General features: G+C 61.0%; 52 protein-coding genes and 1 tRNA gene (1 of these 53 only partly in view). 19 read left to right on the top strand and 34 right to left on the bottom strand.

Annotation, left to right across the window (positions count from 1 at the left end):
* The 3 genes from ACN0Q0_RS09455 to ACN0Q0_RS09445 form a co-directional block, all read left to right on the top strand.
* Positions 1-408: the 3' portion of a pyrimidine 5'-nucleotidase gene (locus tag ACN0Q0_RS09455; protein ID WP_417243135.1), read on the top strand. The gene continues 246 nt to the left of window position 1, outside the view; the window shows 408 of its 654 coding nt (coding positions 247-654); the start codon falls outside the window, past its left edge; the stop codon is at positions 406-408.
* A 163-nt stretch (positions 409-571) separates the two neighbouring features.
* Positions 572-796 (top strand): hypothetical protein, encoded by a 225-nt coding sequence (locus ACN0Q0_RS09450; protein ID WP_417243134.1) that lies wholly within the window; start codon positions 572-574, stop codon positions 794-796.
* Positions 797-919: 123 nt separating this feature from the next.
* Entirely contained in the window at positions 920-2182 is a 1263-nt protein-coding gene (locus ACN0Q0_RS09445) for an FAD-dependent monooxygenase (RefSeq protein ID WP_417243133.1), read from the top strand.
* Positions 2183-2264: 82 nt separating this feature from the next.
* Here the strand turns inward: ACN0Q0_RS09445 and ACN0Q0_RS09440 are convergent, their stop codons facing one another.
* Together ACN0Q0_RS09440 and ACN0Q0_RS09435 are read right to left on the bottom strand one after the other, a co-directional pair.
* Positions 2265-3392: an aminotransferase class V-fold PLP-dependent enzyme gene (locus ACN0Q0_RS09440; RefSeq protein WP_417243132.1), complete on the bottom strand. Its 1128-nt coding sequence runs from the start codon at positions 3390-3392 to the stop codon at positions 2265-2267.
* A 67-nt stretch (positions 3393-3459) separates the two neighbouring features.
* Positions 3460-4182, bottom strand: coding sequence for a lytic transglycosylase (locus ACN0Q0_RS09435; RefSeq protein WP_417243131.1), 723 nt, complete (start codon positions 4180-4182; stop codon positions 3460-3462).
* 137 nt (positions 4183-4319) lie between these two features.
* On the opposite strand from ACN0Q0_RS09435, the gene gatB reads away from it, so the two are divergent.
* The 3 genes from gatB to ACN0Q0_RS09420 all read left to right on the top strand — a co-directional run bounded on the left by gatB (position 4320) and on the right by ACN0Q0_RS09420 (position 6810).
* Entirely contained in the window at positions 4320-5837 is a 1518-nt protein-coding gene (gene gatB, locus ACN0Q0_RS09430) for an Asp-tRNA(Asn)/Glu-tRNA(Gln) amidotransferase subunit GatB (protein WP_417243130.1), read from the top strand.
* Between the two features lie 145 nt (positions 5838-5982).
* Positions 5983-6255 (top strand): hypothetical protein, encoded by a 273-nt coding sequence (locus ACN0Q0_RS09425; RefSeq protein WP_417243129.1) that lies wholly within the window; start codon positions 5983-5985, stop codon positions 6253-6255.
* A gap of 150 nt (positions 6256-6405) precedes the next feature.
* The gene (locus ACN0Q0_RS09420; RefSeq protein WP_417243128.1) at positions 6406-6810 is read left to right on the top strand and encodes a DUF4177 domain-containing protein; all 405 of its coding nucleotides are present in this window, start codon (positions 6406-6408) and stop codon (positions 6808-6810) included.
* Here ACN0Q0_RS09420 and ACN0Q0_RS09415 read toward each other — a convergent pair whose 3' ends face one another.
* Positions 6811-7068 carry a BolA family protein gene (locus ACN0Q0_RS09415; protein ID WP_417243127.1) on the bottom strand — a complete coding sequence of 86 codons (258 nt, stop codon included), beginning with the start codon at positions 7066-7068 and terminating at the stop codon, positions 6811-6813.
* Positions 7069-7138: 70 nt separating this feature from the next.
* On the opposite strand from ACN0Q0_RS09415, the gene ACN0Q0_RS09410 reads away from it, so the two are divergent.
* The 3 genes from ACN0Q0_RS09410 (at position 7139) to ACN0Q0_RS09400 (ending at position 8705) form a co-directional block, all read left to right on the top strand.
* The gene (locus ACN0Q0_RS09410) at positions 7139-7774 is read left to right on the top strand and encodes a J domain-containing protein (RefSeq protein WP_417243126.1); all 636 of its coding nucleotides are present in this window, start codon (positions 7139-7141) and stop codon (positions 7772-7774) included.
* A 128-nt stretch (positions 7775-7902) separates the two neighbouring features.
* Positions 7903-8175 carry a hypothetical protein gene (locus ACN0Q0_RS09405; RefSeq protein ID WP_417243125.1) on the top strand — a complete coding sequence of 91 codons (273 nt, stop codon included), beginning with the start codon at positions 7903-7905 and terminating at the stop codon, positions 8173-8175.
* Entirely contained in the window at positions 8172-8705 is a 534-nt protein-coding gene (locus ACN0Q0_RS09400; RefSeq protein WP_417243124.1) for a hypothetical protein, read from the top strand. The genes ACN0Q0_RS09405 and ACN0Q0_RS09400 overlap by 4 nt, the downstream gene beginning before the upstream one ends.
* 44 nt (positions 8706-8749) lie before the next feature.
* Here the strand turns inward: ACN0Q0_RS09400 and ACN0Q0_RS09395 are convergent, their stop codons facing one another.
* Positions 8750-9721 (bottom strand): DUF808 domain-containing protein, encoded by a 972-nt coding sequence (locus ACN0Q0_RS09395; protein ID WP_417243123.1) that lies wholly within the window; start codon positions 9719-9721, stop codon positions 8750-8752.
* A gap of 139 nt (positions 9722-9860) precedes the next feature.
* The gene (locus ACN0Q0_RS09390) at positions 9861-10418 is read right to left on the bottom strand and encodes a fasciclin domain-containing protein (RefSeq protein ID WP_417243122.1); all 558 of its coding nucleotides are present in this window, start codon (positions 10416-10418) and stop codon (positions 9861-9863) included.
* A 254-nt stretch (positions 10419-10672) separates the two neighbouring features.
* Between ACN0Q0_RS09390 and cobS the strand changes: the two genes are divergently transcribed.
* The 4 genes from cobS to ACN0Q0_RS09370 all read left to right on the top strand — a co-directional run bounded on the left by cobS (position 10673) and on the right by ACN0Q0_RS09370 (position 15976).
* Entirely contained in the window at positions 10673-11641 is a 969-nt protein-coding gene (cobS, locus tag ACN0Q0_RS09385) for a cobaltochelatase subunit CobS (RefSeq protein WP_417243121.1), read from the top strand.
* A gap of 201 nt (positions 11642-11842) precedes the next feature.
* Positions 11843-13720, top strand: coding sequence for a cobaltochelatase subunit CobT (cobT, locus tag ACN0Q0_RS09380; protein ID WP_417243120.1), 1878 nt, complete (start codon positions 11843-11845; stop codon positions 13718-13720).
* Positions 13721-13777: 57 nt separating this feature from the next.
* Positions 13778-15568 (top strand): aminopeptidase P family protein, encoded by a 1791-nt coding sequence (locus tag ACN0Q0_RS09375; RefSeq protein WP_417243119.1) that lies wholly within the window; start codon positions 13778-13780, stop codon positions 15566-15568.
* Positions 15569-15631: 63 nt separating this feature from the next.
* A complete protein-coding gene (locus tag ACN0Q0_RS09370; protein ID WP_417243118.1) occupies positions 15632-15976 on the top strand; it encodes a DUF427 domain-containing protein in 345 nt (114 codons plus the stop codon).
* A gap of 78 nt (positions 15977-16054) precedes the next feature.
* On the opposite strand, the gene ACN0Q0_RS09365 is transcribed toward ACN0Q0_RS09370, so the two are convergent.
* A complete protein-coding gene (locus ACN0Q0_RS09365; RefSeq protein ID WP_417243117.1) occupies positions 16055-17740 on the bottom strand; it encodes a chloride channel protein in 1686 nt (561 codons plus the stop codon).
* Positions 17741-17844: 104 nt separating this feature from the next.
* Between ACN0Q0_RS09365 and ACN0Q0_RS09360 the strand changes: the two genes are divergently transcribed.
* Positions 17845-19212, top strand: coding sequence for an FAD-binding oxidoreductase (locus ACN0Q0_RS09360; protein ID WP_417243116.1), 1368 nt, complete (start codon positions 17845-17847; stop codon positions 19210-19212).
* Positions 19213-19249: 37 nt separating this feature from the next.
* Here ACN0Q0_RS09360 and recN read toward each other — a convergent pair whose 3' ends face one another.
* The 25 genes from recN to ACN0Q0_RS09235 form a co-directional block, all read right to left on the bottom strand.
* Positions 19250-20902, bottom strand: a complete 1653-nt coding sequence (recN, locus tag ACN0Q0_RS09355) for a DNA repair protein RecN (RefSeq protein ID WP_417243115.1) — start codon at positions 20900-20902, stop codon at positions 19250-19252.
* A 19-nt stretch (positions 20903-20921) separates the two neighbouring features.
* Positions 20922-21773 carry an outer membrane protein assembly factor BamD gene (locus ACN0Q0_RS09350; protein ID WP_417243114.1) on the bottom strand — a complete coding sequence of 284 codons (852 nt, stop codon included), beginning with the start codon at positions 21771-21773 and terminating at the stop codon, positions 20922-20924.
* Between the two features lie 175 nt (positions 21774-21948).
* Complete coding sequence (gene lpxC, locus ACN0Q0_RS09345) at positions 21949-22884, bottom strand: UDP-3-O-acyl-N-acetylglucosamine deacetylase (RefSeq protein WP_417243113.1); 936 nt, start codon at positions 22882-22884, stop codon at positions 21949-21951.
* A 346-nt stretch (positions 22885-23230) separates the two neighbouring features.
* Positions 23231-24874: a cell division protein FtsZ gene (gene ftsZ, locus ACN0Q0_RS09340; RefSeq protein WP_417243112.1), complete on the bottom strand. Its 1644-nt coding sequence runs from the start codon at positions 24872-24874 to the stop codon at positions 23231-23233.
* Between the two features lie 508 nt (positions 24875-25382).
* Positions 25383-26714 (bottom strand): cell division protein FtsA, encoded by a 1332-nt coding sequence (ftsA, locus tag ACN0Q0_RS09335; protein WP_417243111.1) that lies wholly within the window; start codon positions 26712-26714, stop codon positions 25383-25385.
* A complete protein-coding gene (locus tag ACN0Q0_RS09330) occupies positions 26711-27712 on the bottom strand; it encodes a cell division protein FtsQ/DivIB (protein ID WP_417243110.1) in 1002 nt (333 codons plus the stop codon). The genes ftsA and ACN0Q0_RS09330 overlap by 4 nt, the downstream gene beginning before the upstream one ends.
* Positions 27700-28611, bottom strand: a complete 912-nt coding sequence (locus tag ACN0Q0_RS09325; RefSeq protein ID WP_417243280.1) for a D-alanine--D-alanine ligase — start codon at positions 28609-28611, stop codon at positions 27700-27702. Before ACN0Q0_RS09325 ends, ACN0Q0_RS09330 begins: the two co-directional genes overlap by 13 nt.
* 166 nt (positions 28612-28777) lie before the next feature.
* Positions 28778-29731 carry a UDP-N-acetylmuramate dehydrogenase gene (murB, locus tag ACN0Q0_RS09320; RefSeq protein WP_417243279.1) on the bottom strand — a complete coding sequence of 318 codons (954 nt, stop codon included), beginning with the start codon at positions 29729-29731 and terminating at the stop codon, positions 28778-28780.
* Positions 29732-29805: 74 nt separating this feature from the next.
* Entirely contained in the window at positions 29806-30066 is a 261-nt protein-coding gene (locus ACN0Q0_RS09315; protein ID WP_417243109.1) for a DUF2484 family protein, read from the bottom strand.
* Positions 30067-30079: 13 nt separating this feature from the next.
* Complete coding sequence (locus tag ACN0Q0_RS09310) at positions 30080-30307, bottom strand: DUF2484 family protein (RefSeq protein ID WP_417243278.1); 228 nt, start codon at positions 30305-30307, stop codon at positions 30080-30082.
* 14 nt (positions 30308-30321) lie between these two features.
* Positions 30322-31515, bottom strand: coding sequence for an APC family permease (locus tag ACN0Q0_RS09305; protein WP_417243108.1), 1194 nt, complete (start codon positions 31513-31515; stop codon positions 30322-30324).
* Positions 31508-31825 (bottom strand): hypothetical protein, encoded by a 318-nt coding sequence (locus ACN0Q0_RS09300; protein ID WP_417243107.1) that lies wholly within the window; start codon positions 31823-31825, stop codon positions 31508-31510. Before ACN0Q0_RS09300 ends, ACN0Q0_RS09305 begins: the two co-directional genes overlap by 8 nt.
* A gap of 60 nt (positions 31826-31885) precedes the next feature.
* Positions 31886-33295 carry a UDP-N-acetylmuramate--L-alanine ligase gene (gene murC / locus ACN0Q0_RS09295; protein ID WP_417243106.1) on the bottom strand — a complete coding sequence of 470 codons (1410 nt, stop codon included), beginning with the start codon at positions 33293-33295 and terminating at the stop codon, positions 31886-31888.
* Positions 33296-33330: 35 nt separating this feature from the next.
* Positions 33331-34422 carry an undecaprenyldiphospho-muramoylpentapeptide beta-N-acetylglucosaminyltransferase gene (murG, locus tag ACN0Q0_RS09290; protein ID WP_417243105.1) on the bottom strand — a complete coding sequence of 364 codons (1092 nt, stop codon included), beginning with the start codon at positions 34420-34422 and terminating at the stop codon, positions 33331-33333.
* A 16-nt stretch (positions 34423-34438) separates the two neighbouring features.
* Positions 34439-35605, bottom strand: a complete 1167-nt coding sequence (ftsW, locus tag ACN0Q0_RS09285) for a putative lipid II flippase FtsW (RefSeq protein WP_417243104.1) — start codon at positions 35603-35605, stop codon at positions 34439-34441.
* 163 nt (positions 35606-35768) lie between these two features.
* On the bottom strand, positions 35769-37163 hold the full coding sequence (gene murD, locus ACN0Q0_RS09280) for a UDP-N-acetylmuramoyl-L-alanine--D-glutamate ligase (protein ID WP_417243103.1): 1395 nt from the start codon (positions 37161-37163) through the stop codon (positions 35769-35771).
* Between the two features lie 9 nt (positions 37164-37172).
* Positions 37173-37811 carry a hypothetical protein gene (locus tag ACN0Q0_RS09275; protein ID WP_417243102.1) on the bottom strand — a complete coding sequence of 213 codons (639 nt, stop codon included), beginning with the start codon at positions 37809-37811 and terminating at the stop codon, positions 37173-37175.
* A gap of 9 nt (positions 37812-37820) precedes the next feature.
* Positions 37821-38903 carry a phospho-N-acetylmuramoyl-pentapeptide-transferase gene (mraY, locus tag ACN0Q0_RS09270; protein WP_417243101.1) on the bottom strand — a complete coding sequence of 361 codons (1083 nt, stop codon included), beginning with the start codon at positions 38901-38903 and terminating at the stop codon, positions 37821-37823.
* 7 nt (positions 38904-38910) lie between these two features.
* Complete coding sequence (locus ACN0Q0_RS09265; protein WP_417243100.1) at positions 38911-40347, bottom strand: UDP-N-acetylmuramoyl-tripeptide--D-alanyl-D-alanine ligase; 1437 nt, start codon at positions 40345-40347, stop codon at positions 38911-38913.
* A complete protein-coding gene (locus ACN0Q0_RS09260; RefSeq protein WP_417243099.1) occupies positions 40344-41816 on the bottom strand; it encodes a UDP-N-acetylmuramoyl-L-alanyl-D-glutamate--2,6-diaminopimelate ligase in 1473 nt (490 codons plus the stop codon). Before ACN0Q0_RS09260 ends, ACN0Q0_RS09265 begins: the two co-directional genes overlap by 4 nt.
* A 34-nt stretch (positions 41817-41850) precedes the next feature.
* Positions 41851-43656, bottom strand: coding sequence for a peptidoglycan D,D-transpeptidase FtsI family protein (locus tag ACN0Q0_RS09255; protein WP_417243098.1), 1806 nt, complete (start codon positions 43654-43656; stop codon positions 41851-41853).
* Positions 43656-44009 carry a cell division protein FtsL gene (gene ftsL / locus ACN0Q0_RS09250; protein WP_417243097.1) on the bottom strand — a complete coding sequence of 118 codons (354 nt, stop codon included), beginning with the start codon at positions 44007-44009 and terminating at the stop codon, positions 43656-43658. Before ftsL ends, ACN0Q0_RS09255 begins: the two co-directional genes overlap by 1 nt.
* Positions 44009-45007: a 16S rRNA (cytosine(1402)-N(4))-methyltransferase RsmH gene (rsmH, locus tag ACN0Q0_RS09245; RefSeq protein WP_417243096.1), complete on the bottom strand. Its 999-nt coding sequence runs from the start codon at positions 45005-45007 to the stop codon at positions 44009-44011. The genes ftsL and rsmH overlap by 1 nt, the downstream gene beginning before the upstream one ends.
* Positions 45008-45010: 3 nt before the next feature.
* Positions 45011-45502 (bottom strand): division/cell wall cluster transcriptional repressor MraZ, encoded by a 492-nt coding sequence (mraZ, locus tag ACN0Q0_RS09240; RefSeq protein WP_417243277.1) that lies wholly within the window; start codon positions 45500-45502, stop codon positions 45011-45013.
* Positions 45503-46326: 824 nt separating this feature from the next.
* On the bottom strand, positions 46327-47436 hold the full coding sequence (locus ACN0Q0_RS09235) for an Mrp/NBP35 family ATP-binding protein (RefSeq protein WP_417243276.1): 1110 nt from the start codon (positions 47434-47436) through the stop codon (positions 46327-46329).
* 317 nt (positions 47437-47753) lie between these two features.
* On the opposite strand from ACN0Q0_RS09235, the gene ACN0Q0_RS09230 reads away from it, so the two are divergent.
* Complete coding sequence (locus tag ACN0Q0_RS09230; protein ID WP_417243095.1) at positions 47754-47966, top strand: DUF1127 domain-containing protein; 213 nt, start codon at positions 47754-47756, stop codon at positions 47964-47966.
* A gap of 631 nt (positions 47967-48597) precedes the next feature.
* On the opposite strand, the gene ACN0Q0_RS09225 is transcribed toward ACN0Q0_RS09230, so the two are convergent.
* The 3 genes from ACN0Q0_RS09225 to ACN0Q0_RS09215 form a co-directional block, all read right to left on the bottom strand.
* Positions 48598-49752 (bottom strand): Hint domain-containing protein, encoded by a 1155-nt coding sequence (locus tag ACN0Q0_RS09225; RefSeq protein WP_417243094.1) that lies wholly within the window; start codon positions 49750-49752, stop codon positions 48598-48600.
* 87 nt (positions 49753-49839) lie between these two features.
* Positions 49840-52320, bottom strand: coding sequence for an ATP-dependent helicase (locus ACN0Q0_RS09220; RefSeq protein WP_417243093.1), 2481 nt, complete (start codon positions 52318-52320; stop codon positions 49840-49842).
* Between the two features lie 126 nt (positions 52321-52446).
* Positions 52447-53001 carry a MarR family winged helix-turn-helix transcriptional regulator gene (locus ACN0Q0_RS09215; protein ID WP_417243092.1) on the bottom strand — a complete coding sequence of 185 codons (555 nt, stop codon included), beginning with the start codon at positions 52999-53001 and terminating at the stop codon, positions 52447-52449.
* 50 nt (positions 53002-53051) lie between these two features.
* On the opposite strand from ACN0Q0_RS09215, the gene ACN0Q0_RS09210 reads away from it, so the two are divergent.
* The 4 genes from ACN0Q0_RS09210 to ACN0Q0_RS09195 all read left to right on the top strand — a co-directional run bounded on the left by ACN0Q0_RS09210 (position 53052) and on the right by ACN0Q0_RS09195 (position 57602).
* Positions 53052-53270 carry a hypothetical protein gene (locus ACN0Q0_RS09210; RefSeq protein WP_417243091.1) on the top strand — a complete coding sequence of 73 codons (219 nt, stop codon included), beginning with the start codon at positions 53052-53054 and terminating at the stop codon, positions 53268-53270.
* A 187-nt stretch (positions 53271-53457) separates the two neighbouring features.
* A complete protein-coding gene (locus ACN0Q0_RS09205; protein WP_417243090.1) occupies positions 53458-56901 on the top strand; it encodes a pyruvate carboxylase in 3444 nt (1147 codons plus the stop codon).
* Positions 56902-57058: 157 nt separating this feature from the next.
* Entirely contained in the window at positions 57059-57442 is a 384-nt protein-coding gene (locus ACN0Q0_RS09200) for an MAPEG family protein (RefSeq protein WP_417243089.1), read from the top strand.
* 85 nt (positions 57443-57527) lie between these two features.
* Positions 57528-57602, top strand: a tRNA-Gly gene (locus ACN0Q0_RS09195).
* The last annotated feature ends 69 nt before the right edge of the window (positions 57603-57671 follow it).

Raw genomic sequence — 57671 nt, 5'->3', positions numbered from 1 at the left:
GTCCATGACATCGATTTTTCCACTCTGGCGCAGGATCCGGAATTGCGCGCCCTCATATCGGCCCTGCCGGGGCGTAAAATTGTCTATACCAATGGCTCGGAACCCTATGCCAAACGGGTGCTTGAGGCGCGGGGACTGACAGGTATTTTCGATGCGATCTACGGGATCGAGCACGCGGATTTCAAACCCAAACCGATTGCACAAGCCTTTGACATTATCTTGAAAAAAGACGGGCTTGCCCCCTATAACGCGGCAATGTTCGAGGATGATGCCCGCAACCTCGAAGTCCCCCATGCCCTTGGCATGAAGACTGTGCATATTTCGCCCAAGCCCCTCGACCCACCCGCGCCCTATGTCCAGTTCCACGCCGCGGATCTGACGGGTTTTCTCGCCGGCATTCTCGCATAACGCGCGTTTTCCCCGCGAAAGTTAACATTTACGACACCTCAAGCAGCATAGTTATGTCGTTGCACCAAACCGTCGTGCGACAACCCGTCGCCGTGACATGTATAATGTGCGAAAATATAGAGGCTCCAAATCAAACGCCTCAAAACGCACATGGAGACCACACATGACCGATGCCCCTTTGGATCCGGCCCTATCCACCGACCACCACGCGGAAGAAGATCTGATTTCTCCAAAAGGCGTTGTTCTGACGCTGTTGTTTATCACTGTCGTTCTGGCACTGGTCATCGCGGGGTCGTTCCTGATCGGCCCTTGGGTTCTGGGTCTGACGGCACTCGCGTTTGTTCCCGTGATCTACATCATCATGTTCCTGCTCACGATTGGCGCCTGACGCGCCCTGACGGCCCCCACGCGCGCCGCTTGTGTAAAGGTGAGGCAGGCTGACGCTTGGACAAACCGTTCCTTTGCGCCTATGTCTAGGCCACGCGCCAGACGCCGCGCAAAGGAGATCCCCATGCCGACCAAACCCACAGCGCAAACCCAATCCTCAACCGCAGCCCCTAAGGCAAAGCGCGAAACCGTTGATGTGCTCGTGAGTGGCGGTGGCATTGCGGGGATGATTGCGGCGGCGGCCTTTGGCGCGAGCGGGTTCAAGACCCTGATGGTTGATCCCACCCCGCCCGTCACGGTGGGCGATGATGACGCGTCGGATTTGCGCTCCACCGCCTTTTTGCGCCCGGCGCGTGATCTGTTTCAACGCATCGGCATATGGTCGGCCCTTGAACCGCACGCCACCCCGCTTGAGGCGCTGCGCGTTGTTGATACGGTGGGCGCGGACGGCACCCCGTCCGAGGTCCGCACCGAGCGTCAGTTCGAAGGCACGGAAACGGGCGACGAGCCGTTCGGATGGAATTTTCTCAACTGGCAAATCCGCCGCGAATTGTTCGCCGTTCTGCCCACCATCACCAACACCGAAATGCGCTATGGCACGGGGTTCAAATCCATGCTGACCCGCACGGGTGAGGCGCTTGTCACGCTCACCGACGGCACTCAGGTCGCGGCCCGATTGGTGATCGCCGCCGACGGGCGCCACAGTCCCGTGCGCGAGGCCGCAGGGATCGGGGTCAAAACCACCCGCTACGGCCAGAAATCACTGGCCTTCACCACCTTTCACGAACGGCCCCACCACAATGTCTCGACCGAAATTTACCGCGAGGGTGGCCCGTTCACGATGGTACCACTGGCCGACATCGACGGGCGACATGCCTCGGCGGTTGTGTGGATGAACCGTGGCCCGCGAGCCGTGGAGCTGTTGACTATGGAGGTGGCGGCGTTCAATGCGGCGATGACCGAACGGTCGGCGGGGCTGTTCGGCGCGCTCGAACTGGCCTCCCATCGCGGCATGTTCCCGATCATCACGCAACTGGCCGACAGGCTTGCCGCCGAGCGGGTGGCGGTGATTGCCGAGGCCGCGCATGTGCTGCCCCCCATCGGGGCGCAGGGGTTGAACACCTCGCTCAATGATCTGGCGCAACTGCTTGATCTGGCGACGCAAAACCCCGCCACCTTGGGCGATCAAAAGATGTTGGATGTTTACGCCAAAGCCCGCCACCGCGACATTTCCTCCCGCGCCTTTGTGGTGGATAAATTCAACCGTGTGGTGCGTTCGCAGGACGGTCTTTTGAATGCGATCCGTCACATGGGCCTCAAGGCAGTCCATGACATCAAACCCGTGCGGATGGGCGTGATGAAGGCGGGGCTTGGCCCGCTGACCTGACGCGTTTCAAACCGCAAAGTCAAAACGGCGCGCCCTCCTTTCGGGGACGCGCCGCTTTCAAGTCTCTCATGCGTGTGACGCCTTACAGCACCTGATCGAGCGCCGCCTCAAGACGGGCAACGGAAGCCTTCACGTCATAAAGCTTGTCCAATCCGAACAGGCCGAGACGGAAGGTCGCGTAATCCGGTCCCTCGTCGCATTGCAACGGCACGCCCGCCGCGATCTGCATCCCCAAAGCGGCAAAGGCACGGCCCGACTGCACGTCGGCATCTGACGTATAGGACACGACCACACCGGGGGCCTCGAACCCTTCGGCAGCGACGGATTTGATCCCGCGGGATTTCAACATTGCCCGCACACGGGCGCCCTGCTCCCATTGCGCGTCACGCAGTTTGGCAAAGCCGTAGTCCTTGGTCTCCAACATCGTATCGCGGAACGCACGCAGCGCATCGGTGGGCATGGTGGCGTGATAGGCGTGTGCGCCGCCGGTGTAGGCTTCCATGATGGTCAGCCATTTGCCCAGATCCACCGCGAAGGACGTCGATTGACGCGCCTTGACCACGCCAAGCGCGCGTTCGGACAGCATCACCAGACCTGCCGAGGGTTGTGCCGACCATCCCTTTTGCGGGGCGGAGATCAACACGTCGACGCCTGTGGCGGCCATATCCACCCACGCACAGCCCGACGCGATACAGTCAAGCACCATCAGACCGCCCTCCTCGTGGACCGCATCTGCGAGCGCTTTGATATAGGCGTCGGGCAGGATCATGCCCGATGAGGTTTCCACATGCGGGGCAAAGACCACCTTGGGTTTGATCTCTTTGATCTTGGCCACGGCCTCGTCAATCGGCGCGGGCGCGAACGGCGCGTCGATGGCATTGCCGGTGCGGCGGGCCTTGAGAACGGTCTCGGAGGCGGGAATGGACCCTGCCTCAAAGATTTGCGTCCAACGGTAGGAAAACCACCCGTTGCGGATCACCATCACGTCCTCACCTGTGGCCAGTTGGCGTGCCACGGCCTCCATCGCGTAGGTACCGCCGCCGGGGACGACCACGGCGGTGTGTGCGCAGTAGACCTCGCAAAGCGTGCCGTGGATGTCGCGCATAACCTGTTGAAAAACCGCGGACATATGGTTGAGAGAGCGGTCGGTAAAGACCACCGAATATTCCAAAAGGCCATCGGGATCGATATCGGGGCGCAATGCGGGCATGGGCAGTTCTCCTGTGATTTGTTTCAGGGCTAGCACGGGCGGGGGCGGCGAGGGAAGTGGTCGCGTGCTACCGGATCGACGGGGCGGGCAGCAAGATTGCGTCAGGCACATGAGACACGGCACGGGCATCCAGACGGGCGGGACGCGGCTGTGGAACGGGCGAGCGCTTCATCACCACCTTGCAAAACGGCTGACGTTTCATCCACCGTTTCATATCGTCGCGTTTCTCGCTTGAATGAAACGGCCCCCAATCGGCGGCCACCCCTTTCATCCCTGCGCTCACCACCTGATCGCGTGGCACCGTGGCATTCATAATGCGCACCGCGCACGACAGGTTGGCCACACCGTCCTGCAACTCGGCTGCCGTCCGCGCACGGCATTTGCGCCACTGCGCCGTCGGCGGCGCGATCTGTGTCAGGCCGAACCATAGCCCCCCGCCCCCTGCCGCCGTTTCGCGCCATGTGCTTTCGTGATAGGACAGCGACGACAACAGCCCCGCCCAAAAGGCCGCGCGGCCTTGCCTGTCTTGGTCGGGATACCCCGGGCACCACTCGGCAATATCGCGCGGCACGGTTTTGGTCAGGCGTGTGCCGTGGCTCGTGATGAAGCCCATCGTCGCCTTGGTCCATGTCTTGCCCTTGGGCATCCTATCCCACCGCAAATCAGGCATGAACACCTCATAGGGACGGGGTTGCGGCACGGGGCAGCGCTCCATCGCCAAGGTCGCTGCGCCGCTTGCGGCAAGCAACGCGACCGCAAGGACCACGGGTTTAAAGCAGGTCAATCGCATGTGCGGCAGCACTCACATTGGTCAATTTCGCCCCTACTGTGCGACAAAACCCGCCAAATGCAAAGCGCCTCCCCCTTGCTCCCCGCGCAGGGCTGTCTTAGACAGGCGATTAAACGCCAACTCGAGGGATTTCACCCATGCTCGACCATCTCGAATATACCACACCGAAAGTCAAAACCATCGCCGGTGCGAAGGATGACTGGGAACTTGTGATCGGCATGGAAATCCACGCGCAGGTGGCCTCCAAAGCCAAGCTGTTCTCGGGGGCCTCCACAAAGTTCGGCAACGAGCCGAACTCCAACGTGTCCTTCGTTGACGCCGCCATGCCCGGCATGTTGCCCGTCATCAACGAGTTCTGCGTCGAACAGGCCGTGCGCACGGGGCTCGGCCTCAAGGCCGACATCAACCTGATCTCCGCGTTTGACCGCAAAAACTATTTCTACCCCGACCTGCCACAGGGCTACCAGATCTCGCAGCTCTACCACCCCATCGTGGGCGAGGGCGAAGTGCTCGTGGATATGGAACCCGGTGTGGCGCGTCTGGTGCGCATCGAGCGCATCCACCTTGAACAGGATGCGGGCAAATCGATCCACGATATGGACCCGAACATGTCGTTTGTGGACCTCAACCGCACCGGCGTGGCGTTGATGGAAATCGTGTCGCGCCCCGACATTCGCGGCCCCGAAGAGGCCGCCGCCTATGTCCTTAAAATGCGCCAGATCTTGCGCTACCTCGGCACCTGTGATGGCAACATGCAAAACGGCAACCTGCGGGCCGATGTGAACGTGTCGGTCTGCCGTCCGGGCCAGTACGAAAAATATCAGGAAACACAGGATTTCGGCCACCTTGGCACGCGTTGCGAGATCAAGAACATGAACTCCACGCGCTTTATCCAGATGGCCATTGATTACGAGGCCCGTCGCCAGATCGCCATTCTCGAGGATGGCGGCGAGGTCGATCAGGAAACCCGTCTGTATGACGCGGCCAAGAACGAAACACGCTCCATGCGCTCCAAAGAAGAGGCGCATGACTACCGCTATTTCCCCTGTCCCGACCTTTTGCCGCTTGAGATCGAACAGGCGTGGGTCGACGACATTGCCAAATCCCTGCCCGAGCTGCCCGACGAGAAAAAGGCCCGCTTCGTCAAGGACTTCGGCCTGTCGGAATATGACGCGGGTGTATTGACCGCCGACACGGTGAACGCCGATTACTTCGAAAACGTGGTCGCCACAGGCAAGGACGGCAAGCTATCGGCCAACTGGGTGATCAACGAACTGTTCGGGCGCCTGAAAAAGGACGACAAAGACATCGAAGACTGCCCTGTCACCCCTGCGCAGCTTGGCGGGATCGTGGCGCTGATCACGGCGGGCGACATTTCGGGCAAGATTGCCAAGGACCTGTTCGAAATCGTCTACACCGAGGGCGGTGATCCCGCCGCCATCGTCGAGACGCGCGGCATGAAACAGGTCACGGACATGGGCGCCATCGAGGCCGCCGTGGACGAGGTCATCGCCGCCAACCCCGATCAGGTCGAGAAAGCCAAAGCCAACCCCAAACTGGCGGGATGGTTCGTGGGTCAGGTGATGAAAGCCTCCGGAGGCAAGGCCAACCCCGCCGCCGTCAACAAGCTGATCGCCGAGAAACTCGGCCTGTAAACCGGCCACACGACACAGATCATTCCTGCGAAGGGCGCCCCGACGGGCGCCTTTTGTCCTGTGCGGGGGCGCCTTTGTCCGGCGATATAAAGCACCGGTTAACCCGTCTGCTTTAACGTGGTCCAAACCTCAAGGAGACCTCCGCATGTCCCACTATGAATACAAAGCCGTCCCTGCGCCCACATCAGGCGAGGCCACATCCTCCGCGCAAACCATCGCCGCACGCATCTCAAGCGCCGTCGAGACCCGCCTCAACGCGATGGCCGCCGACGGGTGGTCCTATGTGCGGGCCGATAATTTTTCCACAGACGGGGAAACAGGAACAACATCCGTTCTGATTTTCCGCCGCGCAAGCGATTTCGGGATGTTTACCGAGGACAAGCCCGAGTTCGGCACCTTTGACGACGCTGCCGAATAGGCACGGCACCAGACTGCGCCAGTTCCCGCAAGGCACGCGGATAGGTGCATTTGCTGACATCTTTTCGCGCAAACAGGCGCAACGGATCACAGGTGCTTGACCCCCGCCTCCTGTCGGCTAAACCTTTGGCCAGCACGAGGAGACGCGCAGATGGCCAAATTCGAATACAAATCCATTCCCGCCCCCAAAAAGGGCGAGAAGGCCAAGGGCGTCAAGGGCTCGGACGGGCGCATGGCACAGGCCATGACCTCCGTGCTCAACGACATGGGGGCCCTCGGGTGGGAGTATTTGCGCGCCGACACGCTGCCGCTTGAGGAGCGCGCGGGCCTGACCTCCAAGGCGGTGCACTACTACACCGTTCTGGTTTTTCGCCGCGAGATGGCCGCCGCCGCGCCGGCGCAGTCCGAATCGTCCCTTGATGTCGAGATGACCGATGTGGAACACGCCCATGTAGATGCCCCCGCAGAGGCCCGGGGGGAGGATGGGACCACGGCCGTCGTGGCGCCCGCAGACGGGACCCCGCGCCCGTCGCTTACCGCCACCCGCACGCCCTGATCACACATCCAGATCAAGCGTCAGCGCGTGGATCCGGGCGACCAGATCCCCCAAGGCACTATGCACCGCGCGGTGGCGCGCCACGCGGCTCATACCCGCCATCGCCGGCGCCCGCATCACCACGTGAAAATGGGTCTCGCCATCCCCGCTCGGGTTTCCGGCGTGGCCCGCGTGGCTTGCACTCTCATCCACGACATCCAAGTGGCTCGGAGAAAACGCTTTTTTGAGTGTATCGTGCATTTGATCGGCGATTTTCATCGGTCTTGCCCTTTTCCATTTCCCGTTCTTCATCTATGGTCCTGCGTCCGAGTCGAAAAGGTTGAGGCACATGGATAAGAACGATCCCTTTGGTTTTAATATGTCCGCAGCAAAGGACAAAAAGAAACGCCGTGGCGGTCGCAGAGGCATGTCCGGTGCGTTCGAGACGTCAAAACGCGAGTGTGAGCATGACGGATGCGAAGAGCAAGGCCAATACCGTGCGCCGCGCTCTCCCGATCATCTTGACGAGTACAAATGGTTCTGTAAGGACCACGTACGTGAATACAATTTGAAGTGGAATTTCTTCAACAATGCCACGCCCGAGGAGATGGAAGAGCACATCAAATCCTCTCAGGTTGGCGATCGCCCCACCAAGCCGTTTGGAAAAAAATCGGTGGAGCAACAGGCGTGGGAACGGCTTGGGGTGGATGACCCCCATCAGGTCCTGGGTGAAAATGCGACACAGAACCCCGGGCGCTCTGACCCGTCGGCATCGACGCGCAAACTGCCCCCGACCGAACGCAAGGCCGTGACCATTCTGGAGGCCAAGGACCATTGGACCAAGGCCGAGATCAAGAAACAGTACAAATCCCTGATCAAAGTGCTGCACCCTGACGTCAACGGCGGGGACCGCAGTCAGGAAGAACAGCTTCAGGAAGTTGTTTGGGCATGGGACCAACTCAAAGAAAGCCGTTGGTTCAAATAAACGGATGCGCCGCCTCGCGCGGCGCATGCAACCCTTTGGTAAGGGTATTCAGCTACGCTCACGCCTAACGGATCTCGGGTGGATCCATAAGGGTGAGATCTATGCAATCGAAACAAACGATAGGGGTAATGCGGCGGACCATTGCGGTCTGGGCGATCACATCTATTTATGTCGTCGTCGTCGCGCTTGGCGCGGTGTCGGAGATCGCTTTGGTGGCGCTCGGTGTGACCTTGGCCGTGCTGATTGGCCCCGCCTTTAACCCGTGGCGGGATCGTACCGCGCCCGCATTCCACGTGTCGCGCACAACGCTCGCGCTCACAGGCCTCCCGTTCACAGGCCTCCCGTTTACAGGCCTCCCGCTCACAGGCCTTCCGCGCCCCGTGGCGAGGACCGTCAGATGACCCTTTTGAACTCCACCAAATGGCATTTGGCCATGCGCGTGGTGCTGTTTTTTGGCACGGCAAACGCCACCCGCCTTGCCATTTACGACAGTTTCATTGTGCTGCTTGGCCAACAGACAACAGTCACGATTATTTTTCTGATGAGCGTTCTGGCCGCCCTGTTCGGGCCGATGTTTCGCAAATCATGGCCAGCGTCCGCCATTCATATGTATTGGGCCTCGATGCTCACGGGCCTCGTGGCCGCAACGACATGTTTGGCGTTGCTGACACCGTTCCAAACCGAGGGCATAACAGGCATTGTCGACATTCTCGCGTCGGCCTTTAGCGGCGCCATATCGGGCGCTGTCCTTGTCGTCATCGCCTTGTTGACCAAACCACTTGCCTTGCTGTCATGGGCCATCGGCACCCTGATCATCGGGTACTGTGCGCGGCGGGTCGTGTATTGGTCGGCGAAAGAGCGCGGGGATGACACGTCCGGCCCCTACGGAATGAGCGGCTATAACGCGATTGCGCCCTTTCGGTGGTGGTGAGGCCCCCCCTCCCCGGACAAACGCCTCCGCCACCCCACCAAACATCAATGGGCGCCGGATTTACCGGTCACGGCCCCGATCACGGGGTTAATGACTTTGGTCACAACGGGGATCAACAGCAACCCGACGATCAACCCGAACACCCCGTCGAAAAAGGCGGTCACGGCCCATTCGACAAACCCTTGGGCGCTTTGAACCGCATGGGCTACGGCATAGGCGATGTCGTGGATCCCTGCATAGGGTTGATCAATGCCGAACTCGTGCAGCCCATGGATCAAAATCGAGCCGCCAACCCAAATCATCGCCGCTGTTCCCACCACCATCAGTAGCGTCATCAGATGCGGCATGACCTTGACGATCCCGCGCCCGAACGCCCGTGTGAGGCCCAGACGTCCGACCCGTGCGAGCCACAACCCGACATCATCGGCCTTTACGATCAAGGCCACCGCACCATAGACAACCACGGTGATCAAAATACCCGCAAGCGCCAAGGCCCCCGCCGTCATCCAGATCGACGCGGCAGGATCGAGTGCGGCGAGAATAATCGTCATGATCTCGGCCGAGAGGATAAAGTCGGTCTTTACCGCGCCTGCAATCTTTTGCGCCTCAAGGTGGGCCGGATCCCCCTCCGCATCGGAATGGCCATCGGCATAATGGGCGTGGGGTTTGAACAGGTGATACACCTTTTCGCCGCCCTCGAAACACAGATACGCGCCCCCAAGCATCAACAAAGGCGTGATCAGCCACGGCGCAAAGGCCGACAACAGCAACGCCGCGGGCAGCAGGATCAACAGTTTGTTGCGAATGGAGCCGAGCGCGATTTTGCCCACAATCGGCAATTCACGGGCGGGCTTGAAGCCGTGGACATATTTCGGCGTCACGGCAGCGTCGTCGATCACCGCCCCGGCCGCTTTGGTCGAGGCCTTGATCGCCTGACCCGCGACATCATCCACCGAGGCCGCCGCGATTTTTGCGATGCCTGCCACATCGTCCAACAATGCCAATAGACCGCTCATGCCCAAATCCCCTTTAAAAACTTTCCAATGGTTTACGGGGTGCGCCACGGCAATTCAAACCCCAAACGTGAAAAAGGGAGGGCAACAGCCCTCCCTTTCCGCGACCAGAACAAACGCGGTCGGCTCGACTTAAGTCGAATTACATCGCAGGCAGGAGAACCTTGTCGATCACGTGGATCACGCCGTTGGACTGGTCCACATCGGCGATGGTCACGTTGGCCACATTGCCTTGCTCGTCTTCAATCATGATTGCATCGCCCATGTAGGTCGCCTGCAATGTACACCCGCCGACCGTTGGAACGGGGTGCTTGCCGTTGTCGTCATCGATCATGCCCTTGATCGCGGTCGACATGGCGTCGGCGGACACCACGTGGCAGGTGAGGATTTTGGTCAATTGGTCTTTGTTTTCAGGCATCAACAGCGTCTCGACGGTGCCTTCGGGCAGCGCGGCAAAGGCGTCATTGGTCGGTGCAAACACGGTGAACGGACCTTCGCCCGACAGGGTCTCGACCAGACCTGCGGCCTGTACGGCGGCGACCAGTGTGGTGTGATCGGCGGAGTTTACGGCATTCTCGATGATGTTTTTGTCCGCGAACATGGCGGCGCCACCAACCATCGGGTTTTCGGCGTGGTCATCCGCGAACGCGGCAGTTGCGAGAACGGAAAGAGCGGCGGCTGTGGAAAGAATACGTTTCATTGGGGTGTCTCCCTGAGAGTGGTTTAGCGCCTCGGCCTCATGCCGAAGTTACAAGGGATACGGGGGCCGGATACAAACTGGATCACCAAAAAACACACCTTGATGTTCACATAATTGGGATCTCCCGTGATGGAACCTTTTGCGGTTTTGCGAAGCGGGATGTGGCGATATTGCGCTCCCTCTCCCCTTGCACCCTTTGCGCAGATGTTGCACGAAGGGGGCAACAAATTCCGAAGAGAGACGAGCACACGATTATGGACGCCAACGCAAAACCCACCGAAGTGATTTCTGTCCGCGATGTATTCGGCATCGACACCGATATGACGGTGAAAGGATTTGCCGAGGCCATCGACCGTGTGCCTGATATCGACCCGACGTACAAATTCGACGCCGATACCACGCTCGCCATTCTGGCCGGTTTTTCCCACAACCGCCGCGTGATGATCCAGGGCTACCACGGCACAGGCAAATCGACCCACATCGAACAGGTCGCCGCCCGCCTCAACTGGCCCTCTGTGCGTGTCAACCTTGACAGCCACATTTCCCGCATCGATCTGATCGGCAAAGACGCGATCAAACTGCGTGACGGGATGCAGGTCACCGAATTCCAGGAGGGCATTTTGCCGTGGGCGCTGCGCAACCCCTGTGCCATCGTGTTCGACGAATACGATGCGGGCCGCGCCGATGTGATGTTTGTGATCCAGCGTGTGTTGGAGGCCGACGGCAAACTGACGTTGATGGACCAGAACGAAGTCATCACCCCGCACCCCTCCTTCCGCCTGTTTGCCACCGCCAACACCGTTGGCCTTGGCGACACCACGGGACTGTACCACGGCACACAGCAGATCAACCAGGCGCAGATGGACCGTTGGTCCCTCGTGGCCACCTTGAACTATCTGAGCCATGACGCCGAGGCGAATATCGTGTTGGCCAAATGCCCGCATTACAACACGGAAAAAGGCCGGCGCGACATCAGCCAGATGGTGACCGTTGCCGATCTGACCCGCACCGCCTTCATGAACGGCGAGCTGTCCACGGTGATGAGTCCGCGTACGGTGATTACATGGGCGCAGAACGCGGAGATTTTCCGCAACATCGGCTATGCTTTCCGCCTGACCTTCCTCAACAAATGCGACGAGTTGGAACGTCAAACCGTGGCCGAATTCTATCAACGCTGTTTTGACGAAGAGCTGCCCGAAAGCGCCGTTTCCGTCGCACAGTAACGGGTCGGGCCGCCCGCCCCGTCCCCCACGCCCCTCATACCGCCGCGCACCCCGAATGGATCGCGCGGCGGATTGCGTTTTGCACAACCTGCGCGGCACGCGCACGCCGAGGCCAACTGCGCAAAAGTTTGCGCCCCCTGTGCGCCCCTGCGCCCTCTGCTTTCACTTGCCGCGCCGCCTGAGCGATGATTTAAAAGACCCATGAAAAAGCCAAGCGACAACCCCGCAGACCCGTTTAAAAAGGCGCTCGCCGATGCCACCCGTGTGATGGCCGACGATGCCGAATTGACGGTGACCTTTTCGATGGACCCCGCCGGGTTGACCAACGACACCGTGCGTCTGCCGCAGGTGTCGCGCCGCATGACCAAAGACGAAGTGTTGATCGCGCGAGGCACCGCCGATGCGCTCGCACTGCGTCACAAATACCACGATGGCAAAACCTTTAACCGCTACGCCCCGCAAGGCCAGATGGCCTACGACATCTATGACGCGTTGGAGACCGCGCGTTGTGAGGCCGTGGGCGCGCGCTACATGCCCGGCACGGCGAGCAACATCGACGCCAAGCTCGGCAATGACGCGATGCGCCGTGGCTATGACGGGATCACCAAAACCGAAGACGCACCACTTGCACAGGCTATGGGATATTACCTGCGCCATATGGCGACAGGACGCCCCCTGCCCGGCGGCGCGGGCAACGTCATGGAACTGTGGCGCGATTTTATCGAGCAACAGACACAGGGCGATTTCGACGACCTCGACAGCTTCCTCGAGGATCAGAAAACCTTTGCCAAACTGGCGCGGCGCGTGATCGAGGATCTGGGCTACGGCGACCAATTGGGCGACGATCCCGACGAGGCCGACCCCGACGACGAGCAAAGCGCCGAGGCCGACGATCAGGACGACAGCGACGAGAGCGAGGGCGATCAGGAGCAAGAGCAGGAGGACGAAAACGAGGCCTCCGCCGAGAACGCCCAAGACGAACAACAAGACATGCAAGAGGCCTCGGTCTCTCAGGATGACACAGCCACCGACGCGTTCAACGAAGAGGTGGAAATGCCCGACGACGAGGCCGAGATCGATCCGCCTCAGCCCGCACCGATCTCGGATGCCGATCCCAACTACGTCGTCTATTCAACCCAGAACGACGAGGAGATCCGCGCCGAGGATCTGGCCGAGCCGGCCGAACTGGAACGTCTGCGTGCCTATCTCGATCAACAGTTGGAGCCGCTCAAGGGCGCAGTGTCGCGTCTGGCCAACAAATTGCAACGCCGCCTTCAGGCGCAGCAAAGCCGCTCGTGGGAATTTGACCTCGAAGAGGGCATTCTCGACGCCGGGCGCCTTGCCCGCGTGGTCGCCAATCCCACCACGCCGCTGTCGTTCAAGATCGAAAAAGACACCGAATTTCGCGACACCGTGGTAACGCTGTTGCTCGACAACTCCGGCTCGATGCGCGGTCGCCCGATCTCTATCGCGGCGATCTGTGCCGATGTGTTGGCCCGCACGCTTGAGCGCTGCAACGTCAAGGTCGAGATCCTCGGGTTCACCACCCGCGCATGGAAGGGCGGCACCGCCCGCGAGGCATGGCTCAACGCCGGACGCCCCTCGCAACCCGGTCGCCTCAACGACCTGCGCCACATCATTTATAAGGGCGCGGACGTGCCGATGCGCCGCACCAAACAGAACCTCGGCCTGATGATGAAAGAGGGGCTGCTCAAAGAGAACATCGACGGAGAGGCGCTTGAATGGGCGCACCGCCGCATGACGGCCCGCCCCGAGGTGCGCAAAATCCTCATGGTGATCTCGGATGGCGCCCCCGTGGACGACAGCACACTCAGCGTCAATCCCGCCAACTATCTCGAAAAGCACCTGCGCGATGTGATTGCGATGGTCGAAAAACGCCGTCAGGTTGAACTCCTGGCCATCGGCATCGGCCACGACGTGACCCGCTATTACGACCGTGCCGTGACCATCACCGACGTCGAACAACTGGCGGGGGCCATGACCGAACAACTGGCCGCCCTGTTTGACAGCGACCCGCGCGCGCGCGCCCGTGTCAAAGGGATGCGCCGCGCCTCATAACCCCGCGCGCCCCCGCGCAACACGCTCCCCGAGTTTCCAACAAAAGAAGTGCGCAGGATGTTCCAGACTTTCAACGTGACCTCAACGCCTGAACAGGCCGCTCCGCGCGTCACCAATCTGCGCACGGTGATGACCGATGCGGGGCTTGACGGCTTTCTCGTGCCACGCGCCGATGCCCATCAGGGCGAATATGTCGCCCCCTGCGACGAGCGCCTTGCGTGGCTCACCGGTTTTACCGGATCCGCGGGATCGGCGGCCATTCTGACCGACCGCGCCGCGATGTTCACCGACGGGCGCTACACCGTTCAGGTGCGGACGCAATGCGACACCGAGGTGTTTGAATGTATCGACTGGCCCGCGACGGGTGTGGCCAAATGGCTCGGGCGCACAGATGCGCAAAAGATCGGGTTCGACCCGTGGTTGCACACGGTGGCGGAGGTACGCGACCTGCGCGAGGCGCTCGAGAAACGGGACAAGAATCTGGTCACAACCGCGAACCTTGTCGATAAAATCTGGACCGACCGTCCCGAGCGGCCCACCGCCCCCGCTGTGGCCCAACCGATTGAGCTCACAGGAAAGTCTTCCGCCGACAAGTTTACCGATATCGGCAACGCGGTGGCAAAAACGGGCGCACAGGCAGTGGTGTTGACCCTGCCCGACAGTATCTCGTGGCTGCTGAATATGCGCGGGGCCGACATCGCCCATAACCCCGTGGTTCAGGCCTTTGCCGTGCTGGGAACGAATGGCAAACTCGCCCTGTTTGCCGACCCGTCCAAATTCGCCGCCCTTGATCCCGACGGCCGCGTCACCCTGTCCGAGCGCAGCGCCTTTGCCAAATATCTGCGCGACATGGAGGGTCCGGTTCTGATCGACCCGAAGACCGCGCCCCATGCCGTGCTGACCATGTTGCGCGATGGCGGCAACGTGGAGATTATCGAAGGCGACGATCCCTGCATCCTGCCCAAGGCCCTCAAGACTGACGCCGAAATTGCGGGCTCCCGCGAGGCGCATTTGCGCGATGGCGCGGCGATGGTCGAGTTTCTGGCATGGTTGGATGCGCAGGAGATCGAGACCCTCACCGAGATTGATATCGTCACATCACTGGAGGGCTTTCGCGCCGCCACCAACCAACTCAAAGACATCTCGTTCGACACCATCAGTGGCGCGGGACCGAACGGCGCCATCGTTCATTACCGCGTCACCGAGGACACCAACCGTCCCCTGTCGCAGGGCGAATTGCTCCTGATTGATAGTGGCGGGCAATATGTCGACGGCACCACCGATATTACCCGCACCGTGGCGCTCGGTGATGTGGCCGGAGAGGCCCGCGCGGCCTTTACCGCCGTGTTGCAAGGCATGATTGCCATCTCCACCGCCCGTTTTCCGCGCGGTGTGTCGGGCGGGCATCTGGATGCGCTTGCGCGTGCGCCGTTGTGGCGGATGGGGCGCGATTACGATCACGGCACGGGCCACGGCGTTGGCGCGTATTTGTCGGTCCACGAAGGCCCGCAACGCATTTCGCGCACCTCCACCCTGCCCTTGGCCGAGGGTATGATCCTGTCCAACGAGCCGGGATATTACCGCGAGGGCGCCTTTGGCATTCGCACCGAAAACCTGATCGTGGTCCGCGCCGCACAGATGCCCGAGGGCGCAGATGCCCGCGACATGCTTGATTTCGAAACGCTGACCTTTGTGCCGATTGACCGCACCCTCGTTCTGGCCGATGAACTGGCCCCGTGGGAACGCGATTGGCTCGATGATTATCATCAGGAGGTCTGGGACAAAATCTCGCCCCGTGTGAGTGACGTCGCGAAAGACTGGCTGCGACAAGCGGTAGCCCCCCTCTAACATAGCTTGTTCATACAAACGCTGTTATAGAACGCACAAACGACGTGAACATTGGAGAGACACATGGGCGAAGACCACATCAAGATCCGCAAGGCCATTGGCACTTGGGTCGTCCGCGCCGGTGGGGCCGTTTTGGGCGAAACCACGAACGCGCTTGAACTCAGCGAGGGCGATATGCCCCCTGTAATATATTTTCCGCGTGCCGACCTTGGCATGGCCTTTCTGGAAGCCACCGACACGCGGTCGTCGTGCCCGTACAAAGGCGAGGCCACCTATTATTCGATCCACACCAAATCCGTGGTGATCGCAGACGCAGGGTGGTCCTACGAGGATCCCGAAGCGCGTGTCGCCGCGATCAAGGATTACATTGCATTCTACCCGCAAAAGGCCGCCGTCGAGCAGCTTTAGGCCGCATATACCGCACCGGTTCTGACACGCGCCCCTCCCGTGGGGGGCGCGTTTTTCGTCTGCACCACTTGCGACGGATTACGAATGTTCTTCGGCGGCGGTGGCGGCGAGTGCAGCGTTGAAAATGCGGAGCGCGTCCACCTGGAACACCGCACCGTGCAGGTCCGGCCCAAGCTCCTCGCGCAGCGTCACCACGGGAATAAACACCAGATTGTGCTGATCGTAGAGCGGCATCACCTTTTCCAGGGTGGTGTTGGGCGAGACGTAAATGCCTTGGTTGATCAAGTCCCTGCACGCCTCCTCCGAGGCGGCGCGGGGGGCGTCAGGTTTGCGGTAGCATTGATGGACCCGCACCGTGGCCAACAAATAAGCCTGCGGTCCCGCCGCCAAATGAACGCCACGCCGCTCCAGCAACGTGAGAAAGAACGAGCGATCCACAAGCCGCGAGGCCAAGGCGGTCGACAGCGACACGGCGACCATCACCGCCAGACCCGTTTGCCAATCTCCGGTCAGTTCGAACACGATCAAGGTGGTCGAAATCGGTGCGCCCAAAACGGCCGCCGCCACAGCGCCCATGCCCGCAAGCGCATAGAGCGTCGCGGTGCCGGAAATGTCGGGAAACACGGCCGTGGCAATCAGGCCGAACGACAGTCCCGTGAGCGCCCCGACCATAAGCGCGGGCGAAAACACCCCGCCGCCCATCCGCCCCGCCATCGTGATCGCAACCGCGGCCACCTTGAGCACCGTGAACACAATGGCCTGCCACAGCAACAATTGCCCCGTCAGTGCCAGTGATGTCGTCTCGTAACCGACCCCGATGATATGGGGAAACGCGATGGCCATCAGGCCAAGCATCCCGCCCGCAATGGCGGGGCGGAACAGCGGCGGGATCCCCAATCGCCCCTGCGCCCATGTGCCGAAATCATCGGCCATAAAGATCGCGCGCATCATCAGCACCGCCACCAGACCACAGGTCAGCCCGAGCAACAAAAAGGCAGGCAGTTCGACATAAAAGGTCAACGCGCCGTCCGCCACGAGGGTGAACTCGGTCACATCGCCAAATTCGAGACGGTTGATAACGGTCCCCGCCGCCGCCGCAATGGCAATCGGGGCAAAGGCATGAACGGCGAAGTGGCGCAACACGACCTCAAGGGCAAACAGTGTCCCCGCAATCGGCGCGTTGAACGAGGCCGACACCGCCGCCGCCACCGCACAGCCCAACAGATCGCGCCCCGTGACGCCGTTGACCTGCAAACGATTGGACACCCACGACGAAATCACCGCCGCGAGGTGGACCACAGGCCCCTCGCGCCCCGTCGAGCCCCCTGTCGAAAGCGTCACAAGCGAGGCCGCAGCCGAGGCCAGACCCGCGCGACGCTCCACCCGCCCCTCATTGAGCGCGGCCCCCTCGATCACATCAGCAACAGTCCGCACACGCCCGTCAGGGGTGAACCAGTTCAGGAGCCCCCCCACGACAAGCCCGCCTAAAACCGGCACGATCAGCACCCAATACCACGGCAGGTCACTGGCAAAACTATGTAGATGGGTCAAATCATTAGTGCCATAAATGGCACCCTGTAACCAGTTGATACCTTTGCGGAAAAAGAGCGCAGCAAAGCCCGAGGCAATCCCGATCACCAAGGCGATGAACCAGAACTGGATCTGGCTCGGCCCCTTGGTGCGCACCAGGGCCAAAGCCTCCGACAGGCCATCACGGATGTCGGTGAGCGCCTTATGCGGGTAGGAAGTTTTGTCCTCGGGCATCCGTGTTTACGGCTCTCTTATCCTTTCGTGCCACAACGGCTTTAACCACCGTGGCGCTTCTACTATGGTCACGCAGCCAACGTCCCGTGTTCTCAGAGATAATCATGATCCCAGACACCGCATTCACCGCGCTATCCACCGTTCTAGAAGGTCGCGTGACCCGTTCCAAGTCCGATCTTGAGGTCCATGGCCGATCGGAGACGTGGTTCACCGCCACGCCGCCCGATGCCGTGGCCTACCCCGAGACCACCGACGAAGTCGCGGCCATGATGAAAATCTGCTACACGCATGACATTCCGGTCACCGCGTGGGGGGCGGGGACCTCGCTTGAGGGGCAAACTCTGGCCATCCACGGCGGGCTTGTGGTGGACTTTTCACGCATGAACCGCGTGTTGCGCGTCAATGACGCCGATATGGATTGCCGTGTGCAACCCGGCGTCACGCGCGAACAGCTCAACACCGAATTGCGGGCCACGGGATTGATGTTCCCCGTCGATCCCGGCGCCAACGCAAGCATCGGCGGCATGGCCATGACGCGGGCTTCCGGCACCACGGCCGTGCGGTATGGCACCATGCGCGACAATGTGATTGGCCTGACGGTGGTATTGGCGGATGGCACCATCATCGAGACAGGAACGCGCGCGCGCAAATCCTCCGCCGGCTACGACCTCACAGGGCTGTTTGTCGGCTCCGAGGGGACGTTGGGCCTGATCACCGAGGTATCCTTGCGCTTGCACGGGCAACCCGAAGCCATTTCCGCCGCTGTCTGTGCCTTTGACGATATGGACGCCGCCGTGAATGCCGTGATCGCCACCATCCAGTACGGGCTGCCGATGGCCCGCATCGAATTTCTCGACACCACAAGCGTGCAGGCCGTGAACGCCTATTCGGGTGTCAATTTCCCCCCCCGTCCGCACCTGTTCGTGGAATTTCACGGCTCGGAGGTGGGCGTGGCCGATCAGGTCGCCACCTTTGGCGAGATCGTGCACGATTTTGGCGGCTCGGATTTCGATTGGGCAAGCAAGGCCGAGGACCGTTCGGCCCTCTGGACCATGCGCCACAACGCCTATTACGCCTGTCTGGCGCTCAAACCGGGATGCACGGCCGTGGTCACCGACATCTGCGTGCCGATCTCGAAACTGGCGCAGGCGGTCGAGGACACCGCCGCCGATATCGCCGCATCCCCCCTTGAGGGGCCGATCCTTGGTCATGTTGGTGACGGCAATTTCCATGCCATTTTGCTGATCGAGGATGGCAACGAGGCCGATCTCGCCGAGGCCAAACGCCTTGCCGGTCTGATGGCGGACCGCGCTTTGGCCCTGGGCGGGACGATTACGGGCGAACACGGCATCGGCATGGGTAAAAAGGGGCTGATGGAGGCGGAACACGGTGCGGCATGGGCCGTTATGGGTGCGCTCAAGGCAGCGATGGACCCCCATAATCTGATGAATCCCGGAAAACTTGTTCCCTGACATATCAAAGGTCTGGACGGGGGGCGGATCGCCCCCCCTACCCGACCAAAAGCGACTTGGCGGCTTCGCGGGCGGCCTCGGTGATCGTATCGCCCGACAACATCCGCGCCACTTCCATCACACGGTCGTCGCCGATCATCGGCGTGACCTCGGACAGTGTCACCTCGTTCTCGACCCGTTTGGCCACGCGCCAATGATGCCCGCCAAGGGCGGCCACTTGCGGCGAGTGGGTCACGACCAGAACCTGACCGTCATCGGCCAAGGCCTTGAGACGGCGGCCAACCGCGTCGGCGGTCGCCCCGCCCACACCACGGTCGATCTCGTCGAAAATCATCGTCACGCCGGTTTGGTCGCGCGTCAGACAGACCTTGAGCGCCAACAAGAACCGCGACAACTCACCGCCCGAGGCGATTTTGTTGAGCGGTCCGGCAGGCGCACCGGGGTTGGTGGCCACAGTAAAGGCCACGTTGTCACAGCCATCCGGCCCCGCGTCGGTCGGGGTCACATCGGTGGTGAACACCGCCCGTTCCATTTTCAGCGGTGCCAATTCGTCCCCCATTTGCGCGTCAAGGCGGGCCGCAGCACTCAGGCGCGCCCCCGTCAACTGCGCGGCGGCGGCGTCATAGGCGATCTGCGCCGTGGCGACCTCCCGTTCGAGGCGGGCGATATCCTCGACCCCGCCATCCAGTGCCGCAAGTTTGTCGCGCAACCCGTCGGCAAAGGGGCCAAGCTCGTCGGCGGCCACACCGTGCTTGCGGGCCAGTCCGCGAATGGCAAACAGCCGCTCCTCGACACTTTCCAACTCGTGCGGATTGAACCGGAGCCCTTCAATAGCGTCCTCGACCCCGCCCTGTGCCTCCCCCAATTCGTTGAGCGCACGCCCCAAGGCGTCGATCGCGGCGTCAAGGGCGCCATCGGCCATCTCCGCCGCCCCTTCGAGCCATTTGAGTGCATCGACCAACAGACCCTCGCCGCCGTCATAGGACAGGGCCTGATGGGCTTTGGAGACATCTACGGCGATCTTTTCGGCTTGCTGCATCCGGCGGCGCTCGGCGTCAAGCGTGGCCTCTTCGCCCATTTGCGGATCGAGCGTATCAAGCTCCCCCACAGCATGGCGCAGGAACTCTTCCTCGTCTTTGAGGGCCGCCTGTTTGGCAAGCGCTTGGCGCAGCTCCTTGCGTGCAAGGCTCAGCGTTTTCCATCCGGCGCGGGTCGCGGCAAGGTGGTCAGCGGTGCCGCCGAATTCATCAAGGAGCACACGGTGACCACGCGGGTTGAGCAATCCGCGGTCATCATGTTGACCGTGCAACTCCACCAGAACATTCGACAGGCGGCGCAGCATTTCACCCGACACGCGACGATCATTGACCCACGCGGTTTTACGACCGTCCTGCGCGTTCACACGGCGCAAAATCAACTCGCCATCCTCGGATTCGATGTCCAGTTCCGCCAGAATCTCTTCGGCGTCGTGGCCTTTGGGCAGCTCGAAAACGGCGGTGACTTCGCCCTGTTCGGCCCCTGTGCGCACCAGATCGGCCCGCCCGCGCCATCCCAAAACAAACCCGAGACTATCAAGCAGGATGGATTTGCCTGCGCCCGTCTCCCCCGTCAACACGTTGAGACCCGGCTGAAACGCAAGTTCCAACCGGTCGATAATCAACATGTCACGAATGTCGAGGTGCCTCAGCATGACAAACCCGCGTGCGGTATCAGAGCCATTCGCCGCGGATCATCTGACGATAGACCGCCCCGAGCCAGTTGTTGTCAAAGGCTTTCGCCTCGAGCCCCTTGCCCGAAAGCAATTTGTAGCTGTCCTGATACCATTCGGTGGAGCGGTAGTTATGCCCCAAAATAGCGGCTGCCGTCTGGGCCTCTTGGGTAAAGCCGAGCGACAGGTAGCTTTCCACCAGACGGTGCAACGCTTCGGCGGTGTGCTGTGTGGTCTGGAATTGCTCGACCACCACACGGAAGCGGTTCACCGCAGAGGTGTAATGTTTGCGCTTGAGGTAATAGCGACCGATTTCCATCTCTTTGGCGGCGAGATGGTCAAAGGCGAGGTCGAATTTCAAAATCGCGGAGCGTGCATATTCGCTGTCGGGATAGGTTTCGATCACCACGCGCAGCGCCTTGAGGGCCTGAAATGTCAAACCCTGATCGCGGCCCACATCGTCGATTTGGTCGTAATAGGACAGTGCCAGAAGATATTGCGCGTAGGCGGCATCCTCATCGGCGGGATAGAAATCGATGTAGCGCTGTGCGGCCACACGGGCGTTTTCGTAATCGCGGTCACGATGGTAGGAAAACGCCTGCATGATCAGGGCGCGCTTGGCCCAGTCGGAATAGGGGTAAAGGCGCTCGACCTCGGCAAAATAATGCGCGGCATCGCCAAAATCATTCTGGCTGATCTCGTATTCGGCGCGTTTGTAGATGGCGTCCGCGGGGTACCCCTCAAGGTCACGCTCGGGCGCGTTGTTGCCACACGCTGACACGAGGAGTGCCAATGACACTCCCAACCCCAGTTTGAGTCCAACTTTCAGACTGCGATGCGTCTTTGCCGCCATGAAAGGTCCTACCCTTGCCAATTCACCAGCCCTTTTAACAGGGCGTTGACTTGCTTCCTAGCACAGAAAATTTCCGTGCAAAATGTCTTTGCGCGGAAATTATGTCACATACGCGATAGCGAGCGGTATTTATCGTCTCAAAAACCACAGATCAACGCCACATGTGCCGTGAACCTCAGGCGCAGACCGCCAGATCAAAGCGGGTCACACCCGCGCCGGGCAACCGTGCCGCCGTAGTCGCATCGACAGTCACAAACGCCCACGCGCCCTTGGTGGCAAAGAGTTTGCGCAAAAGCGCGTTGGTCATCGCATGTCCGGATTTCTGCCCGACATAGCGGCCCAGGACCGGCGCCCCCGCGAGATAGAGATCCCCGAGCGCATCGAGCATTTTGTGGCGCACAGGTTCGTCGTCACGGCGCAGCCCGCCGGGGCTCAACACCGCATCGCCATCGACAACCACCGCATTCTCGAACGTACCGCCAAGGGCAAGACCGTTTTTGCGCATCATATCGACATCGGATTTTCGGCAAAATGTGCGGCAATCGGACAACTCGCGTACGAACGCGCCATTGGCCATGCTCAACCGCTTGCCCTGAACACCAATCGCGGCATCGGCAAAATCGATGTGAAAATCAATTTCCATCGTGTCGGCGGGTTCCAGACGCGCAACCGCATCGCCCTGTTCGACCTCAACGGGTTTGAGAACTTTCAGAACGCGGATCGGGCCCTCTTGTTGCGCAAGGCCCGCACGCAGCAATTTATCGACAAACGGTGCCGCAGAACCGTCCAGAATCGGAACCTCGGGGCCATCGACGCTAATCACCGCATTGGTGACGCCGAGCCCCGCCAGAGCGGCCATGATGTGTTCGACCGTCGAGAGGGTCACGCCATCCTCGTTGCGCATCAGGGTACACAGCTGTGACGGGACAACACAGTCCCAACGCGCGGCGATTTCGGCCGCACGGTCATCGGCGGCGTCGGCGGCAATGTCGGAGCGCACAAAGGTGATGCCCGCATTCACACGCGCAGGGGAGACCACCATGCGCACGGGTTTACCGGAGTGAAGCCCTACCCCGTTAAAAACCACTGATGTTGCGAGTGTTGTTTGCACGTTAAGCCTCTGGTCTACGAAGCCCGCTTGCGGGGGATCCGGTTTGCGGGTCTGCGAATGTCTGTTGCCTTCGGAGGATCAACGGCACACAGGCACATCAAAATCCCCCTCTGATTTGTTAACGGCAATTTATGACCCTGTGCCACACACCTCAACACACAGATTGTAACGGTCTGTAACAGTCGGCGCTCCCCTCGCGCGAAAAACGGCCAATGCACATTCTGCGTCATGGCAAGGCATTGAAAGAAAAAAGAAAAGGCCCGCCGCAGCGGACCTTTCCAAATGGTCAAATTTCGTGATTTTGACCCCACGTTCGTGGTGCGGCCTCACCTATTTGTCACGCAGTTCAGTTGGCCTGACGGCGCAGGAAAGCCGGGATTTCGATCTTGTCCTGCTCGGCGTTGGCCTCTTGATCTTCGTCATACCCCTGATGAACCTGCGGCTGACGCTGTGGCGCGGCACCGAAACGGGGCTGCTGTGCAGGCGGTTGGGGCGCGGCGGCGCGGGGCTGCTCCTCGGGGGCGTGCCCTGTCATGCGACCGATCAGGGAATTGATCCCGAAGCGGCCTTGCTTTTGCTCGGGCTCGGGGGCGGCAGGACGCGCTTGCGGTGCGGGCTGACGCGACACGGCGGCCTGCAAACGGGCCAGTGTTTCGGGCGCGGGCGTTCCGGGCTGTGACGGCTGCGGCGCGACATAGGCATCGGGCGCGGCGTCATACATGGACGGGTGCTGCGCGTGTTGGGGCGCCTGTGCCTGTGCGTGGGCCTGTGCGTGGGCGGCGGGCTGTGCCTGTGCGGGCTGATACGCGGGTGGCGGCAGATCATCGGAGGCCTCATGCCCATAGGCGTTGGACTCGTAGGAGGACTGCGGCTCGAACACATCAAGGCTTGGCTGCGCCGGCGCTTGCGCTGCGGCGGCCTCAACCGGCGCGGGTGTGGCGACCGGCGCTTCGACTTCGACGTGCTGCTGCGCCAAAGGCTCCGCCATACGACGGCGCGGCACGGGTGTTTCTGCGTAATTGGTGTTGGCGTCGATCCCTGTGGCCACAACGGAGACGCGCATCGCGCCCTCAAGGTTTGGATCCATGGTGGAGCCAACGATGATGTTGGCGTCCGGATCGACCTCTTCGCGGATACGGTTCGCGGCCTCGTCCAGTTCGAACAAGGTCAGATCGGCACCGCCGGTGATGTTGATGAGAACACCGCGTGCGCCTTTGAGCGAGATTTCGTCCAACAGCGGGTTGGCGATGGCTTTCTCTGCGGCCTGAATTGCGCGGTCTTCGCCCGTGGCCTCGCCTGTGCCCATCATGGCTTTGCCCATCTCGTCCATCACGGCGCGCACGTCCGCAAAGTCGAGGTTGATGAGACCGGGACGCACCATCAGGTCTGTCACACCTTTGACGCCCTGATACAGAACATCGTCGGCCATCGAGAAGGCCTCGGTGAAGGTGGTTTTTTCATTGGCCAGACGGAAAAGGTTCTGGTTGGGGATGATGATCAGGGTATCGACCATCTTTTGCAGCTGCTCTACGCCCTCTTCGGCCTGACGCATGCGTTTTGCGCCTTCGAACTGGAACGGCTTGGTCACAACACCAACGGTCAGAACGCCAAGCTCGCGTGCGGCCTGTGCGATGATCGGTGCGGCGCCGGTCCCCGTGCCACCGCCCATACCGGCCGTGATAAAGCACATGTGAGCGCCGGCGAGGTGGTCGACGATTGTCTCGATGCTTTCTTCGGCGGCGGCGGCACCAACGGAAGCCCGCGCACCGGCACCAAGACCTTCGGTGACTTTCACGCCCATCTGGATTTTGGCGGTCGACTTGGAATGCTGGAGCGCTTGCGCGTCCGTGTTGGCCACCACGAAGTCAACGCCTTCAAGCGCCTTTTCGATCATGTTGTTCACTGCGTTGCCACCGGCACCACCGACACCAAACACTGTGATTTTCGGTTTCAAGTCGTCCCGCTCGGGCATCGTGAGATTCAAAGCCATGATCTACCGCCTGCTTTTGTTGTCGCGCATCGATACTTTCGCCGATGTCACGATATGAATGTCCCCACCCCTGAATCGGGGCAAAATTAACCTTTTCCGTTGTAAACTTAGTGGTTTTCGCTTGCCACGTCACCCGAAAAACACACTTTCAACACAAAATGTGGGGTGCGTATTGCAACCTTAGGCGGGATTTTGCGCATTTAACGAGATTTAGATGTACGTTAGGGCAGCAAACACAAGGGGGCAGCCATAAAAATCACCCCGCACCCCTTGAAGGGCGCGATACATGATGCTGTCCGTAACCGTCGAACCGGTCGCATTTTCGGGGGCACTGCTCGGTGCCGTCTTCTTTGGTCTCAGTCGTTTTTTTATCGTGGTCGTTTTTTTGTCGTGGTCGCGTCGTGCGGTGTCGTTGCACCTGCCTTATCCCACAATAGCACGCATGATGGACGGTGTGAACCATCCATCGCGCACAATGCCATCGCGGCCGGCCCGAACTGCGGGCGCGTTACCAGTTTTCTTTGAACCACCGCACAGCGCGCTTGAGCGACCGCGCGGGATAGCTGTCCACCGGCACCTCGAAATCCCACCATTCGTCTTGTGGGTTGGCCGCAAACAGGCACAGCCCCACGGCGGAGGCGAACGCCGCGCCTGTGGCCGCCTGTGGCAGGCCCTGAACGCGCAACGGACGCCCGATGCGCACCTGTTGGCCGAGAATTTTCGGCGCGAGGGTTTCAAGGCCGGGGATCTGGCTGCCTCCGCCTGTGAGCACAATCTGTTGTGATGGCAGGTGTTCGAACCCTGCGGCGTCAAGGCGCTCGCGCACCCCTTCGAGGATTTCCTCGACCCGCGGGCGCATAATGGCGATGAGGTCGGACCGCGATACGGTGCGGCGGTCCTTGTCCCAATCCCCGCTGTCGCCGCCCACTTCGATCATCTCGCGGTCATCCATTCCCGTGGCATGAACGCCGCCGTAGAACGTCTTGATCCGTTCGGCGGTGGTCGTGGGGATTTGCAGACCCATCGCGATATCGGAGGTGACATGTTCGCCGCCCATCCGCACGCTATCGGCGTAGATCATGTGCTTTTTCATAAAGATCGAGACGTCCGTGGCCCCGCCGCCGAGATCGACACAGGCGGCCCCAAGCTCCTGTTCGTCCTCGACCAGTGCCGAGATGCCCGACACATAGGCCCCCGAGGCAAGGCCCGCCACTTCGAGATCACAGCGTTTGATACAATACAAAAGGTTCTGGATCGTGGCGCTATCGACGGTGAGCATGTGCATATCACAGGCAAGCGTCTGGCCGATCTGGCCACGCGGATCGCCAAGGCCGGAGCGGTGATCGAGCGCAAAGTTCACGGGCTGCGCGTGCAGAACCTCACGGTGGGCGCCGTAATCGGGTTGCTCACAGGCGGCCAGAACGCGGGCCACGTCCTGTTCGGACACGGTATGCCCGTCGACCTCGACCTGACCGTCAAGCCCGTAAGAGCGCGGTGCGCCGCCGGAGAAACAGGCGATAACGTGATCAACGCGGGTCTGGGCCATCTTTTGCGCCGCTTGCACAGCGGTGCGAATGGCGCGTTCGGTTTCGGACATCGCGTCAATCTCGCCAAAACGCACACCGCGCGAGCGGGTGGTGGCCGCCCCGATAACGCGGAACGAGGATTGCCCCGCCATAGAGCCGACGCCCTCGCTGCCTGCAAAGCGCTCGCCATCAAAGCGCAACACAAGACAGGCGATTTTGGAGGTGCCGACATCCAGAATGGCGATCACCCCGCGTTGAATGGCGGCGTTTCGCATGTTCCGCATTGCACGCTGTGCCGCGTAAAGATCAGTCATTGAAAGGACACTCCAAGTTCCAAACCTTTGATCTTGCGCATGTCGTCATGCGCGATCTCGGTCAATCGTAGGGTGGGCCGCAACGGATTGCGCAGGTCCACATGGGTTACATCACGATCCAACAGGTCTTGCGCCTGATCGAGTGCAATCACCTGCGCCAGAGCGCCGGTCGGATTTTGTTCGGGAAGCATAATGGTCTGGCCACGGTCGAGCACGATATCCCAACGGCGTTCGCCAATCCGCATCAGGCCCCGCACGCGCGGCAGGATCGGCCCCGAGACACGCAGAATGGATGTGGCTTCGGCAATGGCGGTATTGGCCCCCTCGCCCGCCACCAATGGCAGGTCGGGGTACTCAAGGCGGCTGTTGATTGCGGCAACGCGGTGGCCCTCGAGGTCGAGCAGCTCAAGCCCGTTGGGACCGCGCCACACCACCGACGGCACACGTTCGGTCACGTCGATTTGCAAGATCCCGCCCGCCCGCACACGCAGACCCACATCCGCCACAGCATCGAGGGCCTCGATCCGCTCCATCATCCCCGCCAGATCAAGCTCGAACGAGGAGATCGGAAAGTCCACATGCGCCACCTCGCGCACGTTTTGCGACAGCCCTTCGGAGGCGCCGTCAACGGCCATCAGTTTGACCATAAATTCAGGACGGTTTTGCACGTCACGTTTGATCGCGGCGACACTTTCGTTAAACCCCTGACGGCGATCGGCATCGGCGAACCACAGCGCCACACAGGCGGCAATAAACAAAACAGGGGCCAAGCGGCGCATGAAAAAGCGGAACGACGGGGTGAGCCACAGACGGTTCATCCGGTAGGCGGTGCGCGACGGCGCGGGATCACGTGGCGCTGCGGGCGCATCGCCCTTGCGTCCCCCCATGACACGGGCCACGGCCTCGGACACCAAGGCCGATCCACCGTCAACGGCGCGGCGCGCCTGTGTGGGCGGCGTGGGGGCGGGGCGGAACTGTCCGTGGTTTACCGGTTGCATGAGGCATCCTCCACCATCCAGGCCACAAACTGTCCATAGGTCAGACCCGCCTGCTGTGCCTGCTCAGGGGACAGCGACGTGGGCGTCATGCCCGGTTGCGTGTTGGTTTCCAACAAGATCAGACCATCGACGCCTCTGGCCTCGTCCCACCGGAAATCGGTGCGCGACACACCACGACACCCGAGTGCGGCATGCGCACGCAGGGCGTAGTCCTGACAGGCGGCGGCAATCTCGGCGGGGATATCGGCGGGACAGACATGGCGCGATCCACCGGGGGCGTATTTGGCCTCGAAATCATACCACCCGTCCACGATGATATCGGTGACGCACAGCGCACGCTCGCCCATCACGGTACAGGTCAGCTCGCGACCGGGGGCGAATTTTTCGACCATCACCACCTCGGGCATATCGGCGGCCATGCGCGGCGCGTTGCTGCCCTCATGCACGATATAGACACCCACGGACGAGCCTTCGTTATAGGGTTTGACCACATAGGGCGGCGCCATCACATGCGCGGCCTCGACCTCGGCACGGGTGGCCAAACGGCTGTCGGCCACGGGAAGGCCCTCGGCGCGGTACACGTCCTTGGTCTTTTCCTTGTCCATCGCCAGAGCCGAGGACAGGACACCGGAATGGGTGTAGGGAATTTTGAGCCATTCGAGCAGCCCCTGAATGCAGCCGTCCTCGCCGTAGCGACCGTGCAGCGCGTTGAACACGACATCGGGACGCACGTCCAGAAGACGCAGCGCGACATCCTCGCCCGCGTCGATCTCGACCACTTCAAATCCTTCGCCCTTCAGTGCGGCGGCGCATCCACGCCCCGATGACAGCGACACCTCGCGCTCGGCGCTCGGTCCACCCATCAATACCGCTACTTTCAGGGATTGCCTGCTCGACATACCCACCAAAGCCTCATTCACGGAGCCACGTGTCTGGCCCTCATTTGCGGAGTCGTGACTCCAATCAAGCGCACTCATTGGTACGCTTTCACTGGCCATTCGGCCTAAAAATTATGGAAGCTGCCCGCCTCCTTTGCACGCCCCCTCTGTGTGGGACTTATGCAGATTACGCTTCGGGTAGGCCCGCGGGAATTGGGTCCCCGTCAAACTCGCCGATGCGCATAATTTCCCACTGTAACCTAAGCCCCGAATTTTGGAACACCTTTTTTCGGACCTCTTCGCCCAAAGTCTCCAGATCACGCGCCGATGCCGCACCGGTGTTGATCATAAAGTTCGAATGTTTCTCACTCATCTGTGCGCCGCCCACCGATGCACCACGCAGTCCGGCGTCATCAATGACCTTCCACGCCTTGAGGTCGTGAACGTCATCGGCCCGCCCCGTTGAGGAAAAGCCCGCAGGGTTGCGAAAGGTCGAGCCCGCCGAGCGGTCCTTGACCGGTTGGGTCGCGTCGCGCTTGGCCAACTGATCGTCCATCCGCGCCTCAAGCGTGGCCGTGTCGCCCTGTTCGGCCGCAAACGTGGCCTCAACGATCACCCACCCGTCGGGCAGGTCGGTTTGGCGGTACCGAGCGTTCAAATCGGCCTTGGTCAGGGTGACAAGGTCGCCCGCACGCGTCACCGCACGCACCGACACGAGATGATCGGCCACATAAGAGCCGTAGCACCCCGCATTCATCCGCACAGCGCCGCCAATCGCCCCCGGAATGGTGCGCAAGAACGTCAGGTCAAGCCCCGCTGTCGCCGCCTTGCGCGCCACGTGCGCATCAAGCGCCGCAGCGCCCGCAACAACGCGCCCGGCCTCTGCGTCCACCTCGATGGCGTTAAACCCGCGCCCCATGCGGATCACCACGGCCCGCAAACCGCCATCGCGCACGATCAGATTGGACCCGACCCCCATCGGGAACACCGCAACATCGGGATCAAGGGCGGCCAGAAAATCGCGCAAATCATCGAGATCCGCGGGGATGAACAATGCATCCGCCGGACCACCCACGCGCAACCATGTCAGGTCCGCAAGAGGGCGCATTTCGGTCAGGGTGCCACGGGTATCGGGATAAATCGTCATGGCTCCGGCTATAGCCGAAGCGGCGGGCCTTGCGAAAGCCCAATTTGCGCCGCGCGCCCGCGTCGGCGTTATTCGGCGGGACCTTTGAGGGCGGTGCGTTTGATCCAACGGCCGAGATAAATCACGGGCCACCGCAAAATGGACACGCCCGCCGCAAACACAATCAAGCCGACCCACGGGCCGTTCTGATAGGTCACAAACCCCAAAATCGGCACGCCAAGCGCGATCAACGCATAGGCCTGACGCCAATGGTTGCTCTTGGACGGAACCATCGCCACGACGTTGGCCAGAATGGCCCACACGCAGGCTAGAATGAGGGACAACGGCACGTATTCTCTCCTGTCATCTCTTGGTAATCTGCCGCCTGAGCGCGTGGAAAAGCGCCGCGAGCGGTTTGCGAAACAAAGACATGGCAGCAACGATACACATCAGAACAGGGACCGCTCCATAGTCCCGTCCGAGCCAGATCAGGAGCACGGGAAGCATCAGCAGTGACACAGGCCCGATCCGTTTCTGGTGGCGCAATGGTAGCGGAGCAAGGGCCATAGTTGCAAGCGCCCATATGCACATCGCCAAAATCGGGCTCATCCCCCCTGCCCCGCCACGCCAAACACGACCAAGGCCAGCACCGACAACACCAACCCTGTATAGGGCACCCAGTCCGGCACGCGGAACGGTGCATCGGGGTGGCGGCGCTTGAGACCTATCAACGCGCCGTTGACCAAAGCAAAGACAATCAACAAGATGAAAGATGTCGCCCCCGCCAGATCGGCCACAGGCAGCGTCAGCGCTGCGGCAATGACACACGCCCCGATCAACACCGTGGCCGCGACAGGCGTGCCAAAGCGGCGGTGCGCATGGTGAAAGGCCCCAAGCGGCCCACCGCGTGCGCCCAATCCGTATAGCACCCGCGCCGCCATGACCATTTGTGCCAACACACCGTTAAGGGCGGCGACCACCGCGACCAGTGACAACAGCCGCCCGTCCCCGCCCCATGCGGCCTCATAGACAAGCGCAAGCGGACGGTCCGATAGCGCCAGAGCCTCAAGCGGCACGGCACGCACGGCCGCCACGGTCACACCCGCATACAGGAGCGTTGTGATCACAAGAGAGGCGATGATGGCAACCGGCAAGGTGCGGGAGGGATCGCGCACCTCCTCGGCCATGTTCACAATGTCCTCGAAGCCGATAAAGGCAAAGAACGCGAGGGTGGCGGCAATCCCGATTCCGGGCAGATAGAGCGATGCGGGCGCGCCCCAGTCTGGCGACACGGGCGCGCTCCATCCGGCCCAGACCACAACGGCCAGACCCGCGATCTCGATTACGGTGAACAGGGCCGCCAACGCAAGGCTTTCCAACACGCCGACAAGCGCGACACAGACCAAGCCACCGCCCAGCACAATGACCACCACATCCCACGGCAGGTCGAACACGCCCGTGAGATACCCCGCGCCGCCGCGCAACACCGCCGCCGCCGACACGGTGCCTGCCGCAACGATGCCAAGCCCGACGATGACGCCGAGCGCGCGCGATCCGAACCCCGCCTCGATATAGGCCGCTTCCCCTGCGGCTTGGGGGATGCGGGTGGACAGTTCGGAATAGGACAGCGCCGACGGGGCCGCGATCAGTCCCGCAAGCAAAAAGGCCAGCGGCGCGTAAATCCCCGCATGGGCGGCGACCGCGCCCACAAGCACGTAAATCCCCGCGCCAACCATCACGCCCACACCGTAGGCGGTCAAAAGCGTTGGCCCGATGCGGCGTTTGAGGTGGTCAGCCATCGGGAAACTCGCGCTCTAAGCCGCTTGCAAAATCGGTTTCGGCTTCCGAGACGCGCCTCCTGTGCGCCATGCCCAAGAGTGCGCCAATCCCGAGAGCGGGTAAGGCGAACGGCACCGCGACGATTAAGGAAAAGGCGAGCATGCCCCGCGTGTCGGGCATCACAAACCCGATGGTCAGCGCCATGGCCGCCAACGCACCGAACGCCATCCAGAGCCATTTTGGCGCAAGTGCCAAAACATAGCCCACAAGACCAAGCGCCAGAAAGCTGCACACCAGCTTGAAGAGAAGAATGCCGTTGAGCTGTTCCATAATGCGCCGAGCCTACTTGATGTGTTGCCTCACGTCATTGAAATAGGACAAACGCAGGGATTATGATCTGGTCAATCGCGCGGGCAACCCGTGCGCCCATGTCGAAATTGTCCCTGCCCCGAGGCACACCACCATATCACCCGAACGCGCCTGTTCGCGCACCAGACGCTCCAGATCATCCTCGGATGTCACGGCGCGGGCGTGGCGGTGGCCGTGGCGAATAAGACCGGCGACAAGATCGTCGCGCGATGCGCCCTCGATCGGGTCTTCGCCCGCCGCATAAATATCGGCGATGCCGACGACATCGGCCTCGTTGAAACAGGTGCAGAAATCCTCGAACAGCGAGGCCAGTCGCGAATAGCGGTGCGGCTGATGCACGGCAATCACGCGCCCGCCGTCATTGCCGATCGCCTGACGCGCCGCTTTAAGCACAGCGGCAATTTCCACGGGGTGGTGGCCGTAATCGTCGATGATGGTCACGCCGTTCACTTCGCCCACGCGGGTAAAGCGGCGATTGACGCCCCCGAAGTTGGCCAAGCCCGTTTTGATCTCTTCGGCTTTCATCCCCAGATGCCGCGCCACGGCCACCGCCGACAAGGCGTTGGAGACGTTATGGTCGCCGGGCATCGGCAGGGTGCAGCCCTCGATGGTGATCCCGTCCGCGGCCAGTACGATGTCGAAATGCGCCACGCCTTTCTTGTAGGTCAGGTTGATCGCGCGCACGTCCGCCTGGGCGTTGAACCCGTAGGTGACAACGCGGCGGTCGGTGATCTTGCCCACGAGGCTTTGCACCTCGGGGTGGTCGGTACAGCACACGGCCAGACCATAGAACGGAATGTTGGACACAAAGTCATAGAAGCCCTTGCGCAGCGTGTCGAAATCACCCCAGTGCTCCATGTGCTCGGGGTCGATGTTGGTCACAATCGCGATGGTCGCGGGCAAACGGTTGAACGTGCCGTCACTCTCGTCGGCCTCCACCACCATCCAGTCGCTCTCGCCCACGCGGGCGTTGGAACCATAGGCATGGATGATGCCGCCGTTGATCACGGTGGGGTCAATGCCGCCTTGGTCCAACAGCGCCGCGACCATGGTTGTGGTCGTGGTTTTGCCGTGGGTGCCGGCAACGGCAATGTTGGATTTGAGGCGCATCAACTCGGCGAGCATTTCGGCGCGGCGCACGACAGGCAGCCCCTTAAGACGCGCCGCGTCCAGTTCGGGATTGCCCGGTTTAATGGCCGAGGAGATTACCACCACTTCGGCATTCGCAAGGTTTTCCGCCTTTTGACCGACAAAAATCTCTGCTCCCAGATCGGCCAGACGATCGGTGATTTTCGACGCTTTGAGGTCGGAGCCCTGCACCGTATAGCCGAAATTCAACAACACTTCGGCAATGCCCGACATGCCAATCCCGCCGATGCCGACAAAATGGATGGGGCCGATTTCGGTGGGAAGCTTTGTGGCTGCGCTCATGGACTCGTCTCTCTTACAGTTTACGTTTTGCCGCATCACGCGGCGAGTGCGGCGACCATATCGGCCAGATCTTCGGCGGCGTGCGGTCTGCCAACAGACAGGGCGGCCTGTGCCATTTGCGCGGCACCGTTCGCGTTGCCCATAACCAATGCGATCTGTTCGGACAAGGTGGCGGCGGTCAATTGGCTCTCGGGGATCATAATTGCCGCCCCGGCATCAACCAGACCACGCGCATTGGCGGTTTGGTGGTCGCCCGTGGCAGCAGCAAACGGCACAAGGATCGCGGGGCGGCCAATGACGGAAATATCCGCCACAGTCGACGCGCCCGCGCGGGCAATCACAAGCTGCGCCTCGCTCATACGTTTGGGAATGTCGTCAAAGAAGGTCTTGATGTCGGCACCAATGCCGTTTTGCGCGTAAAACGCTTCAACGCGCTCGACATCCTCGGGCCGGGCCTGTTGGCTCACCCGCAGGTTGGATTTGATCACATCAGACAGCGCGGCAATGGCGGCAGGCACCACATCCGACGTGATCCGCGCCCCTTGGGAGCCGCCGATGACCAGAATTTCCATAGGGTAATCACCCGGGGCAATATAGGGCGCTGCGGCCTTGTCCAACACCGATGCGCGCACGGGATTTCCGACATGCACCCCCGTCACACCCTCGGGCAGGTCCGTGGGCCATGTGCCACAGGCGACATGATCGACGCGGGTCGCAAAGGCCTTGTTGACGCGGCCAAGCACGCCGTTTTGCTCATGAATCATACGCGGCAGTTTCATCAGCGTTGCCGCGGCCACGGCAGGGATCGCGGGATAGCCGCCAAAGCCCACAACAACGGCGGGACGGTCACGGCGGAACTTGCGCATCGCGGCAACGACACCGCCGGCAATTTTGAACGGCACTTTGAGCTTGGCCACGATCCCGCCCCGCGCAAAGGTCGCGGAGGGCATTTGCTCGATCTCGACCGCCGCCGGAAAGGCACCTGTATAGCGTGCGCCACGGGCATCGGTGGACAGTTTGACCCGCCACCCCCGCGCAAGCATCACTTCGGCGAGGGCCTGTGCGGGGAACATATGACCACCGGTCCCGCCGGCGGCGATGACAAGGAGGGGCGCGTTGTTGGACATGTCTGGACTTTCTCGATTATCGACCGTGACGGATCAGCAAATCACCGATCTCACCTTGGGGGCGGGTGCGCGTAAACGCCAAGAGCGCCCCGAGGGCAATACCCGAGGCAATCACCGACGAGCCGCCATAGGACACAAACGGCAGGGTCATGCCCTTGGCGGGCAACAAGCGTACCGCCACACCCATGTTGATAAAGGCCTGAACCCCGAAGGCACAGGCAAGCCCCGTCCCCGCAAGGCGGATAAACGGGTCGCGTTCGCGCAACAGACGCCAGAGCGCCCGGACGGTGATGGTGGCATAGAGGCCAAGGATCACGAGCACGAGGATCAGCCCGTATTCTTCGGCGGCCACGGCAATGATGAAATCGGTATGCGCATCGGGCAGCGACCATTTCACCGTTCCCTCGCCCACGCCCACGCCAAAGAACCCGCCCTCACGGATCGCATTGGTGGCATAGCCGATCTGGGTGGTGGGATCGATGTCGGGGTTGAGAAAGCCGTCAATGCGTCGCGCAAAGTGTTCGGAATTGTTGTAGGCCACCGTCCCGAACAACACGATCCCGCCCGCAAGCCCGAGCAGCAACACCATCGGCGCACCGGCGACGAAATACATCACACACCAACTGAACATGACCAAAGACGCCTGACCAAAATCGGGCTGAAACGCGAGCAAGACCACAATGGTCGACACCAACATAAACGAATAAAGCCGCCCCGGAGGGCCACCGATCTCGTTTGCGGCGGCCATCAGCCACGCGGCGGTGATGACAAAGGCGGGTTTGAGAAACTCGGAGGGTTGCACAGAGGCAAAGCCGAGCGAGAACCACCGCGTCGCGCCCTTGCCAAAGTCCGTTCCGAAAAACGGCAGCAAAACCAGAGCGATGAATGCAGCCGCAAATCCCAGCACACCCAAACGGCGCACCTTTTGCGGGTCCATCATCGACATCAGAACCATGACCATCAACGCCACAGAGCCAAAGAAGGCCTGACGTTGGACATAGTGAAAATCGGCAAGGTTATTTTTCTGGGCCAAGGGCGGCGAGGCCGCAAGGCCAAGCAACAGCCCGATCCCGAACAACATGAACACGGCCGCCAAGGACCATCTGTCGATGGTACGCCACCAACGCGGGAGAACCGGCTCACCTTCCCGTTGGGGAATCGAGCCATAAACCATTTCTGTCATGGGACCGCCTACTGCCTCAAACTGTAACGCCCGCTTATGCGGATCTATTCGCTCAATGTAGCGGGTTTTGGCATACGAATCCACTATAGATTGCGCCACAAGCAAGAGGCCGCGCATCGCGCACAGGCGGACACACAGGCCGCCTCACAGCCCGGCGGGGGCGTTACAACAGGGCCGTGACCACGCGGGTGAAATCCTCGCCGCGCCGTTCGAAATTGGGGTATTGGTCAAACGAGGCCGCCGCAGGGGCCAACAGAACCGTCTCTCCCGCTTGCGCCTCTGCCGCCGCACGGGCCACAGCCACATCCATCGTTTCGCAAATCTCGTAGGGCGTATCCCCCAGTTGCAGCGCAAAATCACGCGCCGAAAAGCCGATGAGATAGGCCTTTGCCACCGCGCCCAGATGTGGTGCCAGACCGGCAATACCGCCGTCCTTGCCCATGCCGCCCGCAATCCAGCGGATGCGCGGGAACGCTTGCAACGCCTTGGCGGCGGCGTCGACATTGGTGGCCTTGCTGTCGTTGACGAATTTCACCCCGTCCTTTTCACCGATCATTTGCGACCGGTGCGGCAGGCCCATAAAGGTGCCAAGCGCCTTTTCGATGGTCTTGGGTGCGATGTTGATCGACCGGCACGCCGCATAGGCCGCACAGGCGTTCTGGTGATTGTGCGCACCGGGTAGCCCGTCAATCGCGCGCAGATCGATCGAGGTGGTTTGCCGCCCCTTGCGCCATTCGGCCAGGAACCCTTTGCGGGCAAACACCGACCAACCGGAGGTGAGTTTGCGCTCGGCGGAGATGCGGATCAGGCGGGCATCTTCGAGCCCTTCGACCAGTTGGTTGGCCAGATATTGCCCCTCGGCCTCATCGACACCGATCACGGCGCGGTCCGGCCCGCCCTCTGCGAACAAGCGCCGCTTGGCCGCGAAATAGCCGCCCATACCGCCGTGGCGATCAAGGTGGTCGGGCGACAGGTTGGTGAACACCGCCACATCAGGGGTCAGGGCGCGCGCCAAATCGGTCTGGTAGGACGACAGCTCCAACACGATCACCTCACCCTCGATCGGGGCGTCAATGTCCAACACGCCACGCCCGATGTTGCCGGCCAGTTGCGACGGGGTGCCGTTCTCGGTCAGGATATGATGGATCAACGCCGAGGTGGTCGATTTTCCGTTCGACCCCGTCACGGCAATCACGCGTGGCGGCGTGTCGTGCTCCATCCAGTCGCCCTGACCGAGCGAGCGGAAAAACAGCCCGATGTCGTTGTCCACCGGCACGCCCGCATCCCACGCCAGTGCGATCACCTTGTTCGGTTCGGGGTAGAGGTGCGGGATACCGGGACTGACGACAAGACAGGCAACATCATCAAACGCGCCTTGCCGGGTCGGGTCATGGATCGTAAGCCCCTCGGCCTCGGCGCTTGTGCGCGCCTCGATGCTGTCGTCCCAACACAGGGCCTCGGCCCCGCCCGCATTCAGCGACCGCGCGGTGGCAAGGCCCGAACGGCCAAGCCCCAAAACAGCGACCTTGCGGCCTTCGTAACCGAGAACGGGGATCATGGTGACCTCTTAGGAGTTTTGTGCGCCCAAGACCCACGCTTTGATGCGGGCCAGAACACTGGGGGAGGAAGACGGCGAAGACGCTGCGCGCGCAGCGCCAGCGCGTGCGCGGATGGCGTCACGTGCGACGGTTATATCAGCTTTGACTTGGGCCTCATAGGCTCCCATGCCACCCGCAGGCTCGCAGATCAAGGTCACATCACGGCTGTCGTGCAGACCAACTTCGACACCGAACGGAGCGTCCTGCAACCCGCACTCACGTGCCAGCGCGACGATAAACGGTGCAATCACGGTGGCCTCTACGTTCGCGGCGTCGATCACAGGCTGTTCCAACGCATGTTGCGGGGCCTCGGGACCCTCTTCCCAAACGATGAACTGGTCTTCTTCGGCTTGCGATATGAGCGGGGCAAACCCGTCAAATGAAGGATCCGGGCGATCGGTCTTGCCATCGAACCATGCGGACACGGGGAAGGCATAGGACAGCCCGTCGCGGGAAACTTCGATGCGCAAAATGATCGCGCCTTCATGCGCATGCTCGCTCGACGTATCGCGCGTTTCCTCACATGCCCGAGACAGCACCTGCGCGATGGCATCTCGCTGCGCCTCTAGCCGGTGTGCAACCAACTCGCGATAGGCTTCTATGGTCATGCCCGCCCCTTAGCGCAGTTTCAACGTGGCCAAACCGATCAGCGCCAGAATGAGCGAGATAATCCAGAACCGGATCACGATCGTGGGTTCTGCCCATCCCTTTTTCTCGTAGTGGTGATGGATCGGGGCCATAAGGAAGACGCGTTTCCCCGTGCGTTTGAAATACAGCACCTGGATGATCACGGACAGGGCCTCGACCACGAACAGGCCGCCGACAATGCCCAAAACGATCTCGTGTTTGGTGGCCACGGCAATCGCGCCCAAAGCACCGCCAAGCGCCAAAGACCCCGTGTCGCCCATGAACACCGCTGCGGGGGGCGCGTTGTACCACAAGAACCCCAACCCGCCGCCGATGAGCGCCGCCACGAACACCAACAATTCCCCCGTGCCCGGCACATAGTGCAGGCCGAGATACTCGGTAAAGTCGACACGCCCCACCACATAGGCGATGGAGCCAAGCGTGCCGGCCGCGATCATCACGGGCATAATGGCCAACCCGTCAAGCCCGTCGGTGAGGTTCACGGAATTGGCCGCGCCAACGATGACGAACATCGCAAAGGGGATGTAGAAATAGCCGAAATTCAGCAACACGTCCTTGAACACGGGCAGGGCCAGTTGGTTCGACAACTCGTCAGGATGCACATAGGCCGCCCAAACGGATGCGATGAACGCAATGATAAAACCGAGCAAAAGCCGCACCCTGCCCGACACGCCCGCCGTTGTCGCCTTGGACACTTTGGAATAGTCATCGGCAAAACCGATCGCCCCGTAGGCGAAGGTCACGAACAGCACGATCCACACATAGGGGTTATCGAGCCGCGCCCATAGCAAGGTCGAGGTGAGCAAGGCGGTGAGGATCAACAGCCCGCCCATGGTCGGGGTTCCGGCCTTGGCAAAATGGCCCTCGGGGCCGTCTTCGCGAATGGGTTGGCCCTTGCCTTGGCGGCGGCGCAACAGGTTGATGAGGGGACGCCCGAAGATAAACCCGAAAATCAGCGCGGTAAAAAACGCCCCGCCTGCCCGCATTGTGATGTAGCGAAACAGGTTGAACACATCCCCGCCATCCGAAAGTCCGGTTAACCAATACAGCATTTGAACATCATACCCCTTGTTCTTCGTTAGGCAGCGGATGCCCCAAGTTTCGGATCGCGTCAACAAGCAAGCTGACCCGCGACCCTTTCGACCCCTTCACCAAAACCACATCGCCTGCGTCAATCAACCCTTTGAGATCGCGCAACGCATCGGTGGCGTGATCATAGCGGTGACCGCGTTTGTGCGGCGGCAGGGCCGCGAACAGATGCGCCATCAGCGGCCCGACACAGTGGACAACGTCGATGGCCTCAAAAAACGGGAGCGCCGCGAGATCTGCGTGATCGGCCACCTCGGTCTCGCCCAGTTCCAGCATATCGCCCAGAAACGCCACACGCCGCCCCTTGGACACGCGGCCCAAACCGTCGGTGACCTGTGCCGCCGCGAGCACTTCGAGGCTTGCGATCATCGAGGTCGGATTGGCGTTGAACGCATCATCCAACAGCACCATGGTCTGGTCGATTTCAACCGGATCGAGCAAGATGATCTCACGCGCCCCACGCCCCTCGGGGGGCGCCCAAAGCGCCAGATCCCGCGCAGCCATCGTGACATCCCCGTCCAAGGCCAACACCACAGCCAAACAGCCGACCGCGTTGGTGGCAAAATGGCGCCCTGCGGTGGACAGGCGGAACAATTGCACCTCGCCGTCGATCTCGGCCTCGCCCACGGTCACATCATTGGCCAAGCGCACAGAGGTCAGACGTGCATCGTTTTCAGGACGTTCGCCAAAGGAGATCGTCGGGCCGGTCCACGCGGACGCCAAAACAGGCGTCACGGTGAGATCCCCATTGATAACGGCCACGCCGTCCGGCTCAAGCCCCTCAAAAATAGCGGCTTTTTCCACTGCGATGCCCTCAAGGCTCTCGAAGGCCGCCATATGCGCTGCGGCCACCGTGGTGATCATCGCCACATGCGGGCGTGCCATTTTGGCCAGAGGCGCAATCTCGCCCGGGTGGTTCATGCCAATTTCGATCACCGCAAAATCGGTGTCGGCGGGCATACGCGCCAAGGTGAGCGGCACGCCCCAATGGTTGTTGTAGGACGCTTCGGCGGCGTGGACCTTGCCCTGACCGCGCAAAATTGCCCGCAGCATTTCCTTGGTCGAGGTTTTGCCGACCGAACCGGTCACGCCGATGACCTTGCCCGCCACCCGTGCACGGGCGGCCTCGCCCAGACGCTCCAACGCGGGCAGAACCTCATCCACGATAATCAGCGGCGCATCGGCGTCCACCCCCTCGGGCACATGGGTCACAAGCGCGGCGGCTGCCCCGTTGGCCAGTGCGGTGGCCACAAATTCATGGCCATCCCGCGCCGCCTTGAGCGCCACAAACAAATCACCCGTACCGATGGTGCGCGTATCAATCGAAACGCCCGCAATATCGACCTGCGCCGTGGCCCGCCCGCCCGTGGCGGCGGCAATCTCGCCGCTCGTCCACAGCACGCTCATATCGCACCATCCAAAGCCGCCACAATGACGGAGGCCTGCTCCACATCGTCAAACGGATACACCGTGTCGCCCACGGTCTGTCCCGTCTCATGTCCCTTGCCACAAATCAAAAGCGCATCGCCGGGTTGTAGCGCGTCCACGCCGCGCAAAATCGCCTCGGCGCGGTCGCCCACCTCGATGGCCTCCCCCGCACCAAGCATCACCTCGGCTCGGATCGCCGCGGCGTCCTCGGAACGCGGGTTGTCATCGGTGACGATCACCAGATCGGCATGCTCACGCGCGGCCTGCCCCATCAAGGGGCGTTTGGTTTTGTCGCGGTCCCCGCCCGCGCCGATAATGGCAATGACGCGGCCCATGACATGCGGGCGCAGCGCCTTGATCGCGGTGGCGACGGCATCGGGGGTGTGGGCGTAATCGACGAACACCGCAGCCCCGTTGTCGCGCGTGGCCGCGTGCTCCATGCGCCCGCGCACGCCCTTGAGTTCCGCCAGACACGAAAACACCTCGTCGGGGTCGGCGCCACTGGTCATGCACAAACCCGCCGCCGCAATCACATTATCGGCCTGAAATCCGCCGATCAGATCAAGACGGACCTGCGTGATATTGCCGACGAAATCGATGCGCACATCCTGTCCCGTGGCGTCAAACCGCTGACCGACCACCCGCAGGTCGGCGGCGTCCGAGCGTCCCACCCGCATCACATCAATGCCCCGCTCGGCACAGATAGCTTCAAGCTCCATCCCCTTGGGGTCGTCGATGTTGATCACCGCCACGCCATCGTCGGGCAACACGCGGGTGAACAACCCCGCCTTGGCCGCGAAATAGGCCTCGAATGTTTCGTGATAATCAAGGTGGTCCTGGGTGAAATTCGTGAACGCCGCCGAGGTCAGCCGCACCCCGTCAAGGCGGCGCTGCGACAAACCGTGGCTTGAGGCCTCCATTGCACCGTGGGTCACGCCCGCACTGGCGGCCTGTGACAACAGGCGGTGCAACGTGACCGGTTCGGGCGTGGTGTGCGGGCTTGGCGCATTCCAATCGCCCTCGACACCTGTGGTGCCGATGTTGATCGCACGTGCCCCCAAAAGCTGCCAGATCTGTCGGGTGAAATTGGCCACAGAGGTTTTGCCATTGGTGCCTGTAACCGCCACCATCGTGTCGGGTTGGCGACCGAAATACAAAGCTGCAGCATAGGACAAGGCCTGACGCGGATCCTCGACGACCACCAATGCAGGCGCGTAAGAGCCGATCACTTCAGCGGCAATTTTTGCGCCCTCGGGATCGGTCAAAATTGCCCGCGCGCCCATGCGCAATGCATATTCTATAAATTCGCCGCCATGTACGCGCGCGCCCGGCAAGGCGGCAAACAAATGACCGTCAAGGGTATCGCGGCTGTCCACGGACAGGCCCGTGATATGGGCGTCCTTGCCCCCCTGCGCGGTTAATCCTAACTCGGAAAGAGATTTCACCATTGCCGCGCCTGCCTTTGTTGATTGTCGCTGTTCGCTATCGTGTTGCGGTCAGTGTTACCCCACCTTGCGCAGCAGTTTCAATCTCTGGTCGCAACCCGAGAAGGGGCGATGTGCGACGGATGATTTCGGCGGCAACAGGCACGGCCGTCCACCCCGCGGTGCGGCGCGGAATTGGCCCTGTGGTCTCCACCGCTTCGTCCAACGTCACGATCAGGACATACCGTGGATCATCGGCGGGATAGATCGAGGCAAAGGTCGTAATGGTTTTATCTTCGTAATAGCCACGCCCGTTTTCACGCGGTTTGTCGGCGGTGCCGGTTTTGCCGCCAACGCGGTAGCCCGGAACTTCGGCAAAGTTTGCGGTGCCTTCGGGTTCATGCACAACCGCACGCAGCATCTCACGCGCCGCCTGAGACACCTCGGGGCGCACAACGCGCGGGCCTTTGGGGACAAAGCCTTGCGCCTTGAGCAAGGTCGGTGTGACATGGGTGCCACCGTTCAAAAGCGACGCATAAGCGGCGGCCAGATGCAGCGGAGAGGCAGACAGGCCATGGCCGAACGAAATGGTCAGGGTCGACAATTCGGACCAGTTGGGCGGCAAGAGCGGTTTTGCCCCTGCGGCCTCGATCAACTCCACGGGGGTTGGATCGAAAAAGCCGAGCGTTTTGAGGAACTCCTGTTGACGGGTCACGCCGATTTGCTGCGCCACATGGGCGGTCGCCACGTTGGACGATTTTACAATCATATTGCGCAGGCTCAATGACGGCCCGTAGTTGTGGCCTTCGAACTCGCCGATCCGGTGTTTGCCCCAACGGAACGGCGGCGTTGCGGGGATCAAGGTCGAGGGATTGGCGATGCCAAGCTCCATCGCCTGTGCGGCCGCAAAAATCTTGAACGTCGAGCCGAGTTCATAGACGCCCTGCACCGCACGGTTAAAGCGCGGATTGTCGGCGGGATTATTGCCGGTAAAATACTCGGGACGTGAATTGGGATCGAAATCAGGCAGCGACACCATCGAAATGATCTCGCCCGTTTGCGCATCCATCATTACGGCGGCGGCCCCCTTGGCATCGAGCATCCGCATCCCGCCATCAAGCACTTCGCGCACCGTGGTTTGCACCGACAGGTCAAGCGACAGTTGCAACGGCGCATCGCCATTGGCAGGGTCGCGCAGGTAGTCGTCGCGGAACCGCTCGATCCCGGACTGGCCGACGATCTCGGCACTCATCACACCCTCCCGGCCGAATTTGGTCCCGCCAAGAATATGCGCGGCCAGTTTACCGTTGGGATATAGCCGCTCTTCGCGCGGACCGAACAACAGGCCCGGCTCGCCAATGTCATGGACGGCTTGCTGTTGTTCGGGCGCGATCTTTTTCTTGATCCACAGGAATTTACGCTTGCCGGTAAAATCCTTGATCAGGCGGTCCTCGTCGAGGTCCGGAAAAATATGCACCAACTGACGCGCCGCGTTGAGCGGGTCGATCATCTCCTGAGGCTGTGCATAAAGGGAGTGCGTGGTGCGGTTGGTCGCCAGAATACGGCCATTGCGGTCCACAATATCGGCGCGCTGCGCGAGGATCGGCGTCCCCGATGTGACGGCGCGGGGTTCCTCGGGGACCGTTGAGGCCACCTGTCCCATGCGCAAGCCCACGACGAGAAACGCGGAGACAAACCCGAGGCCAAGGATCAACAACCGCCCTTCGGCCCGCAGACGCGATTTGTCGCGCATCTCCTCGTGACGCAGACGCAGGTTCTCGCGCTCGATCGTGTCGGGGTTTTCGCCTTTCTGGCGGGCTTTCAGGATGCGGGCGAGCGGGCGAAGCGGGGTGCGGATCGACATTACGGATAATCCTCCACACGGCCCACGACATCGAAAATGCCCTCGATATCGCCCAGAATATCATTGTCCTGAGGAAAGCTGACCTGATCGACGCGGCCGAATTGTTCGGGCAAAAACGGCAAGAGACCCAAGCGGTCAAAATTGATCGAGGCCAGATCGCGCAACCGTTCAGGACGGTTGAGGTAGGCCCATTCCGCCTTGAGGACGGCCAGTTCTTCGCGTTGGTGTCCGATCTGGCGTTGCAGGCTCGACACTTCGCGCAACACCTGTTGGGTGCGGTAATTTTCGTTGTAGGCCCAAAACGCGAGTCCCATCACGATAAGACCCGAAATGACAATATAGAACGCCCGCATCACTCATATCCTCGGTCCAAAAGCGGCTTGGGCAGGCCCAAAATGGCACGATCCGACGGCAAAGCGGGCGCATCTGTGCGCCGCCCCACGCGCAAACGGGCGGACCGCGCACGCGGGTTCACTTCCAATTCGTCATCATCGGGGCCGATTGCCTTGGACAACTGCTCAAATCCGGGTGTTTTCACCTCTTGGACCGGAGCATAGCGCGAGCCACCGCCGCCTGTCGAGGCACGTTGTTGAAAGAACCGTTTCACAACGCGATCCTCAAGCGAATGAAAGGTCACGACCGCCAGTTGGCCACCCGGTTTGAGCGCCCGCTCGGCCGCCTCAAGCCCCGCGATCAACTCGCCGAATTCGTCGTTGATGTGAATGCGAATGGCCTGGAACGTGCGGGTCGCAGGGTGGCTTTGACCCGGCTTTTTGCGCGGCAACAACCGCTCGATCAGGCTTGCAAGCTGTAGCGTTGTCTCGAACGGGGCCTTTTTTTCGCGATCCATCACAATGGCACTGGCAATTTTGCGCGACTGGCGCTCCTCGCCGTAGTGAAACAGCACATCGGCGATTTCGTCGACCGAGGCCCCGTTGACGAACTCGGCCGCCGTTGGCCCGTCCTGACTCATCCGCATGTCGAGCGGGCCGTCTTTCATAAACGAAAACCCGCGATCCGCGAGGTCGATCTGCATGGAGGACACGCCCAGATCAAGCACAACACCGTCCAGATCCGCAGCGTAGTCGTCAAGGCGCGAAAACGTCCCGAGCGTCAGCGAAATGCGGTCGCCAAAATCCGTGACCCACTCAGCGGCCAATTCATGCGCCAACGGATCGCGATCCACGCCCATGACGTGATCCGCCCCCGCCGCCAACAATCCCCTGGTATAGCCGCCCGCACCGAATGTGCCGTCGAGCCAACGGCCCGAGATAGGCGCACATTCACGCAAGAGCGGACGCAAAAGAACCGGAATGTGCGGCGCGTCGGGGGGAGTGCCAGCCTCGGACATGGCCTACGCTCCTAATTCATCAAGCAAAGAGAGCGGGTCGAAATCGTCGCCCTGTTCGGCCAACCACCCATCGGTGATCTTGGCGTCTTCAATCTCAAAGGTCTCGGGCTTCCAGATTTCAAATGTCTCGCCCATACCCGCGAAATACGCCGTGCCGTCGAGGCCGATTTTATCACGAAGCGGCTGCGGCAGAACCAGACGACCATCCGCGTCCACCTCGGTGGGACGCGCACGGTTGAGGATCATGCGCTGCATGATTTTACGCTTTTCCGACCCACGCGGAAGCGCCGCAATATCGGCCGCGAGGGCTTTGTAGCCCTCATAGGTGTGAACAATGAGTTGTTTTTGGGCGTCGTGGCCGTAGACGATGACCATACGCGGGCGGCCTGTCTGGCTTGACAGAGGATCGCCCTCTTCGAGTTCACGACGAAAATCGGCAGGGATCGACACGCGCCCCTTACCGTCCACCTTAAAGGTGTGTTCGCCTATGAACATGCCAGCCAAATCGTGGCTCCTATTACAATCTTGCGAGCCTCGCGGCTCCACTCATCGGGCGGGCCCGTCGACCCAAAAATACTGTCGACCCAAAGTTTCGTTGGAAATCAGGGCCTGAAATGGAGAACGGCGAACCGAGCTGCTGCCACCGCTCAATTCGCCGCCCTCGTCCCGTTTCCGGGGATGTCCGACTGCGCGCGCCACCTGGGGGGATGTCTGCTCGCTCGCGCGCCGGATCTCTGTGTTCTGGTGAGAGAGGTGCCTGTATGAAGCCTGACTTTTATTTTGTTTTATTCGCGGTCTTGTATGTGCCGCTCATTCCCGTCTCACCGGATACAAACAACATGTCACGGGATTTCATGGTAATCAACGGGTAAATTATGCACAGCCCACCAGATATGGGATTTGACGCACCCCACACCCTAGAACTAGAGACATTAAGTCACGAAATATTTACCATAAATTGACAAAAAAGAGCCAAACAACACCACATATAGTAAGTCATACGGAAGGGCCAGAAATTCCCGCGCCGGTCAAAAAAAATTCAAAATACGCCGGAATTACAGACTCTCCACGAAGTTATCCACAGGCATCTGATTCGAAATTGGGGAAAATCCCCCTATTTCCCGCGAATACCATGGTCGCCCTCCCAAGAAATCCCATCTGTGCCATGAATTCCCGTAACGCGACCCACACGCGGGACACCGCACATAAAACCGCCGCGCAGGACATACCCTACGCGGCGACATTCAGGACCGTCGGCACAGTGTTGCGCCTATTTGAGAGCAAAAGCGCCCCGAAGGGACAACACCCGGATCATCACGTCAGGCAATCCCGCCCGCAATGAGCCGCGCGGCCAGTTCCATATACGGCACACCGAGCGGACTGTCGGTCGCCGCAATCGGCACCCCCGCATCGCCCGCCACACGGGTATCAAGCGCAAGAGGCAGCTGCGCGAGAAACGGCACATCCATTTTCTCGGCTTCATCCTTCACACCGCCATGCCCGAACAGGTGCTCCTCATGTCCGCAATTGGGACATATATATGTGGACATATTTTCGATCAGGCCAAGAACCGGCACGTTCAGCTTTTCAAACATCGAAATGCCGCGCCGCGCATCGATCAAAGCCACATCCTGTGGCGTTGACACCACCAGAGCACCCGTCAGTTCGGTTTTCTGGCACAGGGTCAATTGCACATCACCGGTGCCCGGAGGCATGTCGATCAACAAGACGTCCAATTCACCCCATGCGACCTGACCGAGCATCTGTTGCATCGCACCCATCAACATCGGACCGCGCCAGACCACCGCTTCGCCATCCTTGATCATCAGGCCGATCGACATCATCGTGACGCCATGCGCGTGCAATGGCTCGATGGTTTCGCCATCGGGTGATGCGGGGCGTTTGGTCACGCCCATCATCCGCGGTTGGCTTGGACCGTAGATGTCCGCATCCAACAGACCGACCTTGCGCCCCTGTTTGGCCAGAGCAACGGCGAGATTGGCGGAGACGGTGGATTTGCCCACGCCCCCCTTGCCGGACGCGACCGCAATAATATTTTTGATCCCCGAGGGTTTGGATTTGCCTTGTTGCGGGGTCGGGTGACGTCCGATTTTGAGGCTTGGCGGCTCGCCTTGCGCCCCTGCGGGGGAGGCGGGGGCCGAGGGGGCCGCACTGCCGGAGGGGCCATGCGCAGTCATAACGATGGAAACGGTATCCACACCGTCGAGCGCTTCGATCGCGGCTTTCGCCTGCGCCTGTGCGCCGCCCCACGCGCGGGCAGCAGCGGCATCAGGGGCCTCGATCACAAAACTGACCTTGCCCCCCTGTTCGCTCAATGCGCGAATGCGATTCCCCGAAGCAAGGCTTGTTCCGTCCGGAAGTAAAACCCCGTCAAGAAGCGTCATGATTCTGTCATGTAGTGCGGGCATATTGGTCATCCCCTTTTCCCTATTCCCCTTTCAGATATGCCTTTCGGGCGGGTTTTTCCACCACATACCCACCGCAACCCCCTCATTTATTGTCCATTTGGACAACAATGACCCAAAGCGCCTTCAAATTAGGTCAGTATCGGTCATGCATTTTCTGCATAGCGGCAATGACAAGACGGCGGATTGTGCATCTGCAGCAATTCCCCCATCTTAGGGACAACCAAGGCGAACAGGACATGTCGTTACAACGACAGTTCCAACCGCCACCCGAACCACCGAGAGCAAATCGCTCTCACGCACATTAAGGCAAGAGCACAATGGCTTACGTAAACAACATCCGCGCAGCTGCGCCCGCTTCCGCCGGTCTCTTCGGCTTGTTCGCAAACATCTCCGAGCGCTACGCACGCTACACAGTGTACCGCGAAACGATGAACGAATTGAACGAGTTGAGCGACCGTGACCTGGCTGATCTGGGCCTCGCACGCTCCACGATCCGGTCCATCGCGTACGAAGCGGCTTACGGCAACTAAGACTTTCGAAATCGGACCCTTCTCCTCCTCCCTGGGGTTCTGATCGAAGCGGCAATATCTCTCCTCCTCCCTGATATTGCCGCACCTAACAACCGGAATTCGGGCCTCTTCCTCCTCCCTTAGGGCCCCGAAGACCAGAGCGGCGATGCTCTCCTCCTCCCTGCATCGCCGCACCTAACAACCGGAATTCGGGCTCCTCCCTCCTCCCTTAGGGCCCCGAAGACCAGAGCGGCGATGCTCTCCTCCTCCCTGCATCGCCGCACCTAATCCGGAGCAACACGCTCCACCATAGATCGGTCTTTCTCTCCTCCTCCCTGAGAGATCGTGTGCTAAAAAGCGGTGATGTCTCTCCTCCTCCCTGACATCACCGCTTTTTTATGTCCGGACCTCGGGCGGCACCGGAATATGGGGGAAATCGCACGCATACAGAGCCGCCCCCTGTCCCGCGGGACACGTCACGGGGTATGGCCCCGTCAAATGACCGGCACAGAGCGGGTGGATTGAAACATTGAAACAGGGGGGGGGCGCGCCCGCTTTCCCCACAACATGCAGCGGGGCCTTTGGCATTTGCGCGGCAGGCACCACCCCGAAAGCTTGAGCCTCACGGGGCCGCGTCACGGTTAGCGCATCATCAGGCCGCGCGGGTGACGATTTTCACAAAGGCCGGAAGCCCGAGCAACCCGTCCGCATCCAACCCCTTGGCGGGATTCAACTGATAGGGCCATGCATTCTTTAATCCCGATTTGAGGAACATCACGGGCTTGGACGGCGGCAGGCCCGCAATGTCCGCCATAAGCGTCATGCCCTCGCGCACGGTCAAAAACGGCCGCGCGGGTTCCTGATCCGGGCCCGAGGCGAAAACATCCATAAAGGTTTCCATCGCACCGCTGTCCGCCGTCGCGTCGCCCCCCTCCATGGCACCGATCACGCCCCGCGCCACTTTGCCCAAATACAGGCTTTCACACACCACGTCCTGACACGACACCAATTCATGCCCCGCGCACAAAACATGCACATAGGTAATCATGTCGCGCGGGCGCAAGCGTATGGTATCCCCGTTGATAAAGGCCACAGCGGGAATCAGAACCTCGCGGGCGCCAAACCGCGCCTCCGCCTCCGGCGCATCGAACAAAACACGGTGCTGTTGGCTCAACACAAGCGTATCGCGATTACCGATGGTCCCCGCGTCGAACACCACAGGGGCGTGACGCCCCCATCCGCGCACCGCCCGTTGCGCCACCCATTTGATCGGCTGCACCCCGTGTTCGCGCGTCACGATCATGTCGCCCGCCCTCAATTCGCCCGCAGGACGTGCGCCCACCGGGGTCTCGATCAACATCGAGGCCTCGAAACACACTGCCTGATAGAGCGTCGCACCATCCTGATCGGTGGTGTAGAATTCGGGAGGCGTACCACCGGAATGATTGTTCCAATACCATGCCTCAAGATCGAATTCCGGCGTCCAGACCACTTGGGCAGGGTTACCGTTGCTATCCAGCCCCTCGAACACAACCGCGTGGCCCTCGTCGCCATCCCAAACGCCATAGTCGGATCGAAGAATTGTGGCGTTTTGAATTGTTGTCCCACCATTGCCGCCAAAGGTCACCGTGTAGACATCACCAGGATTGAACACGAACGGATCCGGATCGCCGTCTTGAGACGTGATCACGAGGTCCTTCGTCGAGTTTGGCGGGTAGTCAAACCTTGACCTGCCCGCGCTCGAATTGACATTCGATCCGGTGGACACCGCGAACTGGCTATCTATGGCGTATATGGTTTTTGTCATTGGCGCACTTACACTTACGTCAATCACTTTACCTCACGGCAGTTAATGCCCGATTAAACGCGCACGACCAGAGATCGCAAAACCGTATTAAAACGGAACATCACCCGCCTTGTCCGCAGGGATCACAAAACTTGCCACCAATTTCTTTTCGCCCGAATGGTCGAACGCGATGGCAAGCTTGTCGCCCTCGATTTGCAACACCTGACCATAACCGAATTTCTGGTGGAACACGCGATCGCCCACGGTAAACACCGCCGCCGCTTTGGCGTCGATCGTCATCCCGCCGCCCCCTTTGGAGCTGCGCACATTTGTGGCGGCACCGCTGCGCTGACTGCGGCTCTGCAGGCGTTTCCACCCCGGTGAATTATAGGCATCGGCCTTGGACACGCGGCTCTCGAAAGACGCCGACATGCCCGCCCCCGCGTCCCCACCAAACCCGCCGGATGATGCCGCCCCATAGCCACCGCCATACAGGCCGGGCGGGGTGAGAATATCCACATGCTCGGGGGGCAATTCGTCGATGAACCGCGACGGCAACTGGCTTTGCCACTGGCCATACACACGGCGGTTGCCCGCAAAGGAAATCGTACATAATTCCTCGGCCCGCGTGATGCCGACATAGGCCAGACGCCGCTCCTCTTCGAGGCCCTTTTGGCCGCTCTCGTCCATCGAGCGCTGAGACGGGAACAGACCCTCTTCCCACCCGGGCAGGAACACCACGGGGAACTCCAGTCCCTTGGCCCCGTGCAGCGTCATGATCGTGACCATTTCGCCATGCTCTTCGCTGCTGTTGTCCATAATCAGGGAGACGTGTTCGAGAAATCCACCGAGATTATCGAACTGCTCCAGTGCCTTAACAAGTTCCTTGAGGTTCTCGAGACGGCCGGGCGAATCCGGATTTTTGTCGTTTTGCCACATCGCGGTATAGCCGCTCTCGTCGAGCAACATCTCGGCCAACTCGACATGGCTGATCTCTGCGGGTTCTTCGTCGCGCTCGATTACCGCGTCCTCATCGGCGATGCCGTCGACGCGGATTTGCTGAACGCAGAGCGACGACCACCGGTCCAATTGATCGACCAACTGCGCCACGCCCGATTTGGCCTTGCCCTTGAGCAATCCGTCTTGCACGGCAATCCGTGCGCCCTCTTTAAGGGAGACACCGTTGGCGCGGGCGGTGATCTGGATATCCGCCATCGCCTTGTCCCCGACACCGCGTTTTGGCACGTTGATGATCCGCTCGAACGCCAGATCGTCCTCGGGGGAGATCACCACGCGGAAATAGGCCATCGCGTCGCGGATTTCCAACCGCTCGTAAAAGCGCGGCCCACCGATCACGCGGTAGGGCAAGCCAATGGTCAAAAACCGGTCCTCAAAGGCCCGCATCTGATGCGAGGCCCGCACGAGAATGGCCTGATCGTCGAGCGCGTACTTGCGCAACCGCGCCCGCGTCCCGCTGTGCATCGCCTCGATCTCTTCGCCGACCCACCGCGCCTCTTCTTCGCCATCCCAATGGCCGATCAAACGGACCAGTTCGCCGTCCTGTTCGGCGGTCCATAGCTCTTTGCCCAAACGGCCCGAGTTGGCGGCAATCACGCTTGAGGCGGCGGCGAGGATATGGGGGGTCGAGCGGTAGTTCTGCTCGAGGCGCACCACCTTTGCGCCGGGAAAATCCTTTTCAAACCGCAAGATATTGCCCACTTCGGCCCCGCGCCACCCGTAGATCGACTGATCGTCATCGCCCACGCAACAGATATTGCGATGCCCCTGCGCCAACAGGCGTAGCCACATATACTGCGCCACGTTTGTGTCCTGATACTCGTCCACGAGGATATACTTGTACCACCGCTGATAGTCGGCGAGCAGGTCGGGATGGTTCTGGAAAATCGTCACCATATGCAAAAGCAGATCACCGAAATCACAGGCATTCAGCTCTTTGAGGCGGTGTTGGTACTGCGCGTAGAGCACCTTGCCCTTGTCGTTGAAGGCCATCTCGTCGGCGGCGCCCAGTTTGGCGGGGGTCAGCGCCTTGTTCTTCCACCCGTCGATCAACCCCGCGAGTTGCCGCGCCGGCCACCGCTTGTCGTCCATACCCGCCGCACGGATCAACTGTTTGAGCAGGCGGATCTGGTCGTCGGTATCCAGAATGGTAAAGTTGCTTTTCAACCCGACCAGTTCGGCATGGCGGCGCAATTGTTTGACACAGACCGAGTGGAATGTGCCGAGCCACCGCACGCCATCAACCGATTGCCCCATAAGCGCCCCAACGCGCTCTTTCATTTCGCGCGCGGCCTTGTTGGTAAAGGTCACGGCGAGGATTTCATTGGGGCGGGCGCGCCCGGTGTTGAGCAGATGCGCAATGCGACAGGTCAACGCCTTGGTCTTGCCCGTGCCTGCGCCCGCGAGCATCAAAACCGGTCCATCCAGGGCCTCGACCGCCTCGCGCTGCGCGGGATTGAGCCCTTCCAGATAGGGTGTTGGCCGCGCCCCCATCGCCATCTGGCTCAGGGAGGGACGGTTTGCGGGTGGGGCTGCGGCCTCGAAGGCGTCATCTTCACTGAAACTGCTCATGGGCGCGAGACTACAGACATGCAGTCCGGAGGAAAAGCATGTTCTGCAATTGTTCGCACGAAAAACGCCATACCACAGACCGTGGCGTGGCGCGTGATGCGCCGCAGTCCGGACCAAACCGGATGACTATGTGCGCGACCCGTCCCCGGGTGGATTCAAGGCCGCAGCCAGATCACCGACATACCGCTGCATCAGTCGCGAAAAAACCTCGATCTCATGGGCCTCCCACGCCTCGAAAATGCCCGACATGATTTGCCATTTGGAAAGCGTAAACTGACGTAGAAAGGCACCGGCCTTGGGCGTCATGCTCAAAATGGATTTGCGGGCATCATCCTGTGCGGCCGCGCGGACCACGAACCCGCGTTCGACCAATCCGGACACGATTCGCGAAGCCCGTGACGGGTCCACGGCCATCATTTCCGCGACCAATCCGATGGTCGGCTCCTGCGGCGCATGACGCCCCAAACCCGCACCGATTTGCGCCACAGACAACAGGCCTTGCAACATGGCAGGGTCGAGCTTTTCGTCTACGCTCTCCAGAACCTTGCCCTTGAACTCGCCACGCTCCGCCATGCGGCGCCAGTGGAACAGCACCATATCAAACTCCAACAGCGCACCGATGGAGTCGCCCGTCGGTCGCCCGAAACCCCTTTTCAAGGCGTTCGAGGCGCCGCGATGCACGCGGGGCGCTCTTTGCCACGCGGCTTGCGACACTGACGGGCGGCGTCGACATGCCGGGCTTGGGCAATGTCGCCGAACTGGGACCGCAACACCTTGCCGCGCTGCCCGCCGAGGCCCAAGCAATGTTGGCGCACACCGTCTCGACGGCCCTGCGCCCCATTTACGCGATTGCCGCCGCATTGGCCTTTGCCGGTCTGCTGTTTGCCTTTCTGCTTGAGGAACTCCCGTTGGAATCGCGCCACACGCCGCGCAACCCCGATCACGCATAGGCATTGTACCCCTGCGTCATCCCCCTGCGTCACCCATTCCGGGGGGCGGCTTGTCTGGCCGCCCTTTTCTTTTGTTCGCGCTAACAGTATTCATCACCGCAACTAAGTAGATTTGGGGATTTACTGCACCGCAGAAACCCCTACTCTGCGCCCATTAAACACCTCAAGCACGATGGAGACTGCCACCATGCCCGAATTCAAAAAGGTCCTGATCGCCAACCGCGGCGAGATTGCCATTCGCATTATGCGCGCGGCCAACGAACTCGGCAAACGCACGGTGGCGATCTACGCCGAAGAGGACAAACTGTCCCTGCACCGGTTCAAGGCGGACGAGGCCTATAAGATCGGCGAAGGCATGGGGCCTGTGGCCGCCTACCTGTCGATCGCCGACATCATCCGCGTGGCAAAGGCCTGTGGTGCCGATGCGATCCACCCCGGTTATGGCCTGTTGTCGGAAAACCCCGACTTTGTGGATGCCTGTACCGATGCGGGCATCACCTTTATCGGGCCGAAAGCCAAAACCATGCGCGAGCTTGGCGACAAGGCCTCGGCACGCAGGGTGGCGATGGAAGCGGGCGTGCCGGTCATTCCCGCCACCGACGTGCTCGGCGATGATTTCGACGCGATCCGCAAAGAGGCCGAAGAGGTCGGTTTCCCCCTGATGCTCAAAGCCTCCTGGGGCGGCGGCGGACGCGGCATGCGTCCGGTGTTCAATGCCGAAGAGTTGGAAGAAAAGGTCAAGGAAGGCCGCCGCGAAGCCGAAGCCGCCTTTGGCAATGGCGAGGGCTATCTCGAAAAGATGATCGTGCGCGCCCGTCACGTCGAGGTGCAGATCCTCGGCGACAGCCAGGGCAACATCTACCACCTCTATGAGCGCGACTGTTCGGTGCAGCGCCGCAACCAGAAAGTGGTCGAACGCGCCCCTGCCCCCTACCTGTCCGAAACCCAACGCGAAGAGATTTGCGCCTTGGGCAAGAAAATCTGTGAACACGTCAACTACGAGTGCGCCGGCACCGTCGAATTCCTGATGGATATGGACAGCGGCAAGTTCTACTTCATCGAAGTGAACCCGCGCGTTCAGGTGGAACACACCATCACCGAGGAAGTCACGGGCATCGACATCGTGCGCGCCCAGATCCTGATCGCGGAGGGAAAATCGCTCACCGCCGCCACGGGTGTTGCATCGCAATATGATGTGAAACTCGACGGCCACGCGATCCAGTGCCGCGTGACGACCGAAGATCCCACCAACAACTTCATCCCCGATTATGGCCGCATCACCACCTATCGCTCGGCCACGGGCATGGGCATCCGCCTTGACGGTGGAACCGCCTATTCGGGTGCTGTGATCACGCGCTATTACGACAGCTTGCTGACCAAAGTGACCGCATGGGCGCGCACGCCAGAGGCCGCGATTGCCCGTATGGACCGTGCGCTGCGCGAGTTCCGTATTCGTGGCGTGTCGACCAACATCGCCTTTGTGGAAAACCTGCTCAAGCACCCGACCTTCCTCAACAATGAATACACCACCAAATTCATCGACGAGACCCCTGCGCTGTTCGATTTCAAACCGCGCCGCGACCGTGCGACCAAAATCCTGACCTATCTCGCGGATATCTCCGTGAACGGTCACCCCGAAACGGTCGGCCGCAGCCAACCCGCCGCCGAGGCCCGCAAACCCGTTGCCCCCAAGGCCCACAACGCCGTGCCGCCCGCCGGCACACGTCAGTTGTTGGAATCCAAAGGCCCACAAGCGGTGGCCGACTGGATGCTCGCCCAGAAACAGCTTTTGATCACCGACACCACCATGCGTGACGGCCACCAATCGCTCTTGGCCACGCGGATGCGTTCGATCGATATGATCAATGCCGCGCCCGCCTATGCCTCGAACCTGTCGCAACTGTTCTCTGTGGAATGTTGGGGCGGCGCGACGTTCGATGTGGCCTACCGGTTCTTGCAGGAATGCCCGTGGCAGCGCCTGCGCGACATTCGCGAAAAGATGCCCAATATCATGACGCAGATGTTGCTGCGTGCCTCCAATGGCGTCGGCTACACCAACTACCCCGACAATGTGGTCCAGTCGTTCGTGGCACAGGCCGCCGACACCGGCGTCGATGTGTTCCGCGTGTTCGACAGCCTCAACTGGGTCGAGAACATGCGCGTGGCGATGGATGCCGTGCTTGAAAGTGGCAAGGTCTGTGAAGGCACGATTTGCTACACCGGCGACCTGCTTGACCCGACCCGTCCGAAATACGACCTCAAATACTACGTCAAAATGGGCCAGGACCTCAAAGCCGCAGGTGCGCATATCCTTGGCCTCAAGGACATGGCGGGGCTGTTGAAACCGGCGCAGGCCGCAATGCTGATCAAGGCGCTCAAGGACGAGGTCGGCCTGCCGATCCACTTCCACACCCACGACACCTCCGGCATTGCCGGCGCGACCATCCTTGCCGCCGCTGACGCAGGCGTGGACGCGGTGGACGTGGCGATGGACGCCTTTTCGGGCGGCACATCACAACCCTGCCTTGGCTCCATCGTCGAGGCCACGCGGTTCTCCGAGCGCAACACGGGTCTGGATATCTCCGCGATCCGCGAAATGTCGAACTACTGGGAGGCCGTGCGCCACCAGTATTCCGCGTTTGAATCCGGCCTCGAGGCCCCTGCCTCCGAGGTCTACCTGCACGAGATGCCCGGCGGTCAGTTCACCAACCTCAAAGCACAGGCGCGCTCGCTTGGCCTTGAGGAGCGGTGGCACGAGGTGGCTCAGGCCTATGCCGATGCCAACCAGGTGTTCGGTGATATCGTCAAAGTGACGCCAAGCTCCAAAGTGGTCGGTGACATGGCCTTGATGATGGTCAGCCAGGGGTTGACCCGCGCCGATGTGGAAAACCCCAAGACCGAGGTGTCCTTCCCCGACAGCGTCATTGACATGATGCGCGGCAACCTTGGCCAACCTCCCGGTGGTTTCCCCGCCGCCATCGTCAAAAAGGTGCTCAAGGGCGAAAAGCCCAACGTCGAGCGCCCGGGCAAGCACCTGCCGCCCGTGGACCTCGAGGCCACCCGCGCCGAGCTGTGCGCCAAATTCGAGTGCGACGAGATCGACAACGAGGATCTCAACGGCTACCTGATGTATCCGAAGGTCTACACCGACTACCGCGCGCGCCACGAAACCTACGGCCCCGTGCGCACGCTACCGACGCAGAATTTCTTTTACGGCATGGAACCCGGCGAGGAGATTTCCGTCTCCATCGCCGAGGGTGTGACACTCGAAATCCGCTGTCAGGCGATGTCGGAGGCCAACGAAGAGGGCGAGGTCAAAGTGTTCTTTGAACTCAACGGCCAACCGCGCACCGTGCGCGTGGCGGACCGCTCTGTGGCCGCCACCAAAGTCGCCCGCCCCAAAGCCGCGATTGGCAATGCCGCCCATGTCGGCGCGCCGATGCCCGGCGTTGTGGCGACAATTGCGGTCACCGTGGGTCAGGAGGTCAAACAGGGCGATGTGCTGTTGACCATCGAGGCGATGAAGATGGAAACCTCGATCACCGCCGAGGCCGATGGCACCGTCAAGGCACTGCATGTCGGACCGGGGGACCAGATCGACGCCAAGGACCTTTTGGTCGAATTCGAATAGGCCCCGCCACACCAATCCCGAAAAGGGCGTCGCAGATCGCGGCGCCCTTTTTCTTTGCCATATGCGAAAATCTAAACCGATCCGTTCAGTTTTGGATGGACAAGTCCCGATGCACCCCGCAAAGATGGGACGACGATAGCGCAAACAGGAGCCCCCCATGTTTCACATCACCGCCATTTACGCGGGCCTCATCGGCCTGTTTTACACCTATGTCTCGCTGCACGTTTCCTTGGGGCGTGGCGCGCATAAAATCTCCATGGGCGATGGCGGTCATGCCGATCTTGGCATTCGCATCCGCGCCCATGGCAATTTCAACGAATATGCCCCGATCACCCTCATCCTCATCGCCCTGTCCGAAGCCCAAGGGGCACCTGCCCTTGTCCTGCACGGCGCGGGGGTCGCCCTCATTGCAACACGGGTCGCAAACTTTGTCGGCCTCAAATCCCCGACGGGCTATAAACTCCGGTATTACGGGGCGGTGTTGACCTATCTTTTGCTGCTGTCGCTCTCCTTGGCCGTGCTCGGACACGCGCTGTTTTAAGGGGAAATAGAAAAAATCTGCATTTGTCCGATTTTCCCCTTGCGGCCAAGCGCGTGACGTCCTAAATCCCACCTCACCCAAGGAAGCGGGCGTAGCTCAGGGGTAGAGCATAACCTTGCCAAGGTTAGGGTCGGGCGTTCGAATCGCCTCGCCCGCTCCAATTTTCCTCCAGTCTCCGGATTGGTTGATGTGCGATACCCAAGCATGTCGTTCAAAGGAAACGTTCGAG

It is taken from the genome of Celeribacter sp., from assembly GCF_048259695.1.
Classification (GTDB): domain Bacteria; phylum Pseudomonadota; class Alphaproteobacteria; order Rhodobacterales; family Rhodobacteraceae; genus Celeribacter.
This window is presented reverse-complemented; position numbering and strand designations above follow the sequence as displayed.

What these genes read in the sequence shown, in the direction of transcription:
- ACN0Q0_RS09450 (WP_417243134.1), top strand. Translation starts at nt 572, where the DNA reads ATGACCGATGCCCCTTTGGATCCGGCCCTATCCACCGACCACCACGCG.
- ACN0Q0_RS09445 (WP_417243133.1), top strand. Translation starts at nt 920, where the DNA reads ATGCCGACCAAACCCACAGCGCAAACCCAATCCTCAACCGCAGCCCCT.
- ACN0Q0_RS09440 (WP_417243132.1), bottom strand. Translation starts at nt 3,392, where the DNA reads ATGCCCGCATTGCGCCCCGATATCGATCCCGATGGCCTTTTGGAATAT.
- ACN0Q0_RS09435 (WP_417243131.1), bottom strand. Translation starts at nt 4,182, where the DNA reads ATGCGATTGACCTGCTTTAAACCCGTGGTCCTTGCGGTCGCGTTGCTT.
- gatB (WP_417243130.1), top strand. Translation starts at nt 4,320, where the DNA reads ATGCTCGACCATCTCGAATATACCACACCGAAAGTCAAAACCATCGCC.
- ACN0Q0_RS09425 (WP_417243129.1), top strand. Translation starts at nt 5,983, where the DNA reads ATGTCCCACTATGAATACAAAGCCGTCCCTGCGCCCACATCAGGCGAG.
- ACN0Q0_RS09420 (WP_417243128.1), top strand. Translation starts at nt 6,406, where the DNA reads ATGGCCAAATTCGAATACAAATCCATTCCCGCCCCCAAAAAGGGCGAG.
- ACN0Q0_RS09415 (WP_417243127.1), bottom strand. Translation starts at nt 7,068, where the DNA reads ATGAAAATCGCCGATCAAATGCACGATACACTCAAAAAAGCGTTTTCT.
- ACN0Q0_RS09410 (WP_417243126.1), top strand. Translation starts at nt 7,139, where the DNA reads ATGGATAAGAACGATCCCTTTGGTTTTAATATGTCCGCAGCAAAGGAC.
- ACN0Q0_RS09405 (WP_417243125.1), top strand. Translation starts at nt 7,903, where the DNA reads ATGCGGCGGACCATTGCGGTCTGGGCGATCACATCTATTTATGTCGTC.
- ACN0Q0_RS09400 (WP_417243124.1), top strand. Translation starts at nt 8,172, where the DNA reads ATGACCCTTTTGAACTCCACCAAATGGCATTTGGCCATGCGCGTGGTG.
- ACN0Q0_RS09395 (WP_417243123.1), bottom strand. Translation starts at nt 9,721, where the DNA reads ATGAGCGGTCTATTGGCATTGTTGGACGATGTGGCAGGCATCGCAAAA.
- ACN0Q0_RS09390 (WP_417243122.1), bottom strand. Translation starts at nt 10,418, where the DNA reads ATGAAACGTATTCTTTCCACAGCCGCCGCTCTTTCCGTTCTCGCAACT.
- cobS (WP_417243121.1), top strand. Translation starts at nt 10,673, where the DNA reads ATGGACGCCAACGCAAAACCCACCGAAGTGATTTCTGTCCGCGATGTA.
- cobT (WP_417243120.1), top strand. Translation starts at nt 11,843, where the DNA reads ATGAAAAAGCCAAGCGACAACCCCGCAGACCCGTTTAAAAAGGCGCTC.
- ACN0Q0_RS09375 (WP_417243119.1), top strand. Translation starts at nt 13,778, where the DNA reads ATGTTCCAGACTTTCAACGTGACCTCAACGCCTGAACAGGCCGCTCCG.
- ACN0Q0_RS09370 (WP_417243118.1), top strand. Translation starts at nt 15,632, where the DNA reads ATGGGCGAAGACCACATCAAGATCCGCAAGGCCATTGGCACTTGGGTC.
- ACN0Q0_RS09365 (WP_417243117.1), bottom strand. Translation starts at nt 17,740, where the DNA reads ATGCCCGAGGACAAAACTTCCTACCCGCATAAGGCGCTCACCGACATC.
- ACN0Q0_RS09360 (WP_417243116.1), top strand. Translation starts at nt 17,845, where the DNA reads ATGATCCCAGACACCGCATTCACCGCGCTATCCACCGTTCTAGAAGGT.
- recN (WP_417243115.1), bottom strand. Translation starts at nt 20,902, where the DNA reads ATGCTGAGGCACCTCGACATTCGTGACATGTTGATTATCGACCGGTTG.
- ACN0Q0_RS09350 (WP_417243114.1), bottom strand. Translation starts at nt 21,773, where the DNA reads ATGGCGGCAAAGACGCATCGCAGTCTGAAAGTTGGACTCAAACTGGGG.
- ftsZ (WP_417243112.1), bottom strand. Translation starts at nt 24,874, where the DNA reads ATGGCTTTGAATCTCACGATGCCCGAGCGGGACGACTTGAAACCGAAA.
- ftsA (WP_417243111.1), bottom strand. Translation starts at nt 26,714, where the DNA reads ATGACTGATCTTTACGCGGCACAGCGTGCAATGCGGAACATGCGAAAC.
- ACN0Q0_RS09330 (WP_417243110.1), bottom strand. Translation starts at nt 27,712, where the DNA reads ATGCAACCGGTAAACCACGGACAGTTCCGCCCCGCCCCCACGCCGCCC.
- ACN0Q0_RS09325 (WP_417243280.1), bottom strand. Translation starts at nt 28,611, where the DNA reads ATGTCGAGCAGGCAATCCCTGAAAGTAGCGGTATTGATGGGTGGACCG.
- ACN0Q0_RS09310 (WP_417243278.1), bottom strand. Translation starts at nt 30,307, where the DNA reads ATGTGCATATGGGCGCTTGCAACTATGGCCCTTGCTCCGCTACCATTG.
- ACN0Q0_RS09305 (WP_417243108.1), bottom strand. Translation starts at nt 31,515, where the DNA reads ATGGCTGACCACCTCAAACGCCGCATCGGGCCAACGCTTTTGACCGCC.
- ACN0Q0_RS09300 (WP_417243107.1), bottom strand. Translation starts at nt 31,825, where the DNA reads ATGGAACAGCTCAACGGCATTCTTCTCTTCAAGCTGGTGTGCAGCTTT.
- murC (WP_417243106.1), bottom strand. Translation starts at nt 33,295, where the DNA reads ATGAGCGCAGCCACAAAGCTTCCCACCGAAATCGGCCCCATCCATTTT.
- murG (WP_417243105.1), bottom strand. Translation starts at nt 34,422, where the DNA reads ATGTCCAACAACGCGCCCCTCCTTGTCATCGCCGCCGGCGGGACCGGT.
- ftsW (WP_417243104.1), bottom strand. Translation starts at nt 35,605, where the DNA reads ATGACAGAAATGGTTTATGGCTCGATTCCCCAACGGGAAGGTGAGCCG.
- murD (WP_417243103.1), bottom strand. Translation starts at nt 37,163, where the DNA reads ATGATCCCCGTTCTCGGTTACGAAGGCCGCAAGGTCGCTGTTTTGGGG.
- ACN0Q0_RS09275 (WP_417243102.1), bottom strand. Translation starts at nt 37,811, where the DNA reads ATGACCATAGAAGCCTATCGCGAGTTGGTTGCACACCGGCTAGAGGCG.
- mraY (WP_417243101.1), bottom strand. Translation starts at nt 38,903, where the DNA reads ATGCTGTATTGGTTAACCGGACTTTCGGATGGCGGGGATGTGTTCAAC.
- ACN0Q0_RS09265 (WP_417243100.1), bottom strand. Translation starts at nt 40,347, where the DNA reads ATGAGCGTGCTGTGGACGAGCGGCGAGATTGCCGCCGCCACGGGCGGG.
- ACN0Q0_RS09260 (WP_417243099.1), bottom strand. Translation starts at nt 41,816, where the DNA reads ATGGTGAAATCTCTTTCCGAGTTAGGATTAACCGCGCAGGGGGGCAAG.
- ACN0Q0_RS09255 (WP_417243098.1), bottom strand. Translation starts at nt 43,656, where the DNA reads ATGTCGATCCGCACCCCGCTTCGCCCGCTCGCCCGCATCCTGAAAGCC.
- ftsL (WP_417243097.1), bottom strand. Translation starts at nt 44,009, where the DNA reads ATGCGGGCGTTCTATATTGTCATTTCGGGTCTTATCGTGATGGGACTC.
- rsmH (WP_417243096.1), bottom strand. Translation starts at nt 45,007, where the DNA reads ATGTCCGAGGCTGGCACTCCCCCCGACGCGCCGCACATTCCGGTTCTT.
- mraZ (WP_417243277.1), bottom strand. Translation starts at nt 45,502, where the DNA reads ATGTTCATAGGCGAACACACCTTTAAGGTGGACGGTAAGGGGCGCGTG.
- ACN0Q0_RS09235 (WP_417243276.1), bottom strand. Translation starts at nt 47,436, where the DNA reads ATGCCCGCACTACATGACAGAATCATGACGCTTCTTGACGGGGTTTTA.
- ACN0Q0_RS09230 (WP_417243095.1), top strand. Translation starts at nt 47,754, where the DNA reads ATGGCTTACGTAAACAACATCCGCGCAGCTGCGCCCGCTTCCGCCGGT.
- ACN0Q0_RS09225 (WP_417243094.1), bottom strand. Translation starts at nt 49,752, where the DNA reads ATGACAAAAACCATATACGCCATAGATAGCCAGTTCGCGGTGTCCACC.
- ACN0Q0_RS09220 (WP_417243093.1), bottom strand. Translation starts at nt 52,320, where the DNA reads ATGAGCAGTTTCAGTGAAGATGACGCCTTCGAGGCCGCAGCCCCACCC.
- ACN0Q0_RS09210 (WP_417243091.1), top strand. Translation starts at nt 53,052, where the DNA reads ATGCCGGGCTTGGGCAATGTCGCCGAACTGGGACCGCAACACCTTGCC.
- ACN0Q0_RS09205 (WP_417243090.1), top strand. Translation starts at nt 53,458, where the DNA reads ATGCCCGAATTCAAAAAGGTCCTGATCGCCAACCGCGGCGAGATTGCC.
- ACN0Q0_RS09200 (WP_417243089.1), top strand. Translation starts at nt 57,059, where the DNA reads ATGTTTCACATCACCGCCATTTACGCGGGCCTCATCGGCCTGTTTTAC.